Annotated in this window: 37 protein-coding genes; 7 read left to right on the top strand and 30 right to left on the bottom strand. The window is 40.0% G+C overall.

What is annotated here, in order from left to right; translation table 11 throughout:
- Positions 1-306: 306 nt before the first annotated feature.
- Positions 307-780 (top strand): glutathione peroxidase, encoded by a 474-nt coding sequence (locus EG2_RS15390; protein ID WP_060815319.1) that lies wholly within the window; start codon positions 307-309, stop codon positions 778-780.
- 104 nt (positions 781-884) lie between these two features.
- Here EG2_RS15390 and EG2_RS15385 read toward each other — a convergent pair whose 3' ends face one another.
- The 3 genes from EG2_RS15385 to EG2_RS15375 form a co-directional block, all read right to left on the bottom strand.
- Entirely contained in the window at positions 885-2,342 is a 1,458-nt protein-coding gene (locus EG2_RS15385) for a family 1 glycosylhydrolase (RefSeq protein ID WP_060815318.1), read from the bottom strand.
- Between the two features lie 74 nt (positions 2,343-2,416).
- On the bottom strand, positions 2,417-3,850 hold the full coding sequence (locus EG2_RS15380; protein WP_060815317.1) for a 6-phospho-beta-glucosidase: 1,434 nt from the start codon (positions 3,848-3,850) through the stop codon (positions 2,417-2,419).
- A gap of 33 nt (positions 3,851-3,883) precedes the next feature.
- Complete coding sequence (locus EG2_RS15375) at positions 3,884-5,260, bottom strand: 6-phospho-beta-glucosidase (protein WP_060815316.1); 1,377 nt, start codon at positions 5,258-5,260, stop codon at positions 3,884-3,886.
- 260 nt (positions 5,261-5,520) lie between these two features.
- Here EG2_RS15375 and EG2_RS15370 point away from each other — a divergent pair, with 260 nt between their 5' ends.
- Entirely contained in the window at positions 5,521-6,441 is a 921-nt protein-coding gene (locus EG2_RS15370; RefSeq protein ID WP_060815315.1) for a MurR/RpiR family transcriptional regulator, read from the top strand.
- Between the two features lie 76 nt (positions 6,442-6,517).
- Here EG2_RS15370 and EG2_RS15365 read toward each other — a convergent pair whose 3' ends face one another.
- The 15 genes from EG2_RS15365 to EG2_RS15295 form a co-directional block, all read right to left on the bottom strand.
- Positions 6,518-8,437 carry a beta-glucoside-specific PTS transporter subunit IIABC gene (locus EG2_RS15365; RefSeq protein WP_060815314.1) on the bottom strand — a complete coding sequence of 640 codons (1,920 nt, stop codon included), beginning with the start codon at positions 8,435-8,437 and terminating at the stop codon, positions 6,518-6,520.
- Between the two features lie 115 nt (positions 8,438-8,552).
- A complete protein-coding gene (gene licT, locus EG2_RS15360) occupies positions 8,553-9,395 on the bottom strand; it encodes a BglG family transcription antiterminator LicT (protein ID WP_003126263.1) in 843 nt (280 codons plus the stop codon).
- Between the two features lie 417 nt (positions 9,396-9,812).
- Positions 9,813-11,594: an ABC transporter ATP-binding protein gene (locus EG2_RS15355; RefSeq protein ID WP_003126260.1), complete on the bottom strand. Its 1,782-nt coding sequence runs from the start codon at positions 11,592-11,594 to the stop codon at positions 9,813-9,815.
- On the bottom strand, positions 11,594-13,345 hold the full coding sequence (locus EG2_RS15350; RefSeq protein WP_060815313.1) for an ABC transporter ATP-binding protein: 1,752 nt from the start codon (positions 13,343-13,345) through the stop codon (positions 11,594-11,596). Before EG2_RS15350 ends, EG2_RS15355 begins: the two co-directional genes overlap by 1 nt.
- Before the next feature lie 409 nt (positions 13,346-13,754).
- Positions 13,755-13,973 carry a YneF family protein gene (locus tag EG2_RS15345; RefSeq protein ID WP_029486708.1) on the bottom strand — a complete coding sequence of 73 codons (219 nt, stop codon included), beginning with the start codon at positions 13,971-13,973 and terminating at the stop codon, positions 13,755-13,757.
- Positions 13,974-14,081: 108 nt separating this feature from the next.
- The gene (locus tag EG2_RS15340; RefSeq protein ID WP_060815312.1) at positions 14,082-14,885 is read right to left on the bottom strand and encodes an ABC transporter permease; all 804 of its coding nucleotides are present in this window, start codon (positions 14,883-14,885) and stop codon (positions 14,082-14,084) included.
- 1 nt (position 14,886) lies between these two features.
- Positions 14,887-15,795, bottom strand: coding sequence for an ABC transporter ATP-binding protein (locus tag EG2_RS15335; RefSeq protein ID WP_060815311.1), 909 nt, complete (start codon positions 15,793-15,795; stop codon positions 14,887-14,889).
- Between the two features lie 309 nt (positions 15,796-16,104).
- Positions 16,105-16,920 carry a hypothetical protein gene (locus EG2_RS19795; protein ID WP_249024306.1) on the bottom strand — a complete coding sequence of 272 codons (816 nt, stop codon included), beginning with the start codon at positions 16,918-16,920 and terminating at the stop codon, positions 16,105-16,107.
- Positions 16,921-17,034: 114 nt separating this feature from the next.
- Complete coding sequence (locus EG2_RS19790; RefSeq protein ID WP_249024305.1) at positions 17,035-17,628, bottom strand: helix-turn-helix domain-containing protein; 594 nt, start codon at positions 17,626-17,628, stop codon at positions 17,035-17,037.
- A 414-nt stretch (positions 17,629-18,042) separates the two neighbouring features.
- On the bottom strand, positions 18,043-18,576 hold the full coding sequence (locus tag EG2_RS15320) for a hypothetical protein (RefSeq protein WP_060815310.1): 534 nt from the start codon (positions 18,574-18,576) through the stop codon (positions 18,043-18,045).
- A 309-nt stretch (positions 18,577-18,885) separates the two neighbouring features.
- Positions 18,886-20,328, bottom strand: a complete 1,443-nt coding sequence (locus EG2_RS15315) for an LPXTG cell wall anchor domain-containing protein (protein ID WP_060815309.1) — start codon at positions 20,326-20,328, stop codon at positions 18,886-18,888.
- 187 nt (positions 20,329-20,515) lie between these two features.
- On the bottom strand, positions 20,516-22,600 hold the full coding sequence (locus EG2_RS15310; protein ID WP_060815308.1) for an FtsX-like permease family protein: 2,085 nt from the start codon (positions 22,598-22,600) through the stop codon (positions 20,516-20,518).
- Entirely contained in the window at positions 22,572-23,345 is a 774-nt protein-coding gene (locus tag EG2_RS15305; protein WP_060815307.1) for an ABC transporter ATP-binding protein, read from the bottom strand. Before EG2_RS15305 ends, EG2_RS15310 begins: the two co-directional genes overlap by 29 nt.
- A 90-nt stretch (positions 23,346-23,435) precedes the next feature.
- Positions 23,436-24,383 (bottom strand): sensor histidine kinase, encoded by a 948-nt coding sequence (locus tag EG2_RS15300; protein ID WP_060815306.1) that lies wholly within the window; start codon positions 24,381-24,383, stop codon positions 23,436-23,438.
- Entirely contained in the window at positions 24,380-25,075 is a 696-nt protein-coding gene (locus tag EG2_RS15295) for a response regulator transcription factor (RefSeq protein WP_060815305.1), read from the bottom strand. The genes EG2_RS15300 and EG2_RS15295 overlap by 4 nt, the downstream gene beginning before the upstream one ends.
- Positions 25,076-25,233: 158 nt before the next feature.
- On the opposite strand from EG2_RS15295, the gene EG2_RS15290 reads away from it, so the two are divergent.
- The gene (locus EG2_RS15290) at positions 25,234-25,851 is read left to right on the top strand and encodes an FMN-dependent NADH-azoreductase (RefSeq protein ID WP_060815304.1); all 618 of its coding nucleotides are present in this window, start codon (positions 25,234-25,236) and stop codon (positions 25,849-25,851) included.
- 93 nt (positions 25,852-25,944) lie between these two features.
- Here EG2_RS15290 and EG2_RS15285 read toward each other — a convergent pair whose 3' ends face one another.
- From EG2_RS15285 to tyrS, 4 genes are all read right to left on the bottom strand, one after another.
- Positions 25,945-26,331, bottom strand: a complete 387-nt coding sequence (locus EG2_RS15285) for a cytidine deaminase family protein (protein WP_060815303.1) — start codon at positions 26,329-26,331, stop codon at positions 25,945-25,947.
- 90 nt (positions 26,332-26,421) lie between these two features.
- Positions 26,422-27,312 (bottom strand): deoxyribonuclease IV, encoded by an 891-nt coding sequence (locus tag EG2_RS15280; protein WP_060815302.1) that lies wholly within the window; start codon positions 27,310-27,312, stop codon positions 26,422-26,424.
- Positions 27,313-27,413: 101 nt separating this feature from the next.
- Positions 27,414-28,325, bottom strand: a complete 912-nt coding sequence (locus EG2_RS15275) for an AEC family transporter (RefSeq protein WP_003126243.1) — start codon at positions 28,323-28,325, stop codon at positions 27,414-27,416.
- Between the two features lie 89 nt (positions 28,326-28,414).
- Complete coding sequence (tyrS, locus tag EG2_RS15270) at positions 28,415-29,677, bottom strand: tyrosine--tRNA ligase (RefSeq protein ID WP_060815301.1); 1,263 nt, start codon at positions 29,675-29,677, stop codon at positions 28,415-28,417.
- A gap of 193 nt (positions 29,678-29,870) precedes the next feature.
- Between tyrS and EG2_RS15265 the strand changes: the two genes are divergently transcribed.
- Positions 29,871-32,330: a transglycosylase domain-containing protein gene (locus EG2_RS15265; RefSeq protein ID WP_060815300.1), complete on the top strand. Its 2,460-nt coding sequence runs from the start codon at positions 29,871-29,873 to the stop codon at positions 32,328-32,330.
- Between the two features lie 132 nt (positions 32,331-32,462).
- On the opposite strand, the gene ccpA is transcribed toward EG2_RS15265, so the two are convergent.
- Entirely contained in the window at positions 32,463-33,461 is a 999-nt protein-coding gene (gene ccpA / locus EG2_RS15260; protein ID WP_060815299.1) for a catabolite control protein A, read from the bottom strand.
- A 195-nt stretch (positions 33,462-33,656) separates the two neighbouring features.
- Here ccpA and EG2_RS15255 point away from each other — a divergent pair, with 195 nt between their 5' ends.
- Together EG2_RS15255 and EG2_RS15250 are read left to right on the top strand one after the other, a co-directional pair.
- Complete coding sequence (locus EG2_RS15255) at positions 33,657-34,757, top strand: aminopeptidase P family protein (RefSeq protein ID WP_060815320.1); 1,101 nt, start codon at positions 33,657-33,659, stop codon at positions 34,755-34,757.
- 15 nt (positions 34,758-34,772) lie between these two features.
- Positions 34,773-35,639, top strand: a complete 867-nt coding sequence (locus tag EG2_RS15250) for an NAD-dependent epimerase/dehydratase family protein (protein WP_060815298.1) — start codon at positions 34,773-34,775, stop codon at positions 35,637-35,639.
- Positions 35,640-35,803: 164 nt separating this feature from the next.
- On the opposite strand, the gene EG2_RS15245 is transcribed toward EG2_RS15250, so the two are convergent.
- From EG2_RS15245 to hprK, 6 genes are all read right to left on the bottom strand, one after another.
- Positions 35,804-36,484, bottom strand: a complete 681-nt coding sequence (locus EG2_RS15245) for a YtxH domain-containing protein (RefSeq protein ID WP_003126236.1) — start codon at positions 36,482-36,484, stop codon at positions 35,804-35,806.
- A 14-nt stretch (positions 36,485-36,498) separates the two neighbouring features.
- A complete protein-coding gene (locus EG2_RS15240) occupies positions 36,499-36,924 on the bottom strand; it encodes a DUF948 domain-containing protein (protein ID WP_003126235.1) in 426 nt (141 codons plus the stop codon).
- Between the two features lie 173 nt (positions 36,925-37,097).
- Entirely contained in the window at positions 37,098-38,018 is a 921-nt protein-coding gene (galU, locus tag EG2_RS15235) for a UTP--glucose-1-phosphate uridylyltransferase GalU (RefSeq protein ID WP_060815297.1), read from the bottom strand.
- A gap of 18 nt (positions 38,019-38,036) precedes the next feature.
- Positions 38,037-39,059 carry an NAD(P)H-dependent glycerol-3-phosphate dehydrogenase gene (locus EG2_RS15230; protein ID WP_003126232.1) on the bottom strand — a complete coding sequence of 341 codons (1,023 nt, stop codon included), beginning with the start codon at positions 39,057-39,059 and terminating at the stop codon, positions 38,037-38,039.
- A gap of 74 nt (positions 39,060-39,133) precedes the next feature.
- On the bottom strand, positions 39,134-39,964 hold the full coding sequence (lgt, locus tag EG2_RS15225; RefSeq protein ID WP_060815296.1) for a prolipoprotein diacylglyceryl transferase: 831 nt from the start codon (positions 39,962-39,964) through the stop codon (positions 39,134-39,136).
- A gap of 15 nt (positions 39,965-39,979) precedes the next feature.
- Positions 39,980-40,915 (bottom strand): HPr(Ser) kinase/phosphatase, encoded by a 936-nt coding sequence (gene hprK / locus EG2_RS15220; protein ID WP_060815295.1) that lies wholly within the window; start codon positions 40,913-40,915, stop codon positions 39,980-39,982.
- A 161-nt stretch (positions 40,916-41,076) separates the two neighbouring features.
- Between hprK and EG2_RS15215 the strand changes: the two genes are divergently transcribed.
- Positions 41,077-42,777: a M3 family oligoendopeptidase gene (locus EG2_RS15215; protein WP_060815294.1), complete on the top strand. Its 1,701-nt coding sequence runs from the start codon at positions 41,077-41,079 to the stop codon at positions 42,775-42,777.
- Positions 42,778-42,995: 218 nt separating this feature from the next.
- Here the strand turns inward: EG2_RS15215 and EG2_RS15210 are convergent.
- A partial coding sequence (locus EG2_RS15210; RefSeq protein WP_156424249.1) for a bacterial Ig-like domain-containing protein occupies positions 42,996-43,672 on the bottom strand: 677 nt, incomplete at its 5' end.

Raw genomic sequence — 43,672 nt, 5'->3', positions numbered from 1 at the left:
AAAAGAGCGTGAAACAAAAGTAAAAAACACTTTTTTTCACGCTCTAAACACGTCTAAAAAACTGTCTTCTGAAATAAGTCGAAATACCAAAAATTGAAAAGCAATTTCCATATATCCCTCCTTATTTATCGAAGTTTAACACTTCTGATCCCAACCTCTTTTTGTTGCCTTGTGTCTATTTACTGCTGAAAGAAAATCAATTATTTTTGGTTTTTCATCCAGATTGAACTATACTAATTACAAGTTTAGAACCACTGAACAATCAACAATTAGAAAATACTGTCAACTATCGAAAGGAGCAAAAAAATGTCTATTTACGCGTTTCAAGCCACTTTGGAAAACGGTGAAACCTATTCATTAGAACGCTATCGAGGTCAAGCCATCATTGTCGTCAACACTGCGACAAAATGCGGATTGAGCCCCCAATTCAACGAACTTGAAGAATTGTTCCAACGATATCGCGACAAAGGATTGATCGTCTTAGGATTTCCTTCCAATCAATTTAAGCAAGAAGTCAGCTCTGCTACGGAAGCCGCTGAAGCTTGCCGTACCACTTATGGCGTTGACTTTCCGATGCATCAATTGACAGTCATCAACGGAAAAGAAGCTGATCCGCTTTTTCAATATTTGGAGGAACAAGCCCCAGGAACGATGGGAAAAGCCATCAAATGGAACTTTACTAAATTTTTAATTGATCGTGAGGGACATGTCGTTGAACGTTTTGCCCCTCAGACCAATCCAACCAAAATGATCCCTAGTATTGAAAAGGTTCTTGGCTAATGACCTAACCAGAAAAAACATCCACTCACTCATCGGTTTGCAACAGCAATGAGTACTCTCTCACTGCTGTTTGCGCCATGAATGCGGGGATGTTTTCTTATTCTTTAAAGTTGTTCTCCATTTGAAGCAATCACTTCTTTGTACCAATCAAATGATTTTTTCTTTTTCCGGGCCAATGTTCCGTTCCCGTGATCATCCATGTCCACATAAATAAAGCCATAGCGTTTTTTCATCTCACCAGTTCCTGCCGATACAAGATCGATACATCCCCAAGGCGTATAGCCAATCAAGTCTACGCCATCAAGAGTTATCGCATCTTTCATGGCTGCAATGTGTTTTTTGAAATAATCGATTCGGTAATCGTCATTGATGGTACCGTCATCTTCTACTTGATCGATGGCACCGAAGCCATTCTCTACTACAAATAAAGGAAGATGATAACGATCAGACAATTGACACAATGAAATCCGCAACCCTAATGGATCGACCGCCCAGCCCCAATCCGATTCGGATAAATATGGATTTTTTACGGCTGGCATTTGATTGCCGCCAACATACTTGACTGCTTCCGGATTTGCGGAAGACGCCGTCGACATATAATAACTAAAACCGATATAATCAACCGTGCCATTTGCAATGACCGCATCATCATCAGCCGCTTTTTCAATTGTGATTCCTTCTCGTTCAAATTCTTTCAGCTTATGTGCTGGATAGTAGCCATTTGCTTGAACATCAATATAGAACTCTTGCTCCCGATTGAATTGCAAAGCAGCTAAAACATCCTCTGGGTTAGCTGTCATCGGATAACTTGGAATATACGCCACCATCATCCCAATCATGAAATCCGGGTTGATTCGGTGTCCCATCTGTACTGCTTTAGCACTTGCTACAAACAAGTGATGAGCAGCTTGATACTTATGCTGCTTATCATTTTTATGAATACCAATTTGTGTCCAACTTCTCAAAAAGTTGATCTCGTTAAACGTCATCCAGTATTTCACTTTATCTTGGTAACGAGTGAAAATCGTTTCGCAGAAAAACAAGAAATAGTCGATCACTTTGCGATTCGACCAACCATCATATTCATCCGCTAAATACATAGGAATATCAAAGTGATTGATCGTCACCACTGGCTCAATGCCATGCTTCAGCAACTCATCGAAAACCTCATCATAAAAAGCCAAGCCTTCTTCGTTGATCTCATCGGTTCCTTTGGGACAAATCCGCGCCCAAGAAATAGACATCCGAAAACACTTAAAGCCCATTTCTGCAAACAACGCAATGTCTTCCTGATAATGATGATAAAAGTCTGTTGCCACATGACTAGGATAATACTGCTCTGGATCGATGTACCCAACGGCACCTTCAGGTAATTCAGTATCCCGAGTAACTTTCTCGATCTGGCCGTCTTTTGTTTTATAGGTAATCATTCGCGGATGATCCATACTGCCACCTGTAATGGCATCGAGGGTACTTAACCCTTTTCCGCCAGAAAGATACCCGCCTTCATATTGATTTGCGGCTGTTGCGCCACCCCATAGAAAATTTTTTGGAAATCCCATATTGTCCCTCCATCGTAAATACTATTAGCGGCTTTCTTCTTAAGAATTCACCCAAGAAGAAGCCGCAAACCTGATTATTTGTTTGTTAAGTCTTCGCCATTTGAAGCAATGACTTGTTTGTACCAATCGAAGGATTTTTTCTTCGTCCGTTTCAGCGTGCCATTGCCTTCATTGTCGCGATCAACATAGATAAAACCGTAGCGTTTTTTCATCTCACCTGTTCCCGCAGAGACCAAATCGATACAACCCCATGTTGTATACCCTAATAGATCAACCCCATCTTGTTCAACAGCGTCTTTCATGGCTTGAATATGGGCTGCAAGATAATCAATTCGGTAATCATCCTCCACATAGCCATCAGCATCTGGTGTATCAACAGCACCCAAACCGTTCTCTACAATGAACAATGGTTTTTGATAACGATCATAAAGGTCATTCATAGTAATCCGCAAACCTAATGGGTCGATCTGCCAGCCCCATTCGCTTGCTTCCAAATAAGGATTTTTTACTGAAGCAAAAATATTTCCAGAAGTTTGTTCCAATAGCTCAGCATCTGTTGTCGATACCCGAGAAGAGTAGTAAGAGAATGAAATAAAGTCAACTGTGTGGGCCTTCAATAACTCTAAGTCGCCTTCTTCCATTTTGATCTCAATCCCGTTACGGGCCATTTCCTTCAATGCATATTGTGGGTATTCTCCCCGAGACTGGACATCAATGAAGAAATAGTTTTCGCGATCTGATTTTCTTGATGCCCAAACATCTTCAGGCTTACTTGTGTAAGGGTAGTAAGCACCTGCAGCCAGCATACAGCCCACTTTGTTTTCCGGATCTACTTCGTGAGCGATTTTCGTCGCAATCGCAGAGGCCAGTAATTCATGATGGGCCGCTTGGTATTTGACCTGCTCCACGTTGTCCCCTTCTTCAAAATAGAGGCCAGCTCCCATAAATGGTGCATGAAGGATCATGTTGATTTCGTTGAAAGTTAACCAATATTTGACCAATCCTTTGTAACGATTAAAAATAACTCGGCATAAATTCTCATAAAAGCCTACTAATTCTCGTGAACGCCAAGCACCATATTTTTCTACTAAATGCATTGGACAATCAAAGTGCGTGATCGTTACCAGTGGTTCAATACCATATTTATGACACTCTTTGAAGAGATCCTCATAGAATTTCAAGCCGTCTTCATTTGGCTCTTGTTCGTCCCCTTTTGGAAAAATACGACTCCAAGCAATGGACAAACGATAGGTTTTAAAGCCCATTTCTCCAAATAAAGCAATATCTTCTTTGTAACGATGATACATATCGATTGCTTCTTTGGCAGGATAAAAATGATCCTCATCGAAATCAAACATTTTCATCTGTCCTGTGATCACTGGAAAACGATCTTTACCAATCGGTACAACATCGACATTGGCTAGGCCTCGCCCACCTTCGTTGTAACCTCCTTCACACTGATTGGCAGCAGTTGCGCCGCCCCATAAAAAATCTTTTCTAAATCCCATTATTTCATTCCTACTTTCTTGATATTTTGTTGATTAATTAAGTGATTTTGCCAGTTCGTCTTGAACTTCGATTCCTTCTTTTTCCAAACGCTCAATCGTTGATTTAAAGTTTGGTAGATAAGCTTTGTGAGCAATAAATAATTCATCCATTACGCGTTTAGCTGTTTCTCCTGATGGCACCAATGGGTTAATGGTGAAAGCTTGTAATGCAGTATTGTAATCGCCAGTAACCGCTGCTTCGATCGTTAAAAGCTCCATAGCCTTCATTACTTGTAGCCAGCCTTTTTCTGCGGTCGGCAACTCGCCAAAAGCCACATTGCGGGCACCTTGTCCCCCAACATACGCGGTAACTTCGACAACACAATCAGCCGGTAGGTCTGGAACAGCTCCCTCATTTTTTGTTGAGACCACGATCTGGGTATTTTTGTTTGCATAAATCGAGGCAATCGTTTCGCAAGCCGCATCTGAATAGTAGGCTCCCCCACGTTGCTGCAGCTGTTCTGGTTTATGATCCAATTCTGGATCTTTATAAAGTTCAAAAAGTTCTGCCTCTGTTTGCTTCACTTGCTGCGCTCTCGTTCCTACGGTCTGATATTCCTCCAGTGCATGCTTCAACATTTCTTCTTGACGATAGTAATAGCGATGATAACCGCAAGGAATCATTCTCATTTGTTCCAATTGTTCACGATAAAACGGCACATCAAAAATATTTTTCGGCAAGCCATTATCTTCCTGATACATTTTATCAATAATATCCATCGTCACATCATTTCCGTGTGAGTCAGTGACTTTATGCCAATGGAAATGGTTTAAGCCAGCAAATTTGTAGATTAATTCATCCGGCTCTTTACCGATCAATGCAGGTTCGATCATGGTAGCCATCACAGGAACATTGCAAAGTCCAATCACTTTATCCCATTTCCCATAACGGACAACCGCTTCTGTGACCATGCCGCTTGGATTGGCAAAATTGATCAACCAAGCATTTGGACATAAGCGTTTCATATCTTCTACGATTTCCAGAATAATTGGTACTGTCCGAAATGCTTTGAACATCCCGCCAGGACCGTTGGTTTCTTGACCGATCATGCCATAATAGGCAGGAATACGCTCATCTTTGATCCGTGCATTCAGCAAACCTACTCGAAATTGAGTCGTAACAAAATCCGCATCTTTCAAAGCTTCTTCTCGATCCAGCGTCATGTGAATTTTCACATCATAAGGAGAAGCATCCCACATTCGCTGTGCCATCGCTCCAACGATTGCCAATTTTTCTTTTCCTGCTTCGATATCTACTAACCAAATTTCTCGAATCGGCAGTTCTTCATAGCGTTTGATAAAGCCTTCCATTAACTCCGGAGTATAACTACTGCCGCCACCAATGGTAGCGATTTTGATTCCTTTTGTCATTGTATTGCTCCTTTGCTATTTTATTTACACCCTTATTATCATTCATAAAAAAATTTGATTCAATGTAAATTTATTATTTAGAAAAAGCGTTTGCAAATCTAGCGATTTCTTGCGAGTGATTTGTAAAAAGCATTTACAAATCGAATGATATAAGGAATAATATTCATATCGACAATTATTCAGATACTCAAAAAAGAAAAATTTCCGAGAATTTTATTTACAAAAAACTATATAAAAATGTAAAAAGGAATGTGAACACCATGTTATTACAAGAAAAAATGCGCCAAATCAAGTTGGCTCCTGCTGAACGATCGTTGATCGATTATTTATTAGCCAACCCAACTGCGATGGCTGATCAAACCATCAAGGAATTGTCTGAAAAAACCTACGTTCATCCTTCTACTTTTATTCGGATCGCCAAAAAATTAGGCTTCAACGGTTGGCTCGACTTAAAGACAGCTTTTTTGGAAGAGAAAACCTATATGAGCAGCCATTTTACAGATGTTGATGCGAACTTTCCCTTTTCCTCCCATGACGGCATTATGACGATCGCCAAAAAGTTAGCGAAACTCGAACAAACAACGATTGAAGATACGCTTTCCTTGATCCATCACGATGAACTGCAAAAAGCGAAACAATCGCTGCTCAATGCCAGCCATATCAAGATTTTCGCAAGTAATGCCAATACCTTGATTTCTCAAGACTTTGTTTTGAAGATGCGACGTTTAGGAAAAAACATCCATGTTTGTGACACTTTTGGCGAAAGTGCTTATGAAGCATCCAACTGTACTTCTGATACGACGGCCATCTTGATTTCTTATACTGGTGAAAATAAGATGATCAAAGAAATCGGTAAAATCCTTGCCGAACGGCAAGTTTCGATTATTGGAATGACTAGTATTGGCGAGAACGCATTGGCAAAATTAAGTGATTGTGTCTTAAATATCACAACCAGAGAAAGGCTTTACTCAAAGATCGCAAATTTCACGATTAATACGTCCGTTTGCTACCTACTGGATGTGTTGTATGCAATCGTCTTTTCGGAACATTATGAAAAAAATCTGCAGCATTTGATCGATATTGGCATGGCTTATGACAAACGTCCTACTTCCTCAACGATTATCGCTGAACCAACTTACGATAAAAATCTTCAATACAAAGACTCTCTGTTTCCGAATTAAACGGCTGACAAAAAGCGATCGCCCCACATGGCCGATCGCTTTTTATGCATATCTAGCTCTTTTTAGAAAGTTTTCGCTAAACGAGAGCCGTGATCAAATCATCTGAACAAGCAACTTCATTTTTATCTGATTCAATAATATCTAAGTAATCAGCAGAATTTGTTACCAAAACAGGGGTCTCAATGTTGAAACCAGCTTTGATCAACGCATCTTTGTCAAAGGTAATCAATTTTTGACCTCGAGTTACTTTATCTCCTTGCTTGACATGCGCTTCGAAGTATTGTCCATTGAGTTGAACGGTATCTAAACCGATATGGATCAACAATTCCAATCCGTTATCTGAGATCAACCCGATGGCATGTTTCGTTGGGAACAATGTCATAACGGTACCATCAAATGGAGCAACGACTTCCCCTTTTGTAGGATGGATCAAGATTCCTTTACCTAAGATTCCTTGGGCAAAAGCTTCATCTTTGGCACTGCTTAAAGGTGCAACTGTTCCTTCGATAGGAGAACTAATGATTTCTTTACGTACAGACATTGTAGGTTCGCCTTCAGCAATTTCTTCGACTACTGTATTGTCTTTCCAGAATGCCATCGTCAAACCAAAACCAATCGCTGCGGAAATGGCGATAGCAATCAGTGAAGTCCACATGCCACTCGCATCTCCTTCTGGAGTGATGTAGTTAAAGATCCCGAAAATACCAAGTCCGCCCATCGTGTAGCCCGTTACACCATTGACCATTAAGAACAGACCACCGACAGCACCACCGATCATAGAATAAATGAAAGGGGTCTTTTTAGGAAGGGTGATCCCATAAATAGCTGGTTCAGTTACACCAAAGATACCAGAAATGATCGCTGGCGGACATAATGCTTTCATCTTTTTGTCTCTTAATTTGAAATACATGGCAACGACAACTGCTGTTTGAGCAAAGCTAGCTCCAAAGGAACCTGTCAACACTTGGCTGAATCCTTGTTGGGTAATTTGCATGATCGCTAGTGGCACAACCGACCAGTGTAAGCCGAAGATAACTAATACTTGCCAGAAGAATCCTAGAATCAGTCCATAAACCGCTGGCGAGAAGTCCATTAGTGCTTGGAATCCGGCACTCAAGAGATCTGTCAACATGCTGATGATCGGACCAATGATCAAGAACCCAACAGGTAAAGCAATCAGTAAGACGAAAAATGGTACCAAGAAAGTTTGCACGACACTTGGAATCACTTTTTTAGCAAGTTTTTGAATCTGTGCAGCAAATGCAATAATGAAAATGACTGGTACGACACTACTTGTATAGGTTGCCCCTACCCACGGAATACCTAAGAAAGTTTGGTAGGCAGATTGTCCAAGTAAGCTATAAGGTGCTGCCGCTCCTTCTCCGGCAACTGCGGTAAAGGCTGTTTGCAGTGCAGTGCCTTGAATCGTTGGGTAGCATAGAGCGGCTCCAATAACGATACCGACCATCGGATTCAAACGGAATTTTTTTGCAGAAGTATAACCTAGAATAACCGGCATAAACATAAATATGGCATCGCCGATCGCATTCAACATCACATATGTGCCTGATTCTGCTGTATAGTTGAACCAACCCTGTGTACCCAAAAAGACTAATAATGCATTAAACCCTTTGATCATACCGGCAGCTGCTAACGCACCTAAGAAAGGCTGGAAACAACCGCTGAGGATGTCGATCAGACGGTTGAAAATATTCCCTCCGGAACTTTCTTCTTCACTGTTTTCACTGATCCCCGCAACATCCACTACTTCTGCATAGACATCTGGCACATGATTACCGATAACTACTTGGTATTGACCGCCACTTTTCATCACCGTTACGACTCCATCCATATTTTTCAAGATGTCATCGTTCGCGATTCCTTCGTCTTTCAATTTAAACCGCAACCGAGTGATACAGTGGGTCAAACTATTGATATTTTCTTTTCCGCCAACATTTGCCACGATTTTTTCTGCTAATTCATGATATTTTCCCATTTTTGTTTCCTCCAATTTTTTGTTTGATTGAAGGTTTAGCCAACTGAATGTCACTATCCAAAAAATGCTTTACTATTCCCCAGTATATTCTGGGATGACCTCCTTTCTTTTATGGTTAGCGATTCTTTTGCACCAATCGCGCAATATGAATCGTTAAATACAAACTTTCATCGTTGGACATATCGTAACGATAATTCGTTACCAGAAATGATTTGATTTTTTGCACACATTGATAGGCGTTGCGATATTTTATCTTTACCATCTCAAGGAGCTCATCGTCAGTCTCTTCCGCATGGGTAGAGTGGTTCTGCATGCGGGAAACAAAAAAACGCAAATGCGTAGTAAAACGATAAAAATAAACCGATTCTTCATCGAAAGTTGTTTTAAAATAGTATTTGACGATATTGATGATATCTTGCATTGTTTTCGTCAATTCATAAAGATTACTTTGATCATTGTTTTCTGTTTGAGCGTTTACCAAATGCAGTGCAATGAAACCCGCTTCATCTTCCGGCAACTCAATCCCATAGCGCTCACTGATTTTTTCAATCGTTCGTTTTCCGATTTTGAATTCATCTGGAAAAAATCGCTTGATGTCCCAGAGAAGAACATTTTTGACAACGATCCCTTTTTTGGCACGCTCGATTGCACTATGTAAATGATCAGGTAAAGAAATATAGATCGAATCGTTGATCGGTGAGGACAACTCCTCTCTAGCATATTCGATTACTTGGTTTGAAAGTTCCAAATATTCTAATGGCAAGTCGGCCAATAATTCCTGAAATTGGGAAGCAATCGTTCGATTTTCTAAACGATATACTTTATCGATCGTTTGATCACTGATATCGTCACCAACTTTTTTCTTGAATGCAATCCCTCTTCCCATCACAATAATTTCGTTTTGTTTTTCATCAGTAGTTATCACGACATTATTGTTTAACACTTTACTGATTTTCATGTTTTACCCCCACTTGATCATTGACGTACTAACCTATTTTTATACGAGATAGCCATTCAAATCAATTTTGATCCATACTCCTTTTTTCCAGAAAAAAAACCTAATGAGAGCAGACCAAATAGCCTTACTTTCATCAGGTTTAGCTTGTTTTTTCAACAATCACTATCCATACGAATGATTAACTTATCTTTATGATAGCAAACAGAGAAAACGCTGTCAATACATTGACCGAAAAAAGAGTTTGTTATTTTACTTCCTCCTGATTACTTTTATAAAATGAATCGATGAAAAACAAGAATCCCACATATCCGATCCGAAGCCAACACCAAAAAAAGTGATGGAGTGATGGATACATGGAATTCTAATAATTAATTAGTGTCCACTGGAAGGAAACAGCAAAAAAGTATTTTCAACTGATCACACGTCACTGGACTGTAATTTATACATATCTGCATAAAGTCCTTGCTGTTTTAACAATGAATCATGGTTTCCTCGTTCGACAATACGTCCTTTATCTAAAACTAAAATCAATTCAGCATCCCGAATCGTGGATAATCGGTGGGCGATGGCAATCGTAGTTCTCCCTTGTCGCATATTCGCCAACCCTTCCTGGATCAATCCTTCTGTTTCGGTGTCGATATTGGCAGTAGCTTCATCTAAGACGAGGATTTTGGGATCAGTCACCATCGTTCTGGCAAATGAGATCAACTGTCGTTGTCCGCTGGAGTAGCTAGCGCCCCGTTCAATGACTTTGGCATGATAGGTGCCCTCCAGTTTTTCGATAAATTTATCTGCTTGCACAAATTTCGCTGCTGCTCGGATTTGCTCTTCGCTGATTTCTGGGTTCAACAAACGAATATTGTCAGAAATATCTCCATAGAACATGAAAGCATCTTGTAAAACCAATCCGACTTTTTTTCGCAATTCTTCAATAGTAAAATCGCGAATATCATGATCGTCAATCAAAATTTGTCCCTCGCCAAATTCGTAAAAGCGCATCAAAACATTAATGATCGAGCTTTTTCCGCTACCAGTATGTCCCACCAAAGCGACGGTTTCTCCTGGATAAGCAGTAAAGGAAATGTTCTTCAATACATGATTTTCTCCATCATAAGAAAAACTGACATTACGAAATTCAATCTTTCCTTGTTCAATGACTTGATTCGCATCCGGATGTTGTTGTGGAGTAAATTCCTCATTATCCATGATTTTAAGAATACGGCTACCAGCCACCATGCCATCAGTAAAGACGCTGAGAAAATCCATCATCTGTGTCATAGGATTGAAGAAGCCTTGGACATAGGTGGTAAAAGCATAAATCAATCCCACTTCAATTGGAGAATGCAAAGCATCAAACCCAAACAGCGTTAATGACATCGCAACTGCAATCGCATAGAGAAAATTGATGATCGGCGATAATAGCAACGAATTAGTACGAATCATTGCATACCTTGTCTTGAGGTATTCATCATTCGTTTCCTCAAATTCTCGGTTCAGACGTGCTTCTTGTCGGAACTGCTGGATGATTTGCATTCCCGAGATCGACTCGTTCAATTTCGTATTCAATTGACTTAATTTTTCTCGCATTTGACGATAGATTCGGGAGCTGAATTTTTGATAATACCAGATGACGATCATCAAAATAGGTAAGAAAATCAGATTCAATAAAGCAATTTTTACGTTGATCTGAAACATGGCTGCAAAAGAAGATAGGACTGCAAAAATACCAGTCAAAACCATCAAAAACACATACCAGAATTCATACAATGTTTCGGTATCATTGCTGACCCGCGATACAATCGAACCTGCCGGAGTCTGATCAAAATACCGCATACCTAAACTATGCAGCTTCTCGAATAACTTGGTTCGCACATATTGATACGTCTGCAAGGAAGCCATCGAGTATAGAAACCATTGAAAAAACCAGATGACTGCTTTGATGACTACCCCAAAGAAATAGAGGCCCGCAAAAAAATAGATGATTTGATTGGTTGCTGACTGTTGTGTCAGATAGTTATCCATGAATGTCTGCAGAATTCTAGGTAAGAGAATGTTGACAATTGATAATAGAAAAGCAAAGAAAATTGCTGCAAAAAAAGTCTTTTTGAAGGGTTTTGCAAATTGTAACATCCGCTTGATGATCAATTTTTGCTCTTTAAATGGGATTGATTTTGACCATTCTGATTCTTGACGTTCCATTATACTTCACTCCCTTCAATCTTGGCTTCCAGTTGTTGTTTGTCCCACATTTTTTTGTACCAGCCATTTTTGGCTAACAGGGCTTCGTGGGTCCCTCGCTCGATTATTTTTCCTTCATCGATAACTAAGATCTCTTCGGCATGCTTCACACTACTCAGCCGATGCGCAGAAATAATCGTTGTTTTGTCTTTTCGATAGTCTCGCAATTTGTGCAAAATATCTTCTTCTGTTTTGGCATCGACAGCTGACAAAGCGTCATCCAAGATCAGTAATTCCGGGTCAACAATTAATGCCCGTGCAATGGACAAACGCTGTTTCTGCCCACCAGATAATGAGACTCCTCGTTCACCGACCATTGTTTCATATCCTTCTGGCAAAGCTTTGATATCATCATTGATTGCCGCTAAATCAGCGGCTGCTTCAACAGCATCTTGCGGTGCTTGAGGGACTGCAAAACGGATATTGTCTCGAATCGACATGGAAAAAAGAAAGTGATCTTGGGGAACATAGCCGATGGAACCCAGCAACGCATTTAAAGAATACTCTTTGATGCTATGCCCGCCAAAAAGAATTTCCCCCTCATAATGATCATATTCCCGCATCAGCAATTTCAGAATGGAGGTTTTACCTGCACCAGTTTTGCCAACGATTCCTAATGTCTGTCCTTCATGTAGGGTAAATGCTATCTGTTGTAACGTGATTTCTTCGGCATCATGATAGCGAAAAGCGTCTAACGCCACTTCAATTTTACCTTGAGCCGGCTCTTGGATCGCGTGTTTTTTTTCAACAATATGGGTTCTTTCCCCCAGCAATTCAGATACCCGATCATAGCTGGCATTCCCTCGTTCTAAAACATTGAACAGACGGCCAATGGCGAACATAGGCCAAACCAACATACCAATATAACTAATAAATGAAACCAATTGACCAATCGATATCTCTCCTGACATGACAAAACGACCACCCACAATAATCGTTAAGACATATGACACACCGATAATCAATGTAATGAAGGGATCAAAAAGTGCATCTAAAAAATTGACTTTACGGTTCTTAATGATGGCATCATCAATTTTGGCTTGAAAATCTTGAATATCTTCTGTCTCTTGTCCAAACGTTTTGATGACTTTCATCCCAGTAATACTTTCTTGCGCTTTGTCATTAATCGCTGAAAAAGCTTCTTGCGAATCGCGAAAAGCATCATGTAATTTGCTGCCTAACACTCTAGCCATGACTGCAAGAAATGGCAAAGGAATCAACGCAATCAAGGTCAGACGCCAATCAATAAAGAGGATCATGGCGATGATCGTTGCTCCTCCAGAGATAAACGAATCCGCAAAGGTTAAAATACCTGCCCCAGCCACGTTTTGAATGGCGTTCAAATCATTGGTGGCATGGGCCATCAAATCTCCTGTGCGATGTTTTTGATAGAAAAGATGATCCATTTTGGTAAAGTGATCGAACAATTGACGACGTAAGCTTTTTTCCAAGCGTGCAGCACTCCCCCAAATATTTATCCGCCAGACAAACCGAAAAATATATTGTGCTAATGCAGCGGCAAGCAAAATACCTATCCAAAATAAAATCGTTTCTATCGAAATCTCTTTTTCTGCGATCTCATCAATAATGATTCCGATCACTTTGGGTGGCGCTAATTGAACGAGAGCCACCAAAACCAATGCGGCTACTCCGATATAATAATGTTTTCTTTCTTGGCGAAAAAACCAACCTAACTTTCTAAAAATCGACATAACACCCTCCTATTATTCACTCCTGTTGACTATGATTTGAATCATCAAAATTTTCGGACTATTTTGGCAATGGCTGGCCTTCCGATGTAGTTACACTTCGATTCCTCGCGAAACACGTTTTGTTACCTACCCAACGATAGGCTCATTCATCTACGCTCCGCTTATACAGTTCTTCTAAGCGAAATTCGCTAAGATGAACTTGCATGCCTCGCTGACACGGTCAATCGCAGTGACTCGCAACACCGAGTAGGTATTCCTCCTCATCTGCTCATCTACGCGCCCTTCGCTTACAGTTCTTCTAAGCGAAATTCACTAAGATGAACTTGCATGCCTCGCTGACGCGGTCAATCGCAGTGACTCGCAACAAAAAGCGAGCTGATGGGATCAGCCCGCTTTTGCGCTAAAAAACCTATTTTTGGTTTTTCATTTGTTGCATCATTTGCCGAATCTTCTTCTCAGAAGGTTTTTGGCCCATTGACATCATCATCGAACGCAACATATCCTCATTAACGGGAGGATTTTTCTTTAAATAATCTTGCATATATTTACGCGCCAAAAAGAAGCCGCCGACAGCGCCTAATAATACCGCGATAACAGCGATCACGATTACAATACCTAAACTAACCATTTGAAATCTCTCCTTTCTCTTGTACTCTCAATGAATCATTTTACTAGAAAAAAATACAAAAAGAAAGAGAGAAAGCAGGATTTCTCCAAAAACTTTCCCTCTATAAAATCAGCTTAACGCCACATCTCGTTTATTGAACAACCAGTTTGTCAAAAAGTAGATCAATAAACTATATAGCAAAAGTCCAATCGTCATTTCCCAGTAAGTCAAACCAGGATCAATTAATGCATTTTGCATATCTGTGTGATGTAACAACGTGGGAACTGTATCTTTGATATTCATAAAATTAAATGGATTCCACTTCAACCACGGATATTTTTCTATCGCAAAAAGCATGATGGAATTGATAATACTGCTACCGAACAGCACAGCTACTCCTAATCCCACTGCCATACTTTGAGAGCGAATGACGGCAGAGATGAATAAAGTCATGGTCATATAAAATACGATCAACAGTAAATTCGTTGCTGCATAGACAAGCGCCACAACTATAGCAGGCAACTGATTATAATTGGTTGATGCAAAGGGAGATTCAGCCACCAAAAACAAATTACTCGCAATCAAACTGCTTACAAACAAAACCAGTGTACCAAGCAAAGCGAACAACATTGTATTAATGGCTTTTGCGGCTAATATCTGACTTCTTGAAAATGGCCGAATCAGTAGAAATTTGATGGTTCCTCGACTAAATTCTTCTGCTACTGCTGAAGCTGCGATGATAACAACAAATAGATTCAAAAATGAAGTCATCTCACTTAATGATAGAAAAAGATCATTCGCTTTAGTATCAGGAGACCCTAAGCGAATCACATAGGTGAGCCCAAATGTTAAAATCACCAATAGTCCCAACATGATCCATGTGGACTTTTTTTTCGTGACTTTGATCCATTCATTTTTTATTAATGTCATCATTCTAGAGCCCTCCCTCTTCCGTCCAAGCCAAAAATGTTTCTTCCAACGAAGATTGCTGCACTTTCATTTCCTTTAAACCAATCCCTGCATTAACGAGGGCAGCAGCGATCTCAGAACGATTATCCGTTTCAAGTGAAATCTGTAATCCATCAGGCAAAGCAAGACCATCGATTTGGAATTTGGTTTTCAAGACATTTAATGCTTCCTGATCGTCATCTGTTTTGATGATCAGTAGGCTTTTTTCTGCCTTCAAGGTATCCATCGCGACTTGATGGGTCACTTTCCCTTTTTGGACAACGATCAGATGATCTGCAATCTGTTCGATATCACTTAATTGGTGACTCGATACTAAAACAGAAACACCCTGTTCTCTTAACATGAGAATCATTTCCCGAAACTCTCTCATACCCTTTGGGTCAAGTCCGTTCATTGGCTCATCTAATACTAAGAGAGTAGGACGATGGATCAATGCCTGTGCCACACCCAATCGTTGGCGCATCCCTAGTGAATACGTTTTGACTTTTTGATTGATATATTCTTCTAAATGAACTTGCCGAATCAAGTCATCCATCTCAACTGTCGTCATTTTTGTCTTCGCCATGCGCTGGTACTGCATCAAATTCTCGTAACCAGTCAGATAATTATAGAACTCAGGATTTTCTACAATCGCTCCTACTGAGGCAATGGCTGCTTTAAAAGACGTTTCTAGGGAATTCCCCATGATCGTAATTGAGCCTTTATTGTGCTTCATTAAGCCAACGATCATTCGAATAATCGTTGTCTTCCCCGCACCATTCGGTCCTAATAACCCGACCACTTGCCCTTGTTCCACTGAGAAAGAAGCATTATCAATGATTTGCTTGGTTCCAATCAGTTTCGACACATTTTTCAGTGTTAGTATTTCTGTCATTTCATCCCAACTTCCTATTCGCTATTTTTTTACTTTCATGATAATAGTTATTACTACCATCCCACTAGAGTATTAAAAAGTCAACAGGAAAAAGAATGATCTTTTCGATTTGGTCTTCTTGCTTCCGAATGTACTTCAAAGAATACGTGCCAGCTTCATCAAATTGGGGATTTTAAATTAATGACATGATTTAATAAAAAAATAAACGTAGCAGAAATCAAATTGTCATTTGACAAATGAGTGAAGTGGACTGAACATATAAATTTATAAAGAGGTGTTTTCTCTGAAATGTGAATAATTCACCTGCTGCTAGGAAAACTGATGAAAACTTAGGCTGTCAAAAACCTGTTTATGCTTTTCGCTCCGAATTTTATGAATCTTTTCTTTCAAACGTTCCCAGTCACTGCTGGTGGGCTGACCATTCCAATAAAAAATCTCCATTTGTTTGTTTGCCCCTAGCTGGCGATAGATCGGGTAATCACTGATTAGAATATCTGGTTCATCAACTGAAGGAACATGCTGGATTGCTCGATGGGAGGTGTTCAACAATCGATTTTTGATCCATAATTCTTGTGTCTTGCCAAATTTCGATTGAATAGAAAAAGTTACTGGACGCTCATATTTAATAAAGACTGTTCGAACGAGCATGCAGTATTGAAAGATAAGACGATCATTCTTCTTTGCAAACCCGACAAGTGCAGGGATTTCTCTTTTTATTGCGATCAAAAATCGTCTCATCGTTGGGTACATGACTGGGAAATAAGCTTCAAGCTCACTTTCCCTCGTTTGTTTTCCAAACCCATCTATTTTATGTTCTGTTCCAAAAACTGATGAGTAGGAATGAATCATGACTAAGTTGACCAATAAATAATTTTTTTCTTTCGGAGTGAGTGCCAAATCAAAGTATGCAGACAGTTTGTCGATAATGATCTCCTCAGTCGAATACTGCTCATTATCAAACCAATCCTGATGGATTTCAGTCAGATCCTCTTCCAAATATGTATTCATTACCGCAAACATAAAATAAAGAAAACTGATTTCTTCGTCCGTGAGATCACTCACAGCGTAAACATTTGCCTGAAAAAAAGGTGCCAGTAAGCATTCGGTGAACTTCCTTTTAGTCATCAAGGGATGCTCGAAAGTCTTTATTTCATCAGGAATTTCTACGATAAAATGTTGCTGTTTGATTCGCTGCAATGAAATAGCCAGCAGAGATAAAAATTTATCGCAATCAATTTTTCACATGTAAGGAGCGTGACGCTCAATTTGGGTAGCAATAGTTTGCTTGTCTCTTATCGTTGCTAAAAGATCTGAGTCCGTTTCATCAAATAACTGCCAATACATGACATGATAAAAATAACGTATGTAGTACTCTTTTCCTTCAAGTGGGTTTCCTTTTCTTAAACTGTATGATAAATGATAATTTGCTAACACTTGATTCAATTCAGTTAATTTTCTTTGAATCGTCCGTAAACTGCTATACGTCTCTTGGCTTAATTGCTCCAATGAGTGGTACTTTTCCTTAAACAACAAATCAAGAAAGGTAAATCCGATAGTTCTTTCCACCAAGATTGCATAAACTTTGCTTAGCAGAAATCTAGGTGAAAATTCTATCTTGATAGTTTTTGATTCTGAATGATAGCTAACCGTATATTCAGAATATTGCTCTTGAAATAATTCTACCTGTTGAATAACAGTCAATAGCTTGCTCGTTTTATAGTTAAACGCAGCCATCAGCTCTTTGATTGGATAAGTTGTTTGATTCCTTTCATAACAATAGGTGAGAAACTGGTTGATTTGTTTTTCTGTTGTATCAAATAATACATGAAACACTGATTGACCCTCGCTTAAATAGTTATTCAAACTTTGCCTTCATTTAAGTTTGATTTCATTTGGACAACTTAAAAAGATCTTACAATATTGTAGGTTAGTGAATGTTTTGCGATCATACCACTTCAAAGGAACGATTGTCAAACCGCCAGTAAAAGTCTTTTTTTAAAAAATATCAGTCCAACAAATCTTACGATTTGTTGAGCCGAATAAAATGTAACTGTTCATTTCTGGGGAAGAAATTTCCAATCATTTTGCTTGTGCTGCCTCTTTTTTTTGACATCTCTTGGGAGAGTCGCCTATCTGACTATTCTTTATTTACTTCATTATCAACAGCGATCGCTTTTTTATTTACAATATTAAATGAACTTCTTAAATGTCTTTTTCTGTTCTGAGTGTTTGTTTGTCCTGCCACAATTAATTTTCATCATTATTATCGTATGAGGAAAGACTATTTGGATTGCTCGTCTCCTTAAGTATACTAGTGTCAATGCTGGAACTCTCAGAAGAAGACGGTAGATCAACAACAATCCATTTACTTGGCTTTAAATTCTCTATAGTTGTAACGTCACCATCGTAAACAATCACTAAATCCACTTTGTTTTTACGCTTGATCTCAGACATTGGTAAATCTCCACGAATTCTTAAAAAATTCTCAATACCGGAAACCCATGCTACATTCGTTAAAGTCGTTTCACCAATGACCTTATTCTCAGTACCCTTACCATCCCAACCATAAGTTAACACGGCTCGAACCGATTTGGCTGATAGTGTTTTATTCGGACGAATAGGTATCGTGATCCACTTTGACTGCTCATCATAAATGATACGGTTCGTTCGTAAAGTCAAAGATAGATTACCGGGAGCTCGTTCATTTGCCAAACTATCTATTTTAAAGAAAACAATAAATAAAATAATAAAAAAAGCAATCAATAAGGGGATTTTATTCATTTGCCTCACTTCCTAAATCTATTTCAGGTTAACTTGATAATGAGATTATAGTAGTTTTTTTAGGTAACCACGCGCCAAAAAAAAGACAGAATCAGGTGGAAATTGGCATTTTCAGAAAATAACCAAAAAAGACTGACACAAGGAAGACAAAAAGTCGCAGTGAATTCTTCGAAAAATCCAGCAGCAAACTACCACTAACTAGAGCAATATTTTGTCTATTCTTATGTTCAGCCTTTTAAATCTGTAAGGATATTAGATTTGAAGCGATACATTCACACGTTCATCCAATCTCCAATTCATTTTTTCTTTTTATTTTCGTTTATAGATAACGTAAGAAATCAAAAGCATTCCTCCGAGAATCATCCATTTATCATTGGTCATTCCGGTTTGCGGTAATTGAGGATCCCCTCCATTCTTTGGCGGTACCCCACTCTGACTTATTTGGGGAGCGGATGATGAAGAGTTGTCCACGCTATTACCGTTACTGTTGGAAGTCGCACTTTCGCTACTTGTACTACTCGTTGTACTCTCACTGCTTTCACTGCTTGCGGTCGTGCTTTCGCTACTTGTGCTACTCGTTGTACTCTCACTGCTTTCACTGCTTGCGGTCGTACTTTCGCTACTTGTGCTACTTGTTGTACTCTCACTGCTTTCACTGCTTGCGGTCGTACTTTCGCTACTTGTGCTACTCGTTGTACTCTCACTGCTTTCACTGCTTTCGGTCGTGCTTTCGCTACTTGTGCTACTCGTTGTACTCTCACTGCTTTCACTGCTTACGGTCGTACTTTCGCTTGAGGAGCTCGTTTCTCCGGTGCCACTGCCCCCGCCTCCATATTTCGGCGTGTAGCCAGTAGTTGTGTGGACTGCTGCTGAATCATTGATCAATGCTTGAATGGTTCCCTTGTTTGTATATTGCTCCAAAGACCCATCGGTTTCTGTTTTATAGGTGATATAGATTCTCTCACTAGTATCTCGCAAAGGAATTTCAAAAGTGCCGTCTGAATTAAGCGTAATTGGGACTTGGTCAACATAAGTGGGATTAGTTACGCTTGGGCCATACACCACTCGTGCCGTGGTGCTGATCAATGTTTGGTGGGGACCAAGAGTATCAATGAATCTCCCATTTTTAATTGAAACCTTATTCGTATCATAAGAATTGATATAAATACGCCAATCAATCGTTCGTTTGGGTTCTTGTGTACCTAGATACAGCCCTTGTTTCGTAAGTAATGCACCTGTTCCAGTATCCTCAACCCCTCGAATAAATAAAGGAATTGTCTTGATTCCATTAACTGTTTCAAAATCGAGTTGATTGATCTGATCGACAGTAATGTCTTCGCTAAATTTTGTCCAAAAGTAAAAATCTCCATGCACATTGTTGTTCTGCTCAACAAACTCAGTAAATACAAAAGTAAGCTGATTCCCAACTTGGGTGACATTTACTATTAAATGACCGTTCTCATCATACAGTTCATAGCTATTATTGACACCTTCAATCTCTACTGGTAAGGTAATCGTCGCTTTGTCCCCGGCCTTTAAGTCACCTAATCCTTCGAGACTCCATTTGAGATCAATTTTGAAAGATTCGTCTTCATCTAAAGTCGTCACCTCTTGATTCTGACTATTGACAACGGATACATCAGTGATTAAGTTTGCCCCCACATCCGTCTCTCCATAAACGATTTCCATACCGGTAAAAATGGGGATAGTTAGCAACAGAGCAACAAGTACTTTTGCAATCTTTGAAAGCATGTGATCCCTCCCTGATAGTTAATAGGTCACCGTCAGTATAATTTATGGAAAATTCAGAAGCAAATCATACGAACTGTGCGAGTTATATCACAAGGTAGCGCTTCATTTTTCAGTTAATCATCTGCATTACACAGAAAAAAACCTATCACTCAAACAAAGCGATAGGTTTTGGAAAAAGACTGACTGATTATTCTGTTGGATCTGCATAGCGATCAATTTGTTGATTATAACGTAGTTGACAACAAATATAAAAAATAACTTGGAACAATAAGTAAATACCAACGATTTCACCATAGAACTGCCAAACGGGCAATTCAACTAATAAACGCAGTGCGGTCATCGCAACAGCAAAATGAATCATGGCCACGATAGTTGGCAAGAAATACATAACTTGTAGCTGATGACGCAGAATTTTATGCCGTTCTTTTGGTGAAACACCAAGCACATGCAAGGAGCGATGGTAAGCTCCATCCTTGTCAAGATCCGCAAATAGGCGGAAATAGATGATCGAAGCGGAGAAAATAAAGAAGACCGACCCCAGTAAAACAGTGATCATTAAAATGAGGCCATTGCCCTGACGTGTCTCTTGAAAAACTTTGTATTTTGATTGATAACTAATATGAGAGGGAATGCCTTCAAGTGCTTTTGACCACTCTTCATCGGTCATCTCGTTGATTTTGTCTGCTCCTAACTCATCATAGACAGCGGATACTTTTTCATCCGTTTCTTTATTTTCTTGATCGATTTGCTGATTGATGTCATCAATTAAAGTAGGATCGTCTGCCCACTCTGGGTAATCTAGCCAAATAAACCCTCCTGAATGGCTAGAATCCCCCACTTCTTGCTGCCACTTCTCAAAGGTTTGATCGGTTACGACACCAAGTCCAAAATAGTTCAACGAAAGCATCGAGGGACTATGTACGATCGTCATTTCTTGCTGAAAATCGCTATCCCCACCAATCGCTAGCGGATAAACATGTTGTCGTTGGCTTTGGTCAACCGACAACAGTTCCTTTCGTCTTGAATAATTGCTGCTAAGTTCAAGCACCTGGTCATTCTTAACAGGTTCAGCTTTTTCACCGATTTGGCTCATTAATTTGCGATAATCACTTTCTCGCATCACTGAAAATGCATTGGCCATGTAATATGGATCCGCAGCAATCGCTGGATCATCGAGATTCGTATAAGTTTCAATAAGATCCACTTGTCCCATAACCGGATGATAGCCCTGCGCTTCCAATTTATCTTTCACTTCAAATGCCTTCGTTTTACCTATTTCATCTTGTTTGTATTCCGAAAAAACATACGCTACACTAATTCCTTGAATTGAAGAAAACGAAGTGTTGCCGATTGCCATCATCACCGCAATACCCACAAAAGCCACTGATGTGCTAATGGCGATCAGACTGTACATTGCCGCATTGTCCCGCATACGAAAAATCCATTCACTAATCGTTAACAAGCGTGTCCCTTTAAAAAAAGAAGGACTTCTTTTAAGTTGCTTCAATAAGTAAACACTGAACTGATAGAAGGATAAGAGTGTACCTGCTACCGTCAACAAGACTCCTAGTAAAAGAATCAAAAAACCGTCTGCTTTGAAAGAGAAATAAAACACACATCCGTAGCCGGCCAAGAGCAAAAACACACCAAGGAATGCATAGACCCGACGGCTCGTAGGCTCCGGCCGAGGCTTTTCGTTTTCTTTGATCAATGATATGATCTTTTCCCCTTGTAAAGTTCGCGTACTAAAAAAAGAAATCAATAGGAACATCAAAAGATACACGCCGATCGTTAATCCCAAACTAGTCAATGGAACCGTAAAAGACAATCCACGATTGAGATGCATCACATTTTGAGCAACAAGCAATAATAGCTTTGTCCCCAAAATTCCTAACCCCACCCCGAGAAAGGTTGCAAGCGATCCTAACAGAGCATTTTCAATAAATAAAATCCTGCGTAAATCCTTTTCTTCAATACCTAAAATGAGATAAATCGCAAGATCTCGTTTGCGTCGTTTTAAGAAGACAACAAAGGTGTACCAAAGAAACATTAATGATAAAAATGCAATCACTACTAAGGCAACCGCTAATCCCATCTTGGCTAGTCCAGAAACAGTATCACTCGTTGACAAGTTTTCTTTTAGTTGTGGATGGAACAAAAGCAGACTAAATATATAAAAAACCATAGCAGCAAATGTACTGCTTATGAAATAAGCAGCATAAGTGCGAAAGTTACCTCTTAAATTACGAATGATCAACTGTCTGAAATTCATGACGGCGACCTCCTAGATGTGCAAGAACATCAAGAATTTTTTGGTAAAATTGTTGCTGATCACTTCCGCAGTAGACTTCATTATAAAGTTTGCCATCTTTGATGAAAACGACACGATCAGAGAAACTTGCTGAATAGGGATCGTGGGTAACCATCATGGTTGTAACATGTCGTTGCTTATTCATCTGGCTTAAAATTTCCATAACATCACGGGCTGCCTTAGAGTCTAGGTTTCCTGTAGGCTCATCCGCAAGCAACAGTTCCGGCTGATGAATCAGTGCTCGGGCAATCGCAACACGCTGTTGTTCTCCCCCTGACAACTGATAGATCCGTTTTTCTCTTTTGTCATTTATGCCTAACTCTGTCAAAAGCGCTTCACAACGCTGTGTCATTTCAAGGATCGGTACTCGATCCAATGTTAATGGCAGCATGACATTCTCTGCCACATTTAGCGGAGACAATAAGTTATAATTTTGAAACACGAAACCTAACTGTCTTCGTCTAAACTCAGCGAGTTGCTGTTTTGACAACGTCAGTGGCTGGGCCCCATTGATGATGACAGAGCCAGATGTTGGTTGATCCAAAGTTGCAACTAAATTCAGCATTGTGGTTTTGCCACTGCCAGAAGGTCCCATGATGCTAATAAATTCTCCGGCAGGCACTTTGAGATCAATTTGTTTTAAAACTTCCACAGATACTTCTCCAGTGTATGTTTTTGTGATATTTTTCAACTCTAGTAAAGCCATAGCACTCACTCCTTTACAGCCAGTTTAACAGGTATCCTGCAACAAAATTATCGATTGATTGAAAGATAACTTACAATTTTGTAAGTTTCGTTAGCTCTCGGGAAATTTTAGTTGCAGGACAGTCCCTTGACCGACTTCAGAAGCAATCGTAACCGTAATCGAGAGTTTTTGACTAATGAGAGACACTAAATAGAGTCCCATACCGGTAGCTTCTCCCCGCTGCCGTCCATTGTCACCGGTATAAAAAGGTCGGAACACCCGTGGCAAATCTGACGCCGAAATGCCACAACCTGTATCTGTAATCGTCAAACTTCTGGTCGCATCATCTAGTGCAAAGGTGACAGTTCCTTCTGCATTAGAGTATTTGATAGCATTACTGATCAATTGAAAGAGTAATATTTGCAACCATTTCTTATCCGTTGTTATCCAAAAATCAGTATCATCCTTGATTTTAGGATAAATTTCATGCCGAATGAAATTGCGCTTTTGTTCACCGATACTTTGCTTGATCAGTGCTAATAGGGAGGTCGTTTCAATCAAAAAGTCTTCTTCAAAATCTTCCAGACGAACAAAATTCAAGGCTGTGGCTAAGCCGCTTTTCAAACGATCCGTCTCTGCTAAAAGATCGTAAGGGTCGATTTGACTACTCTCTGCCATCAGTTCTAGGACTGAGACAGGTGTTTTCATTTGATGGACCCAGATATTCATAAATTTGATATGGGTTTGATGATGGGCATCAATCGCTGCTAGTTGCTCTTGTACATGATGATGGTCGTCATCTAAAAGCTTTTTGACTCTTCTAGCTAAGTAACCAGCGCTTCTTCCAGATAATCCTGTTTTTAGATAGTGGTAGAAACTGCGATTGGCGAGATAATCAATCGTGAAAACTCCTATCGCTAACAAGCCCACTAATAGTAATCCATAGCCGATCACAAAACCATTGCGATACCCATCTAACCAAACGAGCAAAAGGATCAAAGCAACCGACATCCCAAATAAAGCAATTGCTGGTAATTGAACTTTTAAGTATTCTTTCATTCTAGTCTCCCTGCAATAAAAAGAGCATAACCCTTTCCGCGAATCGTTTGGATCGGTTCATCAAGACCGAGACTTACCAGTTTTTTTCGCAGCCGACCAACATTTACTGACAATGTATTATCATCTACAAAACGTTCATCGTCCCATAATTTATTCAAGATCTGTTCTCTGGAGACCATTTCTGGATAAGCCATCATTAATAAAGTAAGCAATTCCCCTTCACGAACAGTTAGCAATTCTTCCTTTTCTTGATAATTCATCTTTAAAGCCTCAGGATAATAAATCAATTCCCCAGCTTTTAGTTGGCGAGCACGATTGCTCTGTGCATAGTCTCCATACACTCGCCGAATATGACTTTTTATTTTTGCTAAGAGTAATTCATAAGAAAACGGTTTGATCAGAAAATCATCTGCTCCATACTCAAGTGCCATCACTTGATCCATATTACCGTCACGAGCCGAAATAAACAAAATGGGTACCAAGGATTGCTCGCGGATTTTTTGACACCAATAAAAACCATCAAAAAAAGGTAAATTAACATCTAACAAAACCAAATCTGGCTCTATTCTATGAAATTCTTCCAAGATCTTTTCGAAATCCTGCGGAATAAAAGTCTCGAAGGCATAGCGAGACAGCTGACTTTCAATCATTTTGACTAATGACTTGTCATCTTCAATTAGAAATATTTTCACAGTGCACCTCCTGAAGTACTTCTAGTTTACCAAAAGCAACGGATCACTTCCTTAAAAAAATCAGAAAAAGATTATCTACTTATTTATTGTAAGCAAAATGATTTTATAGTATACTATTTCTCGTGACATGTTAAATATATCTAAAAGGTGGAAAATTGATGAAAAATGTTTTAGTTGTAAAAGCAAATAACCGTCCTGACGGAGTATCTGCAAAAATGTTCGATACTTTTGTAGAAAATCTAGATCGAACAGCAGTAGATGTAGTTACTTTTGATGTTTACGCACAACCAATGCCTTATATCGGACAAACATTGTTCGAAGCATTCGGCAAATTAGCACAAGAACAAGATTTAAACCAAGAAGAACAAGAATTGATGACCGTCCGTCAAGATGTCATGAATAAATTTGCAGCAGCAGATACGATTGTCTTTGCATTTCCTATGTGGAACTTGACGATTCCTGCGGCATTGCACACATTTATCGATTATATTTTCCAAGCTGGTTTCACTTTCTCCTACAATGAAGATGGATCTATGAACCAATTATTGAAAGACAAAGAAGTTGTCTTGTTAAATGCCCGCGGCGGTGTCTACTCAGGTGAAATGAGCGGCATGGAAAGTGCTGTTACATTTATGGAAAAAGTATTTGGTGGTATGTTTGGCATGACGATCATCGATGAAGTAATCATTGAAGGTCACAATGCAGACCCTTCAAAAACAGAAGAAATCATTGCAGCCGGCCTAGAAAAAGTGGCAGAAGCAGCAAAAAAATTCTAATAAAAAATTAAAAATCTCAGGAATGATAAGCGATCCAACAATGCGAACTAGCAGTTGTGGGACAGCTTTATTCCTGAGATTTTTTTATTACTGTTAAACAAGACCGTCTTTCCAATCAAGTGGTAAAAGCTGAGCAAGCGGCAGACTGCCCACCTTCGTCAAGACTTGCGCAGAAAGATTGTCTTCAGACAGCTGACTGAGAAACTCGCGACAACGACCACAAGGTGAGATCGGGTGCCCCTGCCAGTCCACAGCCACAACTTTTGCAATGTGATGTTCTCCCGCAGTGATCATAGCTGCTGCAGCGGCATGTTCTGCACAAAAGCCCATAGAACAACTAGTGTCAATGCACACTCCGGTAAAAACGTTCCCTTCTCTGGTAAGGATGGCTGCTGCAACACCGCCTGATTCTGCCCAAGGAGACAGTTTTCTTGGTGCAATCTTCGCTTGGGCGAAAGTAATCAATTCATCAAACTCCATCTATTCCTCCTGCTAAACCCATTCTTTCTTCAATAATTGAAACAGTTCCGGACTAGGTTAGACTGTTTTTACGCCATAGGATAATGAGGTTCATTGCTCCATGATCTTAGTCAACAAGTCTGGATCAAACGTTTGTTGCTGCAGCATGGCGATTTCAAAACCATAAGGAGCTTTTTTATTCTTTTTGTCTTCTCCAACATAAGGAGTTTCTAAAATTTTAGGGAGTTGTTTCAATTGTTCGTGGTGGACGATTTTATTCAATGCTTCAAAACCAATCGTTCCAAAACCAATATTCGCATGCCGATCTTTATGGCTGCCTTGGGGATTTTTGGAATCATTGACATGGATTACTTTTAAACGATCCAGTCCAATGACCTTATCAAACTCATTTAAGACACCATCAAAATCTTCTTTGACGTTATATCCAGCATCATTGGTGTGGCAAGTATCAAACGTCACCGAAAGCTTCTCATTCAGCGTAACACCATCAATAATTGCAGCAATTTCTTCAAAACTGCGTCCGATTTCCGTTCCTTTACCAGCCATCGTTTCTAAAGCAATCTGAGCCGTTTGACCTTTTTCCAAGACTTCGTTCAATCCTTTGATGATTTGCTTGATACCTGCTTCTGGCCCTGCACCAACGTGAGCTCCTGGATGCAATGTGATTTGCGTTGCGCCCAATGCCTGTGCTCGTTGAATCTCCGCTTGTAAAAACGACACCGCAAAGCCAAAATTTTCTGGTTTGATGGTATTTCCCAAATTAATGATATAAGGTGCGTGGACAACAATATTCGAAATGCCTGCTTTCGTCATGAAATCTTGTCCAGCAGCAATATTCATCTCTTCAATTTTCTTACGACGGGTATTTTGTGGAGCCCCCGTATAAATCATAAAGGTAGTTGCTTGGTAGCTTGCTGCTTCCTCTGCCGCTCCCAGCAACATTTTTTTTCCACTCATGGAAACATGTGATCCAATTAACATTGATTGTCTTCCTCCTAAAAATAAGTCTTGTCTATTATGCGAAAAAACATTCATTCATGCTAGTTTTTTGCTTGCCGTTTTCTTTGATTCTACCCACTATGTTAAGCCAATCCAAATAAAATCAGTACGAGTGTCATGAGAGGCAAACTAATCAAGAAACTGATAGAAGACACAAAGCCGACTGCCTCTTCCTCCATACCTGCCAATACAGAATTGATCACACCGAATAAAGGAATTGGAGCAAACACCAGTAAACACAACACGGGCTTCAAAAAAGCAGGAAGGGGTAAAAAGAAAAAGCAGAGAAATAATAGCAAACCGATCCCATAGCGCAAACTCAAAATCTTTCCTACCGTTGCAGCAGCATGTTTCGGTAAACGAAAATCTAAAAACAAACCAATCATGAACATCGACAGAAAGGTATTGGCATTACCAATAGGTTGGACTAGCTGGATCACCCCTTGCGGTAATGAGAGCCCAAAGCTGCGAATCAGCAACATGAATAAATAGCAAGTAAAGGTTGGCGATCGTAATAAATTAAGAATGATTTTTCCTGGCTCAAAAACTGTCCGTTTCCCGATTAGATACTCAATCAAAATGGTGGTGCCCCCTGCCAACATAATACTGTTACCCATATCAAACAATGAAATCAAGGGGATTCCTAATGGATAAAAACTTTGTGCAAAAGGGATCGCGAAATTTCCAATATTGAAACCGGAGCCACAATACATCGAAAACTGACGTAACACATCATTCTCTTTTTTGGTTAGGAAAAAGGCAGTCATAATCTGCACGAACGTGATGATTACCGCAATTAAAATTAATGCCAGTGCGTCCATTTGGATCTGCATATCGGCAAGATTAAGAATGATTGCTGCTGGCAGAGTGACATTGAGGATCATCCGAGACAGAATAGATCCATCTGCTTTTGATAGGACCTTTAGCTGTTTAAGAAAGTACCCCAAAAAGATCATTGCAAAGAGACCAGCGGCATTCAAAAATAATTGTCCCATAAACGATCTGTTTCCTCCTCTATTGATTTGAAAAAAAGCGAACCCACTCAGCGGTTCGCTTTTTACTCATTTCACTCTCTAGCAACTGGCTAAAATGTCAACAAGAAGTATTTTTTCTTCCCACGGCGAATAACAACATATTTGCCGCCGATACGGTCTTCTTCGTTGATCACGTAATTTAAGTCTTGTTGACGTTCGCCATTCACATAGATTGCCCCGTTTTGGATATCTTCCCGGGCTTGTCGTTTCGATGCTTCGATTTTCGAAGTAGTCAACAATTCTACAATGTTTAACTCATCATCATTCGAAACTTGATAGGTTGGGACCCCTTTGAATCCTTGTGCAATTTCGTCAGCAGACAGTCCTTTGATATCCCCACTGAACAAGCTTTCAGAAATATGAACAGCTTGCTCATATGCTTTTGCACCATGAACTAAGGTTGTCACTTCTTTGGCCAACGCTTTTTGGGCAACTCGTGTTTCTGGTGCAGCTAAGAATTCTTTTTCGATGGCTGCAATTTCTTCAAGTGATAAGAAAGTGAAGTATTTCAAGAATTTCACAGCGTCACGGTCATCCGTATTGATCCAAAACTGATAAAATTCGTAAGGTGTTGTTTTGTCGGCATCTAGCCAAACTGCATTCCCCTCAGTTTTACCAAACTTGGTACCATCTGCCTTAGTAATCAAAGGCATCGTCAAACCAAACCCTTGGACTTCTCGTTCGCGACGTAGCAGTTCAATTCCTGACGTGATATTTCCCCACTGGTCACTGCCTCCAAGTTGCAATAGACAGCCATGTTCATCATAAAGATTTAGGAAGTCATAGGCTTGCAGCAATTGGTAAGCAAATTCGGTATAAGAAATTCCCGTTTCAATGCGGCGTTTCACGCTTTCTTTGCTCATCATGTAGTTGATGGTAAAGTTCTTCCCTACATCACGTAGGAAATCGATCAATTTTAATTCGCCTAACCAGTCATAGTTATTGGCTAAAATTGCTGGATTCGTTTGATCCTCAAAATCAATAAAACGAGACAATTGATTTTTGATACTTTGAGACCATTCCTTGACGGTATCTAATGTATTTAATTGCCGTTCTTGGTCCTTGAAAGATGGATCGCCAATCATTCCTGTTCCTCCGCCTACTAATGCAATAGGAACATGTCCTCGTTGTTGGAAACGGCGCAGCATCAAGATCGGTAAAAGATGGCCAATGTGCAAACTATCAGCGGTTGGATCAAACCCAATATATAGTTTCACAGACTCTTCGTTTAATTGTTTGATCAATGCACTTTCGTCAGTAGCCTGATGAACCAGACCACGACCTTTTAATTCTTCAAAAAAGTCTGAACTCATTTTTTTTCCTCCTAAATCATTACTCACTGTTCATATTAACTGAAAATCCGCCTAAAGAAAAGCCTTAATCCCATTTTGGATCAATCCCGTATTTGTTATAATTTGATTGTGATAACGAGCAAAACTATCCAAGTGCGTTGATTTTTGCTATAATACAACGGAATCTATTCTAATATCATTGAGGTGACCATTTTTGCCCCAAAATAAGAAAAAACAACCAAAATCTCCAAGTACGAAAAAGAGCTGGTTTTATTTCAATATCAGCTTGCGCGTGCTCCATTCGCTCTTTTTAGTCGCAATTTCCTTTTTGATTCTGGGCGGTTCACTCGCACTAGGTATCGGTGTTGGCTATTTTGCATTTTTAGTAGAAGATACCGCAGCCCCGTCAAAAGAAGAACTGCAGCAAGAATTAACCGACATCACAGAGACTTCACAGTTAGCTTATGCGGATGGTAGTAAAATCGCCACGATTCGATCAGATCTGATGCGTACATCGGTTTCTTCAGATAAAATTTCTGATTATCTCAAAAAAGCGATCATTGCAACAGAAGACGAATATTTCAATCAGCATAATGGCGTCGTTCCTAAAGCGGTCGTCCGTGCCCTTCTCTCTGAAGCAACTGGATTTGGCGGCGGCGGTGGATCGACATTGACTCAGCAATTAGTCAAACAGCAAATTCTCTCAAGCGAAACTACTTTTAAACGCAAAGCCAATGAGATTCTCTTGGCGATGGAAGTCGAAAAGTTTTTCTCTAAAGATGAGATCGTCACAATGTACTTAAATATTTCACCATTTGGTAGAAATAATAAAGGGCAAAATATTGCCGGCGTGCAAGAAGCGGCCCAAGGGATATTTGGCGTCAATGCTGCCGATCTTACACTGCCGCAAGCTGCTTTTATTGCTGGATTGCCACAAAGCCCTATCGTCTATAGTCCGTACACGAATACTGGTGAAATCAAAGAAAATCTCAGTGCCGGTTTAGATCGAAAAGACTTCGTCCTCTTTAGTATGTATCGTAATCATGACATCTCAAAAAAAGAATACGACGAAGCAATGGCTTATGATTTGAAACAGGACTTCAAAAAACAAGAAGCCATTGAGCAGACCGATCAGAGTTTCCTCTATTATACGGTTCTCAATGAAGCCAAAGATATTATCGCTAAACAATTGGCGGACGAAGATAAAGTCAGCGCAGAAGAATACAGTAAAGAAGAAACCTATCAGAAATATTTAGAATTAGCACAACAAAAATTAGTCAATGGTGGTTACACAGTTACCTCTACCATTGATAAAAACATCTATAATGCCATGCAAGACGCTGTGTCCAAATATGGCTATATGCTGGATAACTGGGGCGATGCGCCCATTGAAGTTGGGAATGTCATGATGGATAATGCAACAGGCCGTGTACTTGGGTTCATTGGTGGTCGCGATTATCAGCAAAATCAATTCAATCATGCATTCGATGCCCAAAGACAAGCTGGATCAAGTATTAAGCCAATGCTCGTTTACGGTCCTGCCATCGATGAAGGCTTGATGGGTTCTGAATCAATGGTCTCTGATTACGCAGCTAAATGGCGCACTGGTGAAAATGCGGATGAACCAATCGTTAACGCGACAAATAAGGGAACCAATACCTTTATGTCGATTCGAGAATCATTAGAAGTCTCTAGTAATATCGCTGCGACAAACATTTTTCAAGACATTTGGGAGCAAGAAGGTGACCCATTCTTCTCTTATAAGAATTATTTGAGCAAGATGAACTATCCTGAAGACAACAGTTGGGCTTATGAGTCTGCTCCTTTAGGGGTCACCAATGTGACTGTTTTAACTCAGACCAATGGGTTCCAAACGTTAGCAAACAAAGGCGTTTACCAGGAAGGTTATGTGATCGAATCGATCAAGAACAATGAAGGCGAAGTCTTGTATCAGCATGAACAACAACCAGTTCAAGTCTTCTCTGAAGCAACAGCATCAATCATGAATGACATGATGCGCAGTGTAATTGACGAACAAAAGACGTCTAACTTTAAATCCGTTGTTAGTGGTCTGGATTGGAACCTTGGAAATGCCGATTGGGTCGGTAAAACAGGTTCGACAAACAATTGGTCCGATTCTTGGCTTGTGGTCTCTACTCCTTCCATTACCATCAGTAGCTGGTCCGGTCGTGATGACAACAAAGCCACCGATAGTAGTGCCGGAACACGTACCGCTCAATACATGGCTTATTTGATCAATCGCATTTATCAATCCGACCAGAAGGTCTTTGGAGTGGATAAAAAATTCGAGTTATCCGATGATGTCAAAAAGGTCAAAGTGTCTAAGGCTACAGGAACACTTCCAGGCGGCACGGTCACAGTAGATAACACAAGAAGAACCAATCCAAGCGAGACAGTCACTTCGTATTGGACAAAAGGCGGTCCCAAAGAAGCATCCTTTGAATTTGGGATTGGCGGATCGAATGCCAATTATGCAGATTATTGGAAGAAAATCGCCCCTAGCCGAACAACAACATCTACTTCTACCAATACAGCCACGAACAATGGCTCTAGAAGTACCAATAAAGAAGAAAACGCAACGAACAATAACAACAATCAAAAAGAAGCAGAAAAAACGGAAGAAAAGAAAAACGAGCAGAAAGAGGATGACTGATTACGTCATCACAGCCATTTGCCAAAATCTGTTTTACCTGAAGAACGGGAAGCACATCGTTGCTCCTGTTCTTTTTTGTATTTATATGTAAAAAAAAACCGCTCCTAAGAACGGTTTTGTCTTTTTTCTCACTTATTTCGTTGAACTCTTTTCAGAGATACCATATGGTAAAACAATTGTTTTTTGTTCTACTTCTTCTTTGTTCATCATTTTCGTTAGTAAACGCATCGCTACAGCACCCATATCATATAAAGGTTGGGTCACGCTGGATAAACGTGGACGGGCAGCTTCTGCCAATAAAGAATTGTTGCTTGTAATGATTTCAAATTCTTCAGGTACTTTGACACCTCGGTCAATCAAACCGTCTAGAACACCGATAGCAAGTTCATCGTCTGTTACATATGCCGCTGTCGCTCCACTGTTCATGATTCGTTCAACTAATGCCAAGCCTTCTTTGAAGCTATAAGGCGCTTCAAAAATCAAACCTTCTGAATAGTCTAAGTTGTTTTCTTTCAGCGCTTCTTTGTACCCTTTCAACCGGTTTTGTCCGTTGATTGGATCAATCAATGCACCGCTGACAAAAGCGATCTTTTGATTGTTTTTGGCTAGTAAACTTACTGCATCTTTCGTAGCTGCTGTATAATCAATGTTCACGCTACCCACTTGTTCATCGGGATCGATTGAGCCAGCAAGTACCACTGGTGTTTTTGAACGCGAAAATTCGCCACGGATTTCATCAGTGATCCGATGACCCATGAAAATCACACCGTCTACTTGTTTTGCCAAAAGATTGTTCAGTACGTTTACTTCCTTCATACTATCGCCATCGGAATTCGCCAAGATAATGTTGTATTTGTACATCGTTGCTACGTCATCGATCCCACGAGCCAATGAAGAAAAGAACATATTGCTGACATCGGGAATGATTACACCGACTGTAGTTGTTTTTTTGCTAGCCAATCCTCGTGCAACAGCATTTGGACGATAATCTAAGCGATCAATGACTTCCAGAACCTTCTTACGTGTCGCTGGCTTAACATTTGGGTTGCCGTTCACGACACGAGAAACCGTCGCCATCGAAACATTTGCCTCACGAGCAACATCATAAATCGTAATTGTTTGTTTTTCCATGATATATCTCCCTTTATTCTGTTTTCAGAAAATCTTATTTACATTTCTTTGATAGAATAGCAAACTTTTTGCGAATATGCAACCGTTTTAATTTCGCTTTCATGAAAACTTAGTCAATTTTACATATTTACGGACAAGCATTCTCCAGTAAAGCGTGCTAAAATGGAGAAAGAATACTTGAAAGAAGGTTTTTTCATGAATAAAGAAAAAATACAAGAAATGACAACGTGGTTAGCCAGCAATCAAGCTGAGGTCGCTTATATCTCAAATCCTTCAACGATTGCCTATTTCTCAGGTTTCAAGAGTGAACCTCATGAACGCGTGTTGGCACTCTTTCTTTCACCTGATAACGATCCTTTCCTATTTACACCAGCTTTAGAAGTTGAAGAAGCTAAAAATAGTGGCTGGCCCTACGATGTGATTGGATATTTAGACAGTGAAGATCCTTGGAAAAAAATCTGTGCAGAGCTAGAATCTCGTTATCACCTCAAACGATTAGCACTAGAAAAGAATGATTTGACTGTTGAACGTTTCGAAGCATTGAATGGTCTCCTTCCAGGAACTGATTTTTCACTTGATATCACTCCTGTGATCCAGAAAATGCAATTAACCAAAACAGCAGCGGAAATCGACACATTGCTTGAAGCAGGTAATTGGGCAGACGTCGCTTTTGAGATTGGTTTTTCTGCTGTCAAAGAAGGTATTTCTGAAATGGAGATCGTTGCAGAGATTGAATATCAACTCAAAAAACGCGGCGTTTCCCATATGTCCTTTGATACGACGGTCTTAGCAGGCGCCAATGCAGCAAGCCCTCATGGGGTTCCAGGTAAACAACAAATCAAACCAAATGAACTAGTCCTCTTCGACCTAGGTGTGATCTGGAATGGCTATTGCAGCGACGCAACGCGTACCATTGCCTATCACGAGCCGACTGAATTGCAACGAAAAATCTATGATATCGTCCTTGAAGCGGAACTGACTGCCCAAGCAGCTGTTAAACCAGGCATTACTGCGGGTCAACTGGATGAAATTGCTCGTGGGGTCATCGAAAGTCATGGATACGGTGAATACTTCAATCATCGATTGGGTCACGGGATCGGCACAACGGTTCATGAATTTCCATCATTGATTACTGGAAATGATTTGGTGATTGAAGAAGGCATGTGTTTCTCCATCGAACCTGGGATTTACATTCCTGAACAAGTCGGTGTTCGTATCGAAGATTGTATCTATGTTACTGAAACTGGTTGTGTGCCGTTTACAAAAACTGCAAAAGAGCTACTAGTATTGAATTAAAAAAGGAGATGGATTATGACGCAAAATGTATTGGTTTTAGGTGGGACACGCTTTTTTGGCAAACATCTCGTCAATGAACTGCTTACACAGGGTGCCAACGTAACGATTGCTACTCGTGGAAAAACACCAGACTCATTTGGTTCAAAGGTAACTCGATTGATTTTTGACAGAGAAGATGAAGACAGTATCCGATCTGTTTTGACAAAAGAAACTTATGATGTGATTTACGATAATATCGCCTATACCTCCAATGATATTGAGATTTTGATGCGTCATGTCACTACCGAACGCTATATTGTCACAAGCTCTATGTCTGTTTATCCAACTTTCCATGACAATCTGGTCGAGAAAGATTTTGATCCAACAGCACATGCTTATCGTCTTGTGACCTCAGAACAAGTGAACTATGCAGAAGGAAAACGCAGTGTCGAGGAGATTTTAAGCCAGAAATACCCGCAAAATTCGGCATTTGTCCGCTTTCCTTATGTGGTGGGAATTGATGACTATACCAAACGATTGTCTTTCTATATTCAATCTGTTTGTCAAAAAAAAGCCATGTTTATTGACAATCTTTCCCATCAAATGAGTTTTATCGATTCTAAAGAAGCAGGAAAATTTTTAGCATTTTTAGGAACCAGTTCCTTTACAGGCCCCGTCAACGCTGCTGCTAAAGGTACCCTCTCACTGTCAGAAATTTTAACTTATGTCTCAAAAGAAACTGGCATTGAACCACTTTTATCACCTACCGGAGAAGCCGGAAAATACAATGGCACGCCAGAATACTCGATAAATGTAGCACTAGCTGAAGCAAATGGCTTTCAATTCTCCCAACTATCTGATTGGATCTACTCACTATGTGATCAAGAGATCAAAAATGCTTAACTATGTGCGCCGTCGCTAAAAAAAACATCCAAACTAGAAATAAATGCGTCTGTGATCTGTTTGATCGCAGGAACCGTGTTGTCACGGCTCGGCATTTTATCTTCGTTTGGATGTTTTTTTGCTACTGATTAAAAGCAGCCTCTTTAACTTTCAAAAGAGAAAGATTATGCTTCTGGATTATTTTTTTCCATTTTATCTTTTAATTCTTCTTTGACTTCTTCAAAATCTTCTTTCGCATCTTTGGCTTCTGATTTTGTTGTTGCTTTTACATCAGCCGCTTTTTTATTTGCTTCATGTTTCAACTCGTTTGCTGCTGATTTTGTTTCTTTTGCAGCATCATCTACGATTGGTTTGGCCTCTTCTGCCCCTTCTTTTACCGTTTCCTTCATGTCCGCAGCGGAAGATTTTGCATCAATAAAAATGTCTTCTGCTGTTTCTTGGACGTCTTCATGAAGATCACTAGCAGAATTTTTGACTTCGTCAGCAGATTTTTTGAAGCGCTCAGATAAATCTCCTGCCTGTTTTTTTAATTCTTCAACTGTATCGCTAGAAGAACTAGCTGCGTTATCTTTTAAGTCATCTACTTTTGCAGTCAATGAATCAGTAAAACCTGAAGCTTGTTCACCAAGTTTAGCTGCTTTATCTTTAGCGATCTCCACTAAATCGGTACTTTTATCTTTAGCCATATCCCCATAATCAGAAGCTTTATCCAATAAATCATCGGCTTGTTTGGCTAGTTTGTTTCGTAAGTTTTTACCTGACTCGGGTGCTAATAACAGGGCTGCTACCGCTGCTGCTGTTCCACCAATTACTGCACCTAATAGAAATCCACCTTTTTTACTCATTGAAATTCCTCCTCTTATTGTTGTTTATTACGGTCTTTGAAAAATTTCATTGCTGTTTGACCTACTTTACCAGCAACAGTTGCTTTAGCCGTTGTTCTACCTAGACTGCCAACTCGCGAGACCAAGTTCTTTCCTGAACTATTCAATTCAGAGACGCTGGTACTTAAATCTGCTACTGCAGTAAAGAGCGGATCAATGGTCGCAACTTTGCCATTTACATCCTGCAGCAATTCATTGGTCTTAACCAACAATCCCTCCACTTCTTTTGAAAGGATATCTACGTCTTGGGTGATGACTCGAATCGTGGTATTGGCCTCTTCCACTGTTTTATCCACTTTGGTCATCGTTTTGCTTACTTGCATCAACAATCGTACAACAAAAACGACAAGTACGACGAATGCAATCGCAGCGATCAATGCTGCAATCTCTCCTCCTGTCATAAAATGTCTCCTTCCCCTTTTACTTATATTAAGAATAGCATTTCAAACGGCGTTCTACAAATAAAAGACTAGCGAATTTTGTTTTTTTTACTAAAATCTATCCGCTTTCATACAAAACCAAAAAAATGCCGAACAACTTTGATTGATCGTCAGTTGTTCGGCAAGCGTTTTTCTTACTTGTTCTCTTTTGTTGGTTTTGGCTGGGTTGCTGTTTTTTCAGCTGGTGTTAATTCTTTACTCAATTCAATCAAGTATTCTTTTAGACTGTCTTTGACTTCTGGGTGTTTCAATCCATATTCAATACTTGTCTTCAAGAAACCAAATTTATCACCAACATCATACCGTTTACCAGTAAATTGGCGAGCAAATACGCGTTGTGTTTTATTTAACGTATCAATAGCATCAGTCAACTGAATCTCATTGCCGGCACCTGGTTTTTGATTAGCTAAGATATCAAAAATTTCTGGGGTCAACAAATAGCGGCCAATAATTGCCAAATCACTAGGCGCTTTGTCTGGAGCAGGTTTCTCAACAAAGTTCTTCACGTTGTATAATCCTTTATCAACTTGCATGCCAGGATCAATAATCCCATATTTCGATGTGTCTTCATGCGGAACATCCATCACAGCAATCGTTGAAGCATGCGTTGTTTCGTAATCATCGATCAATTGCTTCGTTAATGGGACTTCATCTTCCATCAAGTCGTCGCCAAGCATTACCACGAAGGGCTCATTTCCTACAAAGGCTCTTGCTTGTAGGACAGCATGCCCTAACCCTTTAGGATGTGATTGACGAATGAAGTGAAGATTAACATCTGTGGTTTCTTCGACCAATTTCAATAATTCAGTTTTGCCTTTTTCTTGCAGATTCATTTCTAATTCTAAGTTTGCATCGAAATGGTCTTCAATTGGGCGTTTTGCTTTTCCGGTAACGATCAAAATATCTTCGATCCCTGATTGTAAAGCTTCTTCAACAATAAATTGGATCGTTGGTTTATCAACGATCGGCAACATTTCCTTAGCCATTGCTTTTGTTGCCGGTAAAAAACGGGTCCCTAATCCTGCTGCTGGAATAACTGCTTTTTTTACATTCATTTGTCTCTCTCCTTATCGTTACTTTTCAAGCGTAAACTCGTTCTCTTCTTTGCCATCTCTCAGCATGATTTCTTTGGCTGCTTGTTCGATTGCTTTTCCTTCATAAAGAACGGAATAAATGGTTTCCGTGATCGGCATTTCAACACCTAAAGCTGCTGCCAGTTCTCGCGCTGCTTTTGTCGTCGATACACCTTCAACGATCATTCCCATGTTTTCTAATACTTCATCCAAACTGTGTCCTTTACCAAGTAAGTTTCCCGCACGCCAATTTCGTGAATGAACACTCGTACAAGTCACAATTAAATCACCAACACCACTCAAACCAATAAAGGTCAATGGATTGGCTCCCATAGCTACTCCTAGTCGGCTGATTTCAGCTAACCCACGGGTCATGATCGCCGCTTTTGCGTCGTCTCCAAAGCCTAAACCAGCAATTGCTCCCGCACCGATTGCGATGATATTTTTTAAGGCTGCGCCAGTCTCGACCCCGATTACATCATTGTTCGTATAAATACGGAAATAATCATTCATGAACAATTCCTGCACATATTTTGCTGATTCTTCATTTTCACTCGCTGCAGTAATGGTGGTAATATCATGGACAGCCACCTCTTCTGCATGAGAAGGTCCCGATAACACAACAATATCTTGTCGTTTCTCTGTAGGAATCTCTTCTGCCAAAATTTCAGATATTCTCTTGTGACTTCCTTGCTCTAATCCTTTAGATGCATGGATGATCACGGGACGATTGGTTGCCTTTTCGGCAAACTCTTTAGCGACCGCCCGAATTGCTTTCGTCGGTACGACGAAAAGAATGGCATCTGCATCAATGATCGCTTCTTCAAGAGCCTTAACACCTAAAATATTTTCTGGCAGCTTCAAATCCGGCAGATAATGACGATTCGTATGGTACGTATTGATTTCATCGATTTGAGCTGGATTGTTGCCCCAAATTTTCACTTCATGGCCATTCTCAGATAACACTTGCGCAAGCGCAGTCCCCCAAGAGCCAGGGCCTAATACGGCTATTTTTTGTTTCACGATGGAAACCTCCTCTGTTCATTTACAATAAAACTTCACTCAATCATTTTACCATAGTTACCGAAAAATAACTGCTAGATTACATATTCATTTTCTCCATAGGAACGGTTGTAATCTTTTACTTTTGTTTTTTTACGGCGCCAGATCAAGATGATGATTGCACCAAAGAATAACAAAGCTGATAAGACTTGCGATACTCGGATCGGTCCAAACAAGTACAAACTATCTGTTCTCATTCCTTCAATGAAGAAGCGCCCAAAACCGTACCAGATCAGATACCCTAGGAAGACTTCGCCTTCTTTTAAAAGTCCCTTTTTCTTGCGGAGTAAGATCAAAACAATAAAACCTAAAACATTCCAGACAGATTCGTATAAGAATGTTGGTTGTCGATAAGCTCCATCGATATTCATATTATCAATAATAAATTTAGGTAGATGGAGACTTTCTAGAAAGGAGCGGCTGACTTCTGCGCCGTGAGCTTCATGATTCATGAAATTGCCCCAACGTCCAATTCCTTGTGCCAACAGCACACTAGGTGCTGCAATATCCAAAAAGGTCACTGGTGAAATAAAATTGCGTCGGCAAAAGAAATACAGCCATATTCCTCCAGCAATCAAAGCCCCATAGATTGCCAATCCCCCAGAACGAGTATTGAAAATTTGAATTGGATCTTTCAAATAAGGTTCTAAATCAAAGAGGACGTAATACAGTCTGCCCCCGATAATTGAAACTGGCAAACCAATCAACATAAAGTCCGTTACATCATCGGCCTTCAATCCCACACGGACTGCTTCTCTCGTACTCAACCACATCGCAATGATGACACCGGAGACAATAATGATCGCATACCAATAGATCGGCAGACCGAACAACTCAAAAGCAACACGATTTACTAAAGCTAACATATAAACTGTTCCTCTCTAATTTCCAGAATTTTCTTCGATCAACTGTGTCAATCGATTCTCAAACGTTTGTGTCGCATCATAGCCCATTGTTTTTGCCCGGAAATTCATGGCTGCAACTTCAATGATGATGGCAACATTTCGTCCAGTTTTTACTGGAATCTTGATTTGCGGGATATCTACTTCACCAATCTGAACAGTTGTATCATCCGTACCTAAGCGATCATATTTTTTATCTTTAGCCCACGCTTCAAGGTAAACTGCCAACTGCACTTGCATATAGCCTCTGACTGCACTGGCACCAAATAAGTTCATGACATCGATAATTCCGATTCCGCGAATTTCAATTAGATGTTGGAGGATTTTGGGCGGTTCTCCCACCAGTGTCAGTTCATCTTGCTTATAAACATCTACTCGATCATCAGCAATCAGCCGGTGTCCACGCTTGATCAACTCTAATGCCGTCTCGCTTTTCCCGATGCCACTATCTCCTTGAATCAAGACACCTAATCCATAAACATCTACCAAAACTCCATGTACGCTTGTTCGAGCTGCTAATCGTCCATCTAAATAGCTCGAAAGTTCACCTAGCAATCGTGAAGTTGAAATAGGCGAACGCAAAATTGCGATATTGTGCTCTGCACAAGCTTGGATCATTTCCTCTGGGATAGCTAATCCTCTGGAAACAATGAATCCAGGTGTATCTTCTGAACACATTTTACGCAAGACCATCAACCGCTCTTCCGGCATCATCCGCTCAGCAAAAGTAATTTCTTTACTTCCAAATAGTTGTAATCGATCATGGGAATAATAATTGAAATAGCCGGTCAATTCCAACCCCGGTCGCGAAATATCCCCGGTGATGATTGTCCGTTCCAAACTTGTTTCATCCCCTTGGACGATCTCTAAGTTTAAAGCCTCAGCCAATTCACTGACCTTGACGGTTTCTGTCATAATAGTCCCTCTCTTCATCTCCATTGATTCTTCAGTTGCTTCTCTTTCGCAAACTGTTCCTCTCTATTTTATCATTCTATCTTAAAACTTACTACACGTGTTATTGGAACTACCTATTTCTTTTTATTTTATGCTATTATTTTTAAAGAGGAGGGATTTAATTGAAATTTTCAGACTATACTTACGTACGACCAGATTTTGATTCTTACAAACACAGTTATTTGGAAGCGTTACACAATCTTGAGGAAGCAGCCAACCTTGAATCTGCGAAAGCAGCCATCGATGAATTGAATCATTTACGGGGAACGATCGATACGGCAGTCAACTTGGCTTCTATTCGACACTCAATTGATACGACGGATCCGTATTATGAAGCAGAAGATACATTTTGGAATGAGTACCAACCTCATTTTGAATCACTGGATTTTCGTTTCTACCGTTGTCTACTCGCTTCACCGCTAGTGGAAGAATTAAAAACTATCTATCCAGAAACGTTCTTTTTATTTGCTGAAAGTCGCGTGAAGTTATTTGATGAATCACTGATTGAATTATTCCAAAAAGAGAATCAACTGACTTCTGATTATGGCAAATTGATTGCTTCCGCCCAGCTTGAGTTCCAGGGAGACAGCTATACCCTTGCACAACTACGCCCCTTTACTGAACACAAAAATCGTGAAATTCGTTTGGAAGCAATAAACATTCAAACAGCATTTTTTGCTGAAAATGAAACGAAATTCGACACAATTTTTGGTGAACTGATCAAAGTGCGTACAGAGATCGCCCATAAATTAGGCTTCGAAAATTATGTTGCTTTTGCTGATGTCCAAATGAACCGTTGGGATTATGATCGCAAAATGATCGAAACCTATCGAAAGGAAATTTTAGAAAAAGTTGTCCCAATCACTCAAAAGCTGTATGCTCGCCAAGCAAAACGTAACCAGCTATCAAAAGCCACTTTTGCGGATTTGCCATTGGTCTATCCGAACGGAAACGCGACGCCGAAAGGCACCGCAAACGAATTAGTGGAGAAAGCCCGTACTATGTACCATGAACTGTCTCAAGAAACAGATGAATTCTTTGACTTCATGGTTGATCATGAGCTCTTGGATCTTTTAAGCAAAAAAGGCAAGCAATCTGGGGGTTACTGTACCTTTATCCAGGAATATCAATCCCCTTTTATTTTTGCGAATTTCAACGGAACTTCTGCTGATGTAGATGTCTTGACTCATGAAGCTGGTCATGCCTTTCAAGTGTATCAATCCCGTTGGATCAAAGAGCCAGAAATTCTTTTTCCAAATTTCGAGTCTTGTGAGATTCATTCTATGTCAATGGAATTTATCGCTTGGCCTTGGATGGATCGTTTTTTTGAAGAGGAAACTGCAAAGTACAAGTTTGCGCATCTGGCTAGCAGTGTGCAATTTCTTCCCTACGGTGTATTAGTTGATCACTTCCAACAAGAAGTCTACGAAAATCCTGATTGGACTCCAGAGCAACGCAAAACTTGCTGGAGAGACCTGGAACGCCGCTATTGTCCAGAACGTGACTACAGTGAATTTCCTGATTTGGATCGCGGGCTTTACTGGTTTAGACAAGGACATATTTTTGAGTCACCCTTTTATTATATCGACTATACGTTAGCTCAAGTTTGTGCCTTTCAATTTTGGTATCGTTCGATCGTAGCCCAAGATCCTACTGCTTGGCAAGATTATTTGGCCATCTGTCAAGTCGGTGGAACCCAAACATTCCTAGAGATCCTCAAAACTGCCAATTTACGGTCGCCTTTTGAAAAAGGCGCTTTGGACGATACTTTGAAAGCTGTTGACGATTACTTAGCAGCTGTCGCCGAAGAACAACTAAAATAGACCACTCTATTCATGGAACGAAGGAACCTTTAATGGTTTTTTCGTTCCATTTTTCATTACAGTCCTTTATATAGTCGATTGACAGCTAGTAAGTAGTCCACAATGGATGGCAAAAATGATTTTTTAATTAGCAGCTAAGATCTGTTATAGGTAAACAAAAAAGCAGCGGAATTTCGCTGCTTTTTGTATGGTTATTGTTATCTAATGTTATTCATAACTTAGTTCGCTTTTTTCTTTCTTCTAACGATTATGCCGGCAACAAGCCCTATGAATGTAAGTCCCACTAATGGATAAGCTGGATTAACACTCGAGCCAGTTTTTGGCAAGACACGTTTATGGCGATCTTTAGCAGTTGCTTTAATCGGTTTACTTCCATCGTTTTGCTTTGGAACAACTGGTTTTGTTTGATTATTGTGAGGACTTTTCCCATCATCTGTTGCTGGTTGCTTTTCGATGACTTGAATCGTAGCCGTAGCTGTAACAGCCAATTGTTTGGTTGTCCCAAATAAGCGCTCAAGCAGCGATGGACGATTGGCTTCTTTATCATCTGAAACAAGGGAATAGCTTACTTGATACATACCGACCTTGTCGGTATCCACAGAGCCTTCAATAAAAAGTCGTTCAAATGCAAAGGGATTGCCGTCACGATCCGTTGCTGAAACAAAATTATTTTCTGGTTGCCATGGATCCCCAACATATAGCACCGAATCCTTAACAACAACGCTTGTTTGATCTGCTAAAACTGTGATCGTCGCTACTGCTTCGACTTTTCCATTGTGATAGCTGACTTCATATTTTCCGGGTGTCGTAGTGTCTACCGTACCTGTGACGATTACATCAGCGAATGATACTGCTTTGCCATCTTTATCTGTGGCGGAGACAAAGTTATCTTCCA

It is taken from the genome of Enterococcus gallinarum NBRC 100675 (genome assembly GCF_001544275.1).
GTDB lineage: Bacteria > Bacillota > Bacilli > Lactobacillales > Enterococcaceae > Enterococcus_D > Enterococcus_D gallinarum.
This window is presented reverse-complemented; position numbering and strand designations above follow the sequence as displayed.

What these genes read in the sequence shown, in the direction of transcription:
- EG2_RS15390 (WP_060815319.1), top strand. Translation starts at nt 307, where the DNA reads ATGTCTATTTACGCGTTTCAAGCCACTTTGGAAAACGGTGAAACCTAT.
- EG2_RS15385 (WP_060815318.1), bottom strand. Translation starts at nt 2,342, where the DNA reads ATGGGATTTCCAAAAAATTTTCTATGGGGTGGCGCAACAGCCGCAAAT.
- EG2_RS15380 (WP_060815317.1), bottom strand. Translation starts at nt 3,850, where the DNA reads ATGGGATTTAGAAAAGATTTTTTATGGGGCGGCGCAACTGCTGCCAAT.
- EG2_RS15375 (WP_060815316.1), bottom strand. Translation starts at nt 5,260, where the DNA reads ATGACAAAAGGAATCAAAATCGCTACCATTGGTGGCGGCAGTAGTTAT.
- EG2_RS15370 (WP_060815315.1), top strand. Translation starts at nt 5,521, where the DNA reads ATGTTATTACAAGAAAAAATGCGCCAAATCAAGTTGGCTCCTGCTGAA.
- EG2_RS15365 (WP_060815314.1), bottom strand. Translation starts at nt 8,437, where the DNA reads ATGGGAAAATATCATGAATTAGCAGAAAAAATCGTGGCAAATGTTGGC.
- licT (WP_003126263.1), bottom strand. Translation starts at nt 9,395, where the DNA reads ATGAAAATCAGTAAAGTGTTAAACAATAATGTCGTGATAACTACTGAT.
- EG2_RS15355 (WP_003126260.1), bottom strand. Translation starts at nt 11,594, where the DNA reads ATGGAACGTCAAGAATCAGAATGGTCAAAATCAATCCCATTTAAAGAG.
- EG2_RS15350 (WP_060815313.1), bottom strand. Translation starts at nt 13,345, where the DNA reads ATGTCGATTTTTAGAAAGTTAGGTTGGTTTTTTCGCCAAGAAAGAAAA.
- EG2_RS15345 (WP_029486708.1), bottom strand. Translation starts at nt 13,973, where the DNA reads ATGGTTAGTTTAGGTATTGTAATCGTGATCGCTGTTATCGCGGTATTA.
- EG2_RS15340 (WP_060815312.1), bottom strand. Translation starts at nt 14,885, where the DNA reads ATGATGACATTAATAAAAAATGAATGGATCAAAGTCACGAAAAAAAAG.
- EG2_RS15335 (WP_060815311.1), bottom strand. Translation starts at nt 15,795, where the DNA reads ATGACAGAAATACTAACACTGAAAAATGTGTCGAAACTGATTGGAACC.
- EG2_RS19795 (WP_249024306.1), bottom strand. Translation starts at nt 16,920, where the DNA reads ATGACTAAAAGGAAGTTCACCGAATGCTTACTGGCACCTTTTTTTCAG.
- EG2_RS15320 (WP_060815310.1), bottom strand. Translation starts at nt 18,576, where the DNA reads ATGAATAAAATCCCCTTATTGATTGCTTTTTTTATTATTTTATTTATT.
- EG2_RS15315 (WP_060815309.1), bottom strand. Translation starts at nt 20,328, where the DNA reads ATGCTTTCAAAGATTGCAAAAGTACTTGTTGCTCTGTTGCTAACTATC.
- EG2_RS15310 (WP_060815308.1), bottom strand. Translation starts at nt 22,600, where the DNA reads ATGAATTTCAGACAGTTGATCATTCGTAATTTAAGAGGTAACTTTCGC.
- EG2_RS15305 (WP_060815307.1), bottom strand. Translation starts at nt 23,345, where the DNA reads ATGGCTTTACTAGAGTTGAAAAATATCACAAAAACATACACTGGAGAA.
- EG2_RS15300 (WP_060815306.1), bottom strand. Translation starts at nt 24,383, where the DNA reads ATGAAAGAATACTTAAAAGTTCAATTACCAGCAATTGCTTTATTTGGG.
- EG2_RS15290 (WP_060815304.1), top strand. Translation starts at nt 25,234, where the DNA reads ATGAAAAATGTTTTAGTTGTAAAAGCAAATAACCGTCCTGACGGAGTA.
- EG2_RS15285 (WP_060815303.1), bottom strand. Translation starts at nt 26,331, where the DNA reads ATGGAGTTTGATGAATTGATTACTTTCGCCCAAGCGAAGATTGCACCA.
- EG2_RS15280 (WP_060815302.1), bottom strand. Translation starts at nt 27,312, where the DNA reads ATGTTAATTGGATCACATGTTTCCATGAGTGGAAAAAAAATGTTGCTG.
- EG2_RS15275 (WP_003126243.1), bottom strand. Translation starts at nt 28,325, where the DNA reads ATGGGACAATTATTTTTGAATGCCGCTGGTCTCTTTGCAATGATCTTT.
- tyrS (WP_060815301.1), bottom strand. Translation starts at nt 29,677, where the DNA reads ATGAGTTCAGACTTTTTTGAAGAATTAAAAGGTCGTGGTCTGGTTCAT.
- ccpA (WP_060815299.1), bottom strand. Translation starts at nt 33,461, where the DNA reads ATGGAAAAACAAACAATTACGATTTATGATGTTGCTCGTGAGGCAAAT.
- EG2_RS15255 (WP_060815320.1), top strand. Translation starts at nt 33,657, where the DNA reads ATGAATAAAGAAAAAATACAAGAAATGACAACGTGGTTAGCCAGCAAT.
- EG2_RS15250 (WP_060815298.1), top strand. Translation starts at nt 34,773, where the DNA reads ATGACGCAAAATGTATTGGTTTTAGGTGGGACACGCTTTTTTGGCAAA.
- EG2_RS15245 (WP_003126236.1), bottom strand. Translation starts at nt 36,484, where the DNA reads ATGAGTAAAAAAGGTGGATTTCTATTAGGTGCAGTAATTGGTGGAACA.
- EG2_RS15240 (WP_003126235.1), bottom strand. Translation starts at nt 36,924, where the DNA reads ATGACAGGAGGAGAGATTGCAGCATTGATCGCTGCGATTGCATTCGTC.
- galU (WP_060815297.1), bottom strand. Translation starts at nt 38,018, where the DNA reads ATGAATGTAAAAAAAGCAGTTATTCCAGCAGCAGGATTAGGGACCCGT.
- lgt (WP_060815296.1), bottom strand. Translation starts at nt 39,964, where the DNA reads ATGTTAGCTTTAGTAAATCGTGTTGCTTTTGAGTTGTTCGGTCTGCCG.
- hprK (WP_060815295.1), bottom strand. Translation starts at nt 40,915, where the DNA reads ATGACAGAAACCGTCAAGGTCAGTGAATTGGCTGAGGCTTTAAACTTA.